General features: G+C 39.8%; 45 protein-coding genes, 1 tRNA gene, 1 other RNA gene and 1 pseudogene (1 of these 48 running past the window's edge). 11 read left to right on the forward strand and 37 right to left on the reverse strand.

Features of this window, described 5'->3' with window-relative positions:
* Nucleotides 1-162: 162 nt before the first annotated feature.
* The 3 genes from T501_RS20255 to T501_RS10990 all read left to right on the forward strand — a co-directional run bounded on the left by T501_RS20255 (nt 163) and on the right by T501_RS10990 (nt 3,181).
* On the forward strand, nt 163-2,274 hold the full coding sequence (locus T501_RS20255; protein ID WP_050008261.1) for a cyclic nucleotide-binding domain-containing protein: 2,112 nt from the start codon (nt 163-165) through the stop codon (nt 2,272-2,274).
* A 22-nt stretch (nt 2,275-2,296) separates the two neighbouring features.
* Nucleotides 2,297-2,473 (forward strand): DUF6472 family protein, encoded by a 177-nt coding sequence (locus T501_RS21815; RefSeq protein ID WP_196814185.1) that lies wholly within the window; start codon nt 2,297-2,299, stop codon nt 2,471-2,473.
* A gap of 81 nt (nt 2,474-2,554) precedes the next feature.
* Nucleotides 2,555-3,181, forward strand: a complete 627-nt coding sequence (locus tag T501_RS10990) for a haloacid dehalogenase-like hydrolase (RefSeq protein WP_049945720.1) — start codon at nt 2,555-2,557, stop codon at nt 3,179-3,181.
* Between the two features lie 107 nt (nt 3,182-3,288).
* Here the strand turns inward: T501_RS10990 and mscL are convergent, their stop codons facing one another.
* Nucleotides 3,289-3,771 (reverse strand): large conductance mechanosensitive channel protein MscL, encoded by a 483-nt coding sequence (gene mscL, locus T501_RS10995; RefSeq protein ID WP_044914822.1) that lies wholly within the window; start codon nt 3,769-3,771, stop codon nt 3,289-3,291.
* A 108-nt stretch (nt 3,772-3,879) separates the two neighbouring features.
* Between mscL and T501_RS11000 the strand changes: the two genes are divergently transcribed.
* Nucleotides 3,880-3,950, forward strand: a tRNA-Gly gene (locus tag T501_RS11000).
* Nucleotides 3,951-4,105: 155 nt separating this feature from the next.
* Here the strand turns inward: T501_RS11000 and T501_RS11005 are convergent.
* From T501_RS11005 to T501_RS11045, 9 genes are all read right to left on the reverse strand, one after another.
* Nucleotides 4,106-5,002, reverse strand: a complete 897-nt coding sequence (locus T501_RS11005) for a hypothetical protein (RefSeq protein ID WP_044914823.1) — start codon at nt 5,000-5,002, stop codon at nt 4,106-4,108.
* A gap of 294 nt (nt 5,003-5,296) precedes the next feature.
* Nucleotides 5,297-5,479, reverse strand: coding sequence for a bacteriocin class II family protein (locus tag T501_RS11010; RefSeq protein ID WP_026510018.1), 183 nt, complete (start codon nt 5,477-5,479; stop codon nt 5,297-5,299).
* A 366-nt stretch (nt 5,480-5,845) separates the two neighbouring features.
* The gene (locus tag T501_RS11015) at nt 5,846-6,985 is read right to left on the reverse strand and encodes a hypothetical protein (RefSeq protein ID WP_044914825.1); all 1,140 of its coding nucleotides are present in this window, start codon (nt 6,983-6,985) and stop codon (nt 5,846-5,848) included.
* A gap of 395 nt (nt 6,986-7,380) precedes the next feature.
* On the reverse strand, nt 7,381-7,827 hold the full coding sequence (locus T501_RS11020) for a hypothetical protein (RefSeq protein WP_044914827.1): 447 nt from the start codon (nt 7,825-7,827) through the stop codon (nt 7,381-7,383).
* 18 nt (nt 7,828-7,845) lie between these two features.
* Entirely contained in the window at nt 7,846-8,652 is an 807-nt protein-coding gene (locus T501_RS11025) for a class B sortase (protein ID WP_197027949.1), read from the reverse strand.
* 65 nt (nt 8,653-8,717) lie between these two features.
* Nucleotides 8,718-9,887, reverse strand: coding sequence for a pectin acetylesterase-family hydrolase (locus tag T501_RS11030; protein WP_026510021.1), 1,170 nt, complete (start codon nt 9,885-9,887; stop codon nt 8,718-8,720).
* A gap of 19 nt (nt 9,888-9,906) precedes the next feature.
* Entirely contained in the window at nt 9,907-10,626 is a 720-nt protein-coding gene (locus T501_RS11035) for a DUF6320 domain-containing protein (RefSeq protein ID WP_026510022.1), read from the reverse strand.
* Entirely contained in the window at nt 10,626-11,927 is a 1,302-nt protein-coding gene (locus T501_RS11040) for a hypothetical protein (RefSeq protein ID WP_044914828.1), read from the reverse strand. The genes T501_RS11035 and T501_RS11040 overlap by 1 nt, the downstream gene beginning before the upstream one ends.
* Before the next feature lie 19 nt (nt 11,928-11,946).
* Entirely contained in the window at nt 11,947-14,631 is a 2,685-nt protein-coding gene (locus T501_RS11045) for a right-handed parallel beta-helix repeat-containing protein (RefSeq protein ID WP_081843124.1), read from the reverse strand.
* A 205-nt stretch (nt 14,632-14,836) separates the two neighbouring features.
* Here T501_RS11045 and T501_RS20260 point away from each other — a divergent pair, with 205 nt between their 5' ends.
* Nucleotides 14,837-15,985: a GGDEF domain-containing protein gene (locus T501_RS20260; RefSeq protein ID WP_050008263.1), complete on the forward strand. Its 1,149-nt coding sequence runs from the start codon at nt 14,837-14,839 to the stop codon at nt 15,983-15,985.
* A gap of 524 nt (nt 15,986-16,509) precedes the next feature.
* On the opposite strand, the pseudogene T501_RS11055 reads toward T501_RS20260, so the two are convergent.
* The 7 genes and pseudogenes from T501_RS11055 to T501_RS22565 form a co-directional block, all read right to left on the reverse strand.
* Nucleotides 16,510-17,226 (reverse strand): annotated as a pseudogene (locus tag T501_RS11055) (amino acid ABC transporter ATP-binding protein); the annotation flags it as partial.
* The gene (locus tag T501_RS11060) at nt 17,219-19,543 is read right to left on the reverse strand and encodes an ABC transporter permease subunit (RefSeq protein WP_207641190.1); all 2,325 of its coding nucleotides are present in this window, start codon (nt 19,541-19,543) and stop codon (nt 17,219-17,221) included. The gene T501_RS11060 and the pseudogene T501_RS11055, both read right to left, overlap by 8 nt.
* Before the next feature lie 347 nt (nt 19,544-19,890).
* Nucleotides 19,891-22,011 carry a hypothetical protein gene (locus T501_RS21320; protein WP_044914832.1) on the reverse strand — a complete coding sequence of 707 codons (2,121 nt, stop codon included), beginning with the start codon at nt 22,009-22,011 and terminating at the stop codon, nt 19,891-19,893.
* Nucleotides 22,012-22,486: 475 nt separating this feature from the next.
* Nucleotides 22,487-22,759 (reverse strand): hypothetical protein, encoded by a 273-nt coding sequence (locus tag T501_RS11070; protein ID WP_026510026.1) that lies wholly within the window; start codon nt 22,757-22,759, stop codon nt 22,487-22,489.
* 102 nt (nt 22,760-22,861) lie between these two features.
* Nucleotides 22,862-23,563, reverse strand: a complete 702-nt coding sequence (locus T501_RS11075; RefSeq protein ID WP_044914834.1) for a YggS family pyridoxal phosphate-dependent enzyme — start codon at nt 23,561-23,563, stop codon at nt 22,862-22,864.
* A gap of 45 nt (nt 23,564-23,608) precedes the next feature.
* Nucleotides 23,609-24,220: an NUDIX hydrolase gene (locus T501_RS11080; RefSeq protein WP_044914836.1), complete on the reverse strand. Its 612-nt coding sequence runs from the start codon at nt 24,218-24,220 to the stop codon at nt 23,609-23,611.
* Nucleotides 24,207-24,386 carry an MntP/YtaF family protein gene (locus T501_RS22565; protein ID WP_044914838.1) on the reverse strand — a complete coding sequence of 60 codons (180 nt, stop codon included), beginning with the start codon at nt 24,384-24,386 and terminating at the stop codon, nt 24,207-24,209. Before T501_RS22565 ends, T501_RS11080 begins: the two co-directional genes overlap by 14 nt.
* Nucleotides 24,387-24,581: 195 nt before the next feature.
* Between T501_RS22565 and T501_RS11090 the strand changes: the two genes are divergently transcribed.
* The gene (locus T501_RS11090; RefSeq protein WP_044914840.1) at nt 24,582-25,691 is read left to right on the forward strand and encodes a cation diffusion facilitator family transporter; all 1,110 of its coding nucleotides are present in this window, start codon (nt 24,582-24,584) and stop codon (nt 25,689-25,691) included.
* Nucleotides 25,692-25,806: 115 nt separating this feature from the next.
* On the opposite strand, the gene T501_RS11095 is transcribed toward T501_RS11090, so the two are convergent.
* Nucleotides 25,807-27,168, reverse strand: a complete 1,362-nt coding sequence (locus tag T501_RS11095) for a sodium-dependent transporter (protein ID WP_026510031.1) — start codon at nt 27,166-27,168, stop codon at nt 25,807-25,809.
* 229 nt (nt 27,169-27,397) lie between these two features.
* Here T501_RS11095 and T501_RS11100 point away from each other — a divergent pair, with 229 nt between their 5' ends.
* Nucleotides 27,398-28,150 carry a helix-turn-helix domain-containing protein gene (locus T501_RS11100; RefSeq protein ID WP_044914880.1) on the forward strand — a complete coding sequence of 251 codons (753 nt, stop codon included), beginning with the start codon at nt 27,398-27,400 and terminating at the stop codon, nt 28,148-28,150.
* 83 nt (nt 28,151-28,233) lie between these two features.
* Here T501_RS11100 and T501_RS11105 read toward each other — a convergent pair whose 3' ends face one another.
* The 4 genes from T501_RS11105 to T501_RS11120 form a co-directional block, all read right to left on the reverse strand.
* On the reverse strand, nt 28,234-30,006 hold the full coding sequence (locus T501_RS11105; protein WP_044914842.1) for an MATE family efflux transporter: 1,773 nt from the start codon (nt 30,004-30,006) through the stop codon (nt 28,234-28,236).
* Nucleotides 30,007-30,253: 247 nt separating this feature from the next.
* The gene (locus T501_RS20265; RefSeq protein WP_050008264.1) at nt 30,254-34,114 is read right to left on the reverse strand and encodes a carbohydrate binding domain-containing protein; all 3,861 of its coding nucleotides are present in this window, start codon (nt 34,112-34,114) and stop codon (nt 30,254-30,256) included.
* Nucleotides 34,115-34,359: 245 nt separating this feature from the next.
* Nucleotides 34,360-34,785, reverse strand: a complete 426-nt coding sequence (locus tag T501_RS20270; protein WP_050008265.1) for a PepSY domain-containing protein — start codon at nt 34,783-34,785, stop codon at nt 34,360-34,362.
* Nucleotides 34,786-34,995: 210 nt separating this feature from the next.
* Nucleotides 34,996-36,105, reverse strand: a complete 1,110-nt coding sequence (locus T501_RS11120) for a cation diffusion facilitator family transporter (RefSeq protein WP_044914843.1) — start codon at nt 36,103-36,105, stop codon at nt 34,996-34,998.
* A gap of 182 nt (nt 36,106-36,287) precedes the next feature.
* Between T501_RS11120 and T501_RS11125 the strand changes: the two genes are divergently transcribed.
* Complete coding sequence (locus tag T501_RS11125; RefSeq protein WP_044914844.1) at nt 36,288-37,961, forward strand: potassium channel family protein; 1,674 nt, start codon at nt 36,288-36,290, stop codon at nt 37,959-37,961.
* 48 nt (nt 37,962-38,009) lie between these two features.
* Nucleotides 38,010-38,690: an NUDIX hydrolase gene (locus tag T501_RS11130; protein ID WP_155994842.1), complete on the forward strand. Its 681-nt coding sequence runs from the start codon at nt 38,010-38,012 to the stop codon at nt 38,688-38,690.
* A gap of 91 nt (nt 38,691-38,781) precedes the next feature.
* Here the strand turns inward: T501_RS11130 and T501_RS11135 are convergent, their stop codons facing one another.
* The 13 genes from T501_RS11135 to thrC form a co-directional block, all read right to left on the reverse strand.
* Entirely contained in the window at nt 38,782-39,327 is a 546-nt protein-coding gene (locus tag T501_RS11135; protein ID WP_044914845.1) for a hypothetical protein, read from the reverse strand.
* A 226-nt stretch (nt 39,328-39,553) separates the two neighbouring features.
* Nucleotides 39,554-40,633 carry a tRNA 2-thiouridine(34) synthase MnmA gene (mnmA, locus tag T501_RS11140; protein WP_026510038.1) on the reverse strand — a complete coding sequence of 360 codons (1,080 nt, stop codon included), beginning with the start codon at nt 40,631-40,633 and terminating at the stop codon, nt 39,554-39,556.
* A gap of 74 nt (nt 40,634-40,707) precedes the next feature.
* Nucleotides 40,708-41,085 (reverse strand): metal-sensitive transcriptional regulator, encoded by a 378-nt coding sequence (locus T501_RS11145; RefSeq protein WP_044914846.1) that lies wholly within the window; start codon nt 41,083-41,085, stop codon nt 40,708-40,710.
* Between the two features lie 67 nt (nt 41,086-41,152).
* On the reverse strand, nt 41,153-41,899 hold the full coding sequence (locus tag T501_RS11150; RefSeq protein ID WP_050008267.1) for an energy-coupling factor ABC transporter ATP-binding protein: 747 nt from the start codon (nt 41,897-41,899) through the stop codon (nt 41,153-41,155).
* Nucleotides 41,900-41,926: 27 nt separating this feature from the next.
* Complete coding sequence (cbiQ, locus tag T501_RS11155; RefSeq protein ID WP_044914848.1) at nt 41,927-42,700, reverse strand: cobalt ECF transporter T component CbiQ; 774 nt, start codon at nt 42,698-42,700, stop codon at nt 41,927-41,929.
* 49 nt (nt 42,701-42,749) lie between these two features.
* Nucleotides 42,750-43,757: an energy-coupling factor ABC transporter permease gene (locus T501_RS11160; RefSeq protein ID WP_044914849.1), complete on the reverse strand. Its 1,008-nt coding sequence runs from the start codon at nt 43,755-43,757 to the stop codon at nt 42,750-42,752.
* Between the two features lie 537 nt (nt 43,758-44,294).
* Nucleotides 44,295-46,283 carry a YgiQ family radical SAM protein gene (locus T501_RS11165; protein WP_081843127.1) on the reverse strand — a complete coding sequence of 663 codons (1,989 nt, stop codon included), beginning with the start codon at nt 46,281-46,283 and terminating at the stop codon, nt 44,295-44,297.
* A complete protein-coding gene (locus T501_RS11170; protein ID WP_026510043.1) occupies nt 46,280-47,581 on the reverse strand; it encodes an aspartate aminotransferase type Ic in 1,302 nt (433 codons plus the stop codon). Before T501_RS11170 ends, T501_RS11165 begins: the two co-directional genes overlap by 4 nt.
* A 190-nt stretch (nt 47,582-47,771) precedes the next feature.
* Nucleotides 47,772-49,001 carry an EAL and HDOD domain-containing protein gene (locus T501_RS11175; RefSeq protein ID WP_026510044.1) on the reverse strand — a complete coding sequence of 410 codons (1,230 nt, stop codon included), beginning with the start codon at nt 48,999-49,001 and terminating at the stop codon, nt 47,772-47,774.
* 188 nt (nt 49,002-49,189) lie between these two features.
* Nucleotides 49,190-49,399, reverse strand: a non-coding RNA gene (gene ssrS / locus T501_RS20820) — 6S RNA.
* A gap of 180 nt (nt 49,400-49,579) precedes the next feature.
* A complete protein-coding gene (locus tag T501_RS11180) occupies nt 49,580-51,397 on the reverse strand; it encodes an aminopeptidase P family protein (protein WP_044914851.1) in 1,818 nt (605 codons plus the stop codon).
* A 74-nt stretch (nt 51,398-51,471) separates the two neighbouring features.
* Nucleotides 51,472-52,851 carry a citrate/2-methylcitrate synthase gene (locus T501_RS11185; protein ID WP_044914853.1) on the reverse strand — a complete coding sequence of 460 codons (1,380 nt, stop codon included), beginning with the start codon at nt 52,849-52,851 and terminating at the stop codon, nt 51,472-51,474.
* A 164-nt stretch (nt 52,852-53,015) separates the two neighbouring features.
* The gene (gene thrC, locus T501_RS11190) at nt 53,016-54,500 is read right to left on the reverse strand and encodes a threonine synthase (protein ID WP_026510047.1); all 1,485 of its coding nucleotides are present in this window, start codon (nt 54,498-54,500) and stop codon (nt 53,016-53,018) included.
* Nucleotides 54,501-54,721: 221 nt separating this feature from the next.
* On the opposite strand from thrC, the gene T501_RS11195 reads away from it, so the two are divergent.
* Complete coding sequence (locus T501_RS11195) at nt 54,722-55,516, forward strand: hypothetical protein (protein WP_044914854.1); 795 nt, start codon at nt 54,722-54,724, stop codon at nt 55,514-55,516.
* Nucleotides 55,513-56,628 carry an FAD:protein FMN transferase gene (locus T501_RS11200; protein WP_050008268.1) on the forward strand — a complete coding sequence of 372 codons (1,116 nt, stop codon included), beginning with the start codon at nt 55,513-55,515 and terminating at the stop codon, nt 56,626-56,628. Before T501_RS11195 ends, T501_RS11200 begins: the two co-directional genes overlap by 4 nt.
* On the opposite strand, the gene T501_RS11205 is transcribed toward T501_RS11200, so the two are convergent.
* Together T501_RS11205 and T501_RS11210 are read right to left on the reverse strand one after the other, a co-directional pair.
* On the reverse strand, nt 56,625-57,284 hold the full coding sequence (locus T501_RS11205; protein WP_197027951.1) for a flagellin: 660 nt from the start codon (nt 57,282-57,284) through the stop codon (nt 56,625-56,627). The two genes, T501_RS11200 and T501_RS11205, sit on opposite strands and share 4 nt — an antisense overlap.
* A gap of 251 nt (nt 57,285-57,535) precedes the next feature.
* Nucleotides 57,536-57,671, reverse strand: the 3' end of a protein-coding gene (locus T501_RS11210; protein ID WP_050008269.1) for a methyl-accepting chemotaxis protein. The gene runs 1,892 nt beyond the window's last position; 136 of the gene's 2,028 nt are visible here — the last part of the coding sequence; its start codon lies beyond the right edge, outside the window — the gene reads right to left on this strand; the stop codon is at nt 57,536-57,538.

Raw genomic sequence — 57,671 nt, forward strand, 5'->3', positions numbered from 1 at the left:
AAAAACTTTACCCTAGCTTATTTTTTCAAGCACCCTATTTTTTTCTAATGAATTCCAAATATATTTACCAAACTTTAATAAATTACTATCAAAAATTCGTTTATAATTATTATAGCTATCTGCTAAAAGTTTTGTTCATTTTATCACTTTTAAAGGAGTGTTATGGGACTTATAACTCTTAATTCCAATCAGGTTATACATAGATCCGGGGATAAAGTAGAATCATTGGAAATCGTCGTAAAAGGCTCCGTTTCTGTTTCAGCCAATGGCCAGTCAATCACAATTGGCACCGGTGGCATACTGGGTGTTGCCGAAAAACCCGGAGCTGAATACATTTTCACCTATTCTGCCAATGAGGATTCCTCCATCTTCTCATACGCTTATACAGATATTAGTGACATATATAAAGTAGTAAAATGCAATCCCAAAATAGCGCCCATTCTGGCGGCTCAATCCGTAAAAACCGTCGTTCTCAGTCTTGATAAATACAATGATGACTATGAAACGATTCAATCAGAATATGACCGATTAGACACAGACAGAGCAAGTTATCCCATGATGGCAGTTTCTGTAGGAATGGATATAGAGACTTTCCCGGAGCTTGATGACATTGAGCCTCCGGTAAAAGAGTATGCCCTAAGCGAATGGCAGGAAAAGTATTTCAGAAGTCTGAACTCCAAAGAGGATCTTATGAAAAAGGCCTGCTATTGCTGCTCTTCCGATATAGCAAACGGCTTTATTATGAATGCCGTAGAAGCCCTGAGTTTTATTTCTGCCTGCAGGGACAAGCTTTGGGAATATAAACGCGGTTTTCAGAAAGAAACCGGTAAATTCTATCAGACAATGCAGCTTGCAAAAGCAAAGTCGGATGACCTTAAGAGAAACGGCTCTGATGACGGTGTCTTGAGCATAGATATTCACAATGCCCTCAATACCATATTGCAATATGCAGATACCGATGAAGAAGTAACAGAAAACTTCAAAAAGGCTGTCACTGAATTCAAGAATTCACCGGTCAGAAACGATACTACCGATGAAAGCAGGCTCCTTCGAAGAAATGTTGCCAAAGATTTCTACAGCATCTACACCGCTGTCTTTTTAAGAAGCCTGAAAGACCCCCATGTTCCATCAGAAATAATGATGTTTCTAATGTTTGGTTTTGTCGATGAAAATCTCGCAGGGCTTGAAAACACAAGGCAGCTCTATGCCCTTATGAAAACCTATACACCCGATCCCGAAGGCCGTGTTGTTACCATCTATGAATGGTTAAAAAAAATATATTCCATGGAGCTTGAGCCCTCCAGGAATGAGTTTGATGAGGATTATTTCACTGCACTGAGAACGCTTAAAACAAACGGCGAAATTTCCGAAGAACAGATGGAATTCATGAAACTGAATCCCTTAGAAAGACTTAAGTTCGAAATAAAAAATCTTTTTGCTCTTGGAAACAGAATGACCTTCGGAAGGCCGACCACTTTTGTTCCCGTTTTTGACGCTGAAAATGTAATACGTCCACTCGAGAGCGCTTATATCACCACTCAGAGAATTAATGATTTCTATGAATCTATAAAAACCATAGATTTTTCCCTGTTTTGCAGGCAGACCATTTATTCCAATCCCGAAATAGGAATCACTCAGGCATTTGTCGACGAAGACATTATGCCTTATACTATACTAATGCCAAATATGGGAAGCCGTGCTTCTCTCTGGCAGGAAATAGAGGGCAAGAGAAGAACCACTCCCGCAAGATTTATCATTTCTATTTTCAACACGGAGACTCTTGAGGATGTTATGATACGTCTGTGCGGCGAGTTCAGGTGGGAAATGTGCAAGACCATGCAGGGTGTTCACTGGAATGATGTGACTGACCCATCCCTGACATCAATGTTTTGCGATTATCTCCAGTTCTATAAAAAGAATCATTCACTATCAACAGATATGAAGGAAAAGCTCAGGGGAGATTTAAAACGATACAGTAACAATTTTAAAAATGTGTTTATTGCAGATTATATCAGTTACATCAAGTTTGAATCCAACTCCTCTCCCCGCCTGAATAAGGTTTCAAGAGAGATACTGTTTACTTATTGCCCATTTTCCAGAGAATACCGTGAAAAGCTTGTGGACAGTCCAATTTACTCCGAGCTTATAAAGAAGCATTCCGCTCGCACCGGAAGTCTGGCAAGACCTCTCTCCAACATGATAAGGAAGGTCAGAAACGAGGGTAATGAAGTTCCAACGGAGTTGCTGGATCAGTTTGACTATCTGCAAAAATAGTTCTATTTAAGAAAGGATATATATGCAATTTAGATGTGATGAATGTAATTATTATGAATATGATGAGGATGATGATGCATACTACTGCAGCGTAGATATGGATGAAGATGATTATGCAAGACTTATGGGTAATTCCAGAAATGAATGCCCCTATTATCAGAATAACAACGAGTATGAAGTTGTTAAGCATCAAATGTAAGGATGCAATCGAACTATAATAGTTCATATGGGGTCTTACTAATGGCTCCTCAAAAATACTTTCTTATGAGAGGTAAACTACTTGAACGTCTATGACTTCGACGAAACAATATACAGTAAAAACAGTACTGTAGCTTTTATATTATGGTGTATGCACAGGGACCCCAAGCTCTGGCTTTCGTTCATGCCATCATTTTCCAAAAGTCTTGTGCTGTACAAAATAGGAAAAATCCCCACTTATCTTATGATGAGACATTTCTTTTCCGTTTTGGGAAAAATAGATGATTTCGATGAAAAGATTGAAAAATTCTGGGATGAAAACGAAAAATTCATATCTGAGTGGTATCTGAAACAGAAAAGGTCCGATGATCTGATCATCAGCGCTTCTCCCACATGTATTATTGCTCCCATAGCAAAGCGGCTGAATATAAAGTTTGTCGCAACAGATTATGACAGGGAGACCGGAGTTTTTGTCAACAACCTAATGTATGGCAAAGGAAAAGCCAGATATATCATCGACAGTGATTTTCCTGTAATTGAGAATTTCTACTCCGACTCGCTTTCTGATACTCCCATTGCACTATGTGCGGAAAAGGCTCATCTTGTGGTAAACAAGGCACAGAAAATTATCGACTGGCCGCACCTTGATAATGACATCCTGAAAGAAGTCCGCCGCCAACTCAACACCGGCTGGAAAATCCATATATAATAATACGTCCCGAGTAATGACTTCACCCCGGTTGCCAAAAGCGCATAATCGGTTGAAGATATATATACTCGGGACTAACATTTTCTTTATGTGTTTTTGCATTACAATCATAAATCAGATGTGCAGCAAGGGCATTTTGTAGCTTTGATGTTGATTTCGCTCTGGCAATGAGGGCAGATCTTTGTTGTAGGTGCCTCTTCTTCTTTTTCCTTCTTAACCTTGTCACTAAGCTTATTAAGTGACTTGACTATGCAGAAAATAACAAGAGCCATAAGCAGGAAATTGATAATTGCTGTGATGAACACACCATAATTAAGAGTAGCTGCTCCTGCTTCCTGAGCTGCTGCAAGGTTAGGGTAATGAGATCCATCCAGAGCAACAAACCAGTTAGAGAAATCGATTCCTCCTGTAAGTACGCTAATCACAGGCATAATGATGTCATTAACCAGTGAAGTGATGATCCCCTGGAATGCTCCTCCGATAATTACACCGACAGCAAGGTCCATAACATTGCCGCGCATTATGAATTCACGAAATTCATTAGCAAACCCCTTGCCTTTTTCCTTAGCTTTTTCCTTGTCTACTACCATTGTTCTCCTCCCTTCAATTTTTTATTCATTTGTGAATTATAAAAAAGAAACTTTTTTTCAAACCTCTTGAAATTATACCACATATTGGGTATTATTAAATAGTTCTTTGCAGGACTAGTACATCGGTAGTATGTCAGCTTCCCAAGCTGAAGAGGCGGGTTCGACTCCCGTGTTCTGCTGTGCCTTAGTCCGCATGACTAGGGCATTTTTTATTTTCCGTGTGAACTTAGATCACTTCCAACGCTCCCCTTGTAAGAAGTCCGGCAATACCATCAACTTCACCCCCATAATAAAACAAGTCCGGGGATAGACTGACCGGCAGCACCTTATAAAATTACTGACCATTAATCACATCTTTTAAAGCTTCAAACAGTTTTTCCTGATCTTCTTCACTTATGAAATCATTGATATCAAGTTCTTTTCCTGTACGATCTTCATACATTTCTTCGAAAGATCTTCCCTGATCAGCAGGGTCCAGGTCCACATCCTTTGCATGGCTTTTGAGTGAATTATCATCTGAAAGAGCTGCATATGCAAGATTGTGCTGAAGCCATTCAAAAGCCAGATCAGAGGCTTCGCGGTAGCTCTGCATGTCTCTTCCATGTATAGGGTGAACATCGATAAGAGCCTGACAGATTATGGTTATATCCGCTATATTATTTATTTTATAGGAATCCTCAACTCTCCAATTGTCTGTTGTGTAAACAGCGCTGTAATCTGTGCCGTCATATGTAAAGGCATAATTAGAACCATTTCCGTCAAGATCTCTTAAATTAATATCCGCTGTGGAATTAAGTATCCCCTTCTCACCTGCTTCCTTTGCCTCGGCAAGCTCCTCTTCAGAAATGTTATTCTCTAAAGCTTCAGTGATTTGCTCCGGGTCTAAATCATTACTGTCTGCATCCTCAGTTGCACCGGTTGTGTTATCTTCAGCCTTATTTTCTGATTCATTATCAGATGCTGCTACCTCTTCTCTATCAGATACATCTGATTTTGTCTCTTCCTCTGAATAATCTGTAGCTTCATTTTCCAGATCGGGACCTGAAGCGCCATTGCTATCTTCGTCAGTATCAGAAGCTTTTTTCTCAGCTCCCACAGGTTCAAATATTCCACTCTCAACTGCATCTTTATCATCTTTGGTAAGTCCTAATTCACCAATATCGCCACAGCCCGCAACCAGTACTAATGCAATTGCCGCACTAATAATTCCTGCTCTATTTTTATTAAACATATAGTTTATCTCTCCCATATTTATTACTTTCAGAATAAATTCATATTATCATAAGTTCCTCAGATAGTTCATATTCCTGCAAATCCATCCTGTATACCTTTCCTAATTATACATTCTTTAGCATCAGATTCAAGAATCCGGAAATCTATAGGAATTCCACGAAAGCCACAATAAGTTTTTCGCTTTCAAAATTCTCGCGGAGCGTTTTTTACAGGAAGCCATGAAATAAAAAGACTGCCACACCATTTAGTATGACAGTCACAACATCTCTTACAGTATCCGATTTTAACATTGCTATTTCTTTTTTGTTTTAGGCTTCAATGCAAAATCAACCACAGTTTTTATACATTTATCAACGTATTTTCCACCGGCTACCTGCTCAAGCTCATCATCATTGATTTCATCGTAAGTCTTAACCATATCATTTTCAGTTTTAGCGTTCATTTCAACAGTATTCATTTCTTCTGCTCTCGTCATGCTTCCACCTCCTTATATCCATGAAGGTTAAATTGTTATGCACCCTTCACCCCGTCAATCATTATACGACATATTTTTGTATTATTCACTTAATATATTATTAAAAAACTATAATCAAAATAATTATTCTTATTCCTGTACCTTTTCATCGAAAGTGATCCAGTTTCCATCGTAGTTGATCATTCTTCATCTTCCTCTAAAATCTGACTAAGTCCGGTCGGATGCCAGTACCATTACCCACTCACTTCGTTCATGAACGATACCAGGCTCCATGAAAATGTTTGTGGACTCTTTGTTATTCTTTCTTCTTACAGCCTCATCATATAAAACGCAGTCCAACAAATGTCCAACACATTTCAGAAAATTTCAGGAATTTTCATTTTCTGAATTAACACTTTCAATGAGTTCTCTCCTATCCCAGTATGAAAGGTTGTCCATTGTTCTAAAACCTCCTGCCATCTGGGATTCATCCTGTCCTACTAAGCTTTCTTCTTTTAGCTTTTCTATTTTTCCATCGAGCCTGCTGTAGTAAATATCTGATGAGTAAGGATCAATATTTCTCGGAACATTCCTATCATCTTCCACATAAGCAAATAAACCGTAAAGTTCTGTTTTGGATGCTGATTCAGGATCAACCTCATTTACATTAACCTTGTAGAGACTTTCCTGTCCGTTTCCGGTGACATATACCTCCACTACAGGATTTGCAGGATCATAATCATCCGGATACTTTGCCTTTAAATCATATTCCCCGCCATTCTCTGACACGGTCGTCGTCTCATGGAAAAAGGCACTTCCATAATAATTTTGAGGAACATCTGACTTCTCTGATACAGTGCTGTCATCCTGTGGGAACATGTCCTGATTATTTTTATTCATTCTGTCAAAAGTACTAGAGCTACCAGGTACATAGCTGCCATCCTTTAAGCCATTCAGTTTTTGAAGGAAGGAGTCATAAAAGGCATTTTCTTTAGACACATAAGCCTTATTTGCAGATGTTATCTCCGAATTATTTCTCTCATATTTGGCTACATTAATTGCATCTATTGCAGAATCTACCGTGCCGCCAAGTATGTCCTGAACGCCTGATATGTTATTATCAGTCATCTTCGCGCTCTCTTTCATTTCTCCATAGAGACTGGTAGCGACTGATTCCTTATTGCCATCAACATATCCCAAGCCGTTATATCCGGTTTCTCTTGCAGCGTCTATCCAGGCGCTTTTTACAGCCTCTGAAGCATTAGGTGCAACCCTCTCCAATGCAGCTACATCTCCATCTATTCTTTGGAGCTTGCCTATTGCGGTATTCTTTTTTCTCTGAGCTTCCCACTCCGCCTTGGAATAATCTGATTGTGAGGTCTTTTGTGCAGTATTTGCAGCATTATTAAAACAGATTGCAAAATTATCGGTTCGTGTATTTTTTAAATCATTTATCTTTGCATTAACAGCCTTATATTTATTGGTGTAAATATCCTGCCCATGCTTAAGCTCTGTCAAATTCAGCATCCGCAATTTCCTCCTCTCCGTAAACCGGGATTCTCACTAGTGCTGCTGTCATTAAATACCTCGACTTTTTACGAAGTATAAATTGTTCTTCTGCAAGGCGGAGGAATGAGTCGTACCGGGCGGTACGGCGATTGACGCCAACGCAGCAGAAGACAATTTAGACAAGTAATAAAGTCGACTTATTTGATGACAGTAGCACTAGACTCGTTAATACCTCGTCAAGTATTCACCCATGGCTCGCACTAAGCTCGAAAAAAAGCCTAATATCAGTAGATATCACTCCATTGATATTGGGCTTTTCTGTTATATCTGGTATATCGGATTGTTTTTACAGATACTTTATAGCAAAAATAATATTTTTAGCACAAAAATTCATTTTTATTATTTTATTGATTTTAGTCGCGTGTTTTACCTATCTTTTTCCCTGACATAAGTGCCAATAAGAATACTGAAAAGCTTGCAAGCATTCCTATAAATGTCATCGTTATACGATCGTCATCACCTGTCCTTGGCAGATCATTAGTCTGGTCGGTTGTCGTTGCTGTATCTGTAGGAGTTGTAGGAGTAGCAGGCGTCACAGTCTGTACCGTAGATGCAGCGTTCGCAGCATCGGCAGCATTGGTAGCGCCTGCCGGTTCACTTGCCGCTGCGTTTGCATTATCGTTTGCAGGCGTCTGTTCATCCCCCTGATTTCCTCCGGAATTACTCTCTTCACCAAGTAGTCCTGCGTCATAATTATCATTTATATCGACTGTAACTGCACCTGCTGTGATAGATGTGGCAGGTGTAAATAAAAGCATCGCACATAAAGGCAACGCCAATAGAAATTTAAATTTTCTCATAATCCTGTCTCCTTCCTGTCAGCCGACCCTTTTGGCAACCACAAGCAGTCTTCCGTTTTTCATGGTGTAATCACAGGTCGATAGTGTCAAAAGCTGGTCTCCATAAGTTGCTGTAGCTGCAATCTTGTGCATGGATCTTGCTTTTAGATTGGCAACATATTTATCAAAGGATTCCTCATCACCTATATTTATGTAGTCTGCATAATTAAAGCCATTCTTTTCGCCATTCGCAGTTGTATCAACAACAGCTATTATTTCATAAAATCTCTGCTCTGACGGTGTATCCAGTTCAATAGCCTGATGCTTTCTAAGATAGTCATCCTCCTTGTAGTATTTAAGCGTTCCAAACAGTGCACCTGATTTCATGTTATGACCATGTATGAGCAGATGATTATCAGACATATCAAAACTGCATCTCTTATCCAAAACCAGAAGCCCGTTCCTATCTTCATTTCCAAAGAAATCGTGCTGGAGATAAAAATCATTATCTCCCTCTTTATACATTATCGGATAGTCGATTTCTGAGCCATTAATCCTTAGCCAGCCGCTTAAATCTCTATTCTTTTTATAAAGGTATTCTATTTTCAGAGAAACAAGATTCGTAATCTGCTCTTCGGAAGATTTACTTTTTTCCTCCATGACAGTCTTTGAATTTGAAACTGAGACTGCTGCCATGGCCTGAACTTTTCTCATATTAGAAGTGCTTCTATGCTCCTTTAAAAGCTCGATAGCAAAAATACCTGTCATTACCAGAAAGGTAATGCAGGATAACGTAAGGATAGTATTTCTTATTGTCTTTTTTAAATTCCCCCTACGCCTTCGCATAAGCAAAATTCCCCATACCATTTTAATAATTACAATACTTATATCGGCGAAAAACCTCTAAATGTTTATAGCAAATCCATCCCTATATCATATACATTGCCATTAACTGCATCATAAAGCCATCTTGCCATAGTCACATTATCCTGTGTGAATTTAGTAAAATATGGCTCTCTCACAGCCGTATGTACAGTTCCTCCTTTTGTAACTATAGGAAGGATCCAATTATCTATATACATTCCAAAGGATGGAGTCAGCTTTTTTAACTCCAAAACCATCTCCTTCAGCTGAAGATAATATGCATCCTGAACATCGGAATCCGTCTTATATTTCTTCTTGGTAATATCATTGTAATATGCAGTAAGAACATAGTCCCTCGTAGAACTTGAATAAAGATATCTGATTCTGTCGCCGTACTTTGCATAAAGATTTCTATACCAGGACAGCGTAATATTATCTGATTTTATGGCATCGCAGATAGAAGAAGGCGCCTTCCAGACTTCTCTGGCAGTGTATGCCCATTTCTCATATAATAGAAGCGCACTGTCAGAAAGAAGTGTTACATCTGCTGCCTCCGGATACCATTTTGACATTATTTCATCAGCAAGGGCAGGTACAGCAAAAGCACCAGCGCTATTACCTGCAATAAGGAGTTTTTCAGGATTCTCAAACAGCTCCTTTGATATTTTCATTGCTTCCAGGAAATTCCTGTAACCATGAAAGTGAAGAACATGCTGCTCTCCATCCTCTCCCTCATAGGGAAAATCATTATTCCCAATATGAAAATCTCCCGTAGCATAGGCTATATCAATAATACTCCAGTCCCTGAAAGGATTCTCCGCATCGCGAAGATTCATGATACCCATATCGATATTCATGATCTGTGTAAAAGGCCTTAGATTATTCCAGTAGTAATTAGGAAGATCCGCCGCCATTTTTCCACCAGTGATAGGCCTTGCCGCAGTATATTCATTATAGGCAACGCCGCCTCCTGAAAAGAAAATACACAGCTTCTTGGGATCCGCAATTTTCACATAAACATGATACTGTGATCCATCACCTGACATTCCTTCAGGAATAATGACCCTGTACCACTTTTTATTTTCAGGTTCCTCCGGAAGCTCAGGAGCAATAAGATCCATATCAACGATTGTCTTACCTATTGAGTTCTCTACAAAATCGCCAAACTGCTGTCCAAGCTTCATCTTGGCAAGTTTTCTTCTTTCCTTGTAACTCATACACCCCTCGTAAACTTTTTTATACGTTAAACATTCTCTGAGTAGCACTTCTCAGCTGCCTGAATCCAAACAGGAATGTTGCCACCAGTGCGATCGCAAATCCGGCCATAACAAATACCGCTGTATATGGAAATGTATTTTCTCTGGTCCAGATAAAGTATGCCTGTAAAAAGGCAAGTATGGCATCCAGCACAATATAAATTATGTATTCCTCGATTCTGAGCTTTATTGCTTTAGCAATGACCCAACATGTAACGGCATGCATAACCAGTGCCAAAGGTATCATCCACATGACGCTCCAGCCATAGAACCCCGTCACCTTATCAATGTAATAGGCTACTATATTGGTCAATAACATTTCTATAAAAAGAACCTTTAATACGTTATAGCGATATCTCATGATCGCCAGAATATCAAACCATAAAACCACACTGCCAAGCACTACCATTCCTACCCAGTTAACCGCATCTCCAAACAGGTACTTAATTGCAGTTCCCATTACGATGATAATTGCCAGAAGGAATGTGCATATCTTGACGAAGGTTACTCCATTGATCCTTCTCTCAGGAAGAGTCGGATAGGGCTCATCAATTTCATCCGAGAAATCATCGATATCATACATCTTTTCATCAATGCCGGTTCGCAAAATATCCTGCCGGCTAAGTATCTTACCTTCACATAAAGGACAGCAGGTTTTGTCTCCCCTTATAGTTATCTTACATTTTGGGCAATAGTACATTACTTACTCTCCTTACTCTTCTTTTCATGATGCTGTACATTAAAATCATTTGTGCTGATCTCTACGCCGATTCCCTCTGAAGTAAGTCTTCTGCATAAATTAAGCATCGTGGGATGTGAAGTGAACGCCGAGCATTCACCAAATACCATTTTATCCCTGAAGCTGCAGATTGTTATCTGTTCTTTAGATGCCGTCATAAATGCTGAAAATCTCTCAATAAAAGGAGTAACCTCTGCCGGCATCCTGATCATTCCCATGTTTGATATTGATGTGGTAACACCTTTCTTGGCAGCTGCGTCAAATTGTCCTACAACATAATCCTTTATAAAAAGCGGAACTACCTTAATTGCAATATTATGCTCAAGTGCCGCATATGAATTCATGGTCTCGTTTATTCGTGAAGGCTCCAGCTGTTCCCTGAAAGCATTATTCACAACCTTTATAATGCTTTCTAATGTGCTGTCAAAATCCATGGGATCAAATTTGATACTTATAACCCCAAAGAAATTCCTTGCGGTATATGACTGAAAGTACTGTCTCAAATTCACAGGGACACTGACTACGATAGGCTTTTTCTTCTGCGCAGTTGACATGGTATCTATTATCGCTGCAATATATACCGCCGTGCTAAGTACTCCCACTGTAGAATTATACTTTTCAGCAAGCTTTTTGAACGCCTTGGCTGATACACATGCTTCAACAATATGAGATTCGTTATTACTGTCAACTTCACCGTGTAGCTGATATGCATCATTTGAAGACAGGCTCTTTAGCTGCTTAAGCCCCTTCTGATTTTGGTAAAAATGTTTGAATGAATCGTTATTCTTTTCCTGAAGAGATGCTATTTCAGCAGCAAAGAAATCGCTGTCCACATGAAAATCGTGAGCAATTTCAAGGTATCTCGTGACAAGACGCCTGAAAAACATAAGTGCCCCCGTACCATCTGCCAAAACATGGAACATCTCAATACTTATTCTTCTTTTATAATAAAATACTCTGTAGAGAAGATTCTTTTTACCCGGAAGATACAGAGCACTGCAAGGAGGAAGATGTTCCTCCTCTACAATGCATTCCAGATTACTGTCCTCAAGGTAATACCAGAACAGACCTCTTCTCAAAATACAGTTAAAGAAAGGGTATTCGACGATGGATTCGTCAAGTGCCCTTTGTAGTATGACAGGATCTATTTCCTCCAATAGTTCGCAGGAAATACGGAATACTCTCGTATTAGCTCCGCGAACCGTTGAAGGAATAATCTTTGCCGCATTATCAAGTTTGTACCAATTAGAACTTCTTTCCATTACCTTGCATCATCTGCTGTCAGAGATTCTCTACTGTCTCTGTGACAGGCTCAATTGGTGATGTCTTTACTCTGTATATGACATCCTCAAGTGAGATGAACTTTTTCTCCTGTATAAATTTTAGATATTTAGGCGTAAGCCTCATTGTAATCCTGGGCTCAAGCGCTTTATTCACTCTCTCGCTTATGGTCTTGCAGGCATCGGCGGGATCATGCGACATACTCTTACTCAGAACACAAAGAAGTGTTCCTACAGTCTGCACAAGACCGCTCATATTAATATCTTTTCCTGCATCAACAGTCTGAAGAGAATTGACACTCCACTTTTTCTTTTCAGAGTATATGCCATATTCGCAGTCAACTTCAACAAGCTTCTGAGTTTTCAGATCACGAAGCCATGCTGTGTTACCGTTTACGAATATATCCTGCACCTGGAACAGTGTTCCATTGTAGGGAAATGAGATATTCTCACATCCGGTCATGGTGATATTAGCCTGTATCCTTGCAACTTCGTCAACCTTTTCAGAAGCTTCCCAGCTTCCCTCTCCCTCAGGACCGTTTACAAAGTCACCCCATTCCTCTGTCTCGCGAATCACTTCATCCGGCTCTCTTTGAGAAATGCGTTTTCGTGTTCTCCCCTCAAGGCGATGTTTCCTGTGATGATAAATCGCACGACTTCCCATAGAAGGCATTGCAACGGTAAATCTGTCAGCAGCACCTTCCTCAAAAGGTCCGCATAGCGGATGTATACTTCTTTTTCTTCCAAAATAGTCAGAATCCATGATGATCTCTGACCCGTCCCTGTTCTCAAAGCGCTGTTCAGGCTCAAATGCTTCTCCCAACACTACAGAGGATATCATACGTGTCATGCTTCTTGGAAGATATTCATAAAGATTGGTATGAAGTCTGAAATGACCATCCTCTTCTTCAACTATGATCTTTACGATATGATTTTTCTCTATATATGCTCCCATCTCAGAGTCACAGGGCTGTGCACCGTTAAAGTAAGCATTACCTCCGGTGTAAACAGGAAGATGATCATAATATTTATCATTATATCCCTCTTCCCGTATTGCTGATGGATCCGGCTGCAGCGAAGCAAAATATTTCTCCTTCGAAGGATAGCCGTCATAGGGCTTTGTTCCGCAGATAAAGTTAATGAGTGACAGAGCTTCCATTCCTGAAGAATGAGCATAATCCCTTAAATCCTGCCTAATCTCTTTCTGCACGAAAATATTATTATAAAATCTGGCATCGCCGTGAAGTATCGTCATAAAGCCGGCGATCTTCGTTGAATGCGGCACATGGTAAGGCGTATATCTGCAGCTTTGGAACTTTTTACCGCCGTTATCAGTTCCCTCACCAACAAATGTAAAGGATCCGTGTATCATATTGTGAACAAGCGCAATCCCCTGCGTACTTAATCTGCATGAAATATCTGACAGCAGCAGGTTATGGTCAATAAGTGTGGGACCGTGTGAAACCTCCACAAAAATATCCTCACCCAGTGAAAGCCCGCTGTCTATTTCACAGCCTTCCGGAGGAGTATTGTCGTGGAAAAAGTTCTGGGTAACCCTTGTTCCCTGTGCCTGCCAGTCAAGCCACAGTCCTCTCGTACAGTGGTGAATATGATTTCTTCTGATAACGGTATCTATAGCTGCATGAATCTTAATGCCGCCTATCTCGGCACCTGCAAGATTATGCTTATTGTTTATCCTGTAAATATGATTATCTTCAATGGTTGAAAAAACAGCGCCCAAATGCCCGACTATTCCGGTCTGGCCACAGTCGTGTATCTCACACCTCCTGATGATATGTGAGCCAATGTTTTCTTTGTCCCATCCTTCATTTACTGCCTGACAGATTGCATCTCTCTCAGTCTGCGTTCCATCCTTGATAAAGGTTTTGGTCCACTTGTTATTATTTGCAGGCTGTAGATATTTTCCAAGAGAAATACCGCTGCACTTTGACTCCGAGATTTCACAATCCTCAATGATCCATCCCTTTGCCCAATGAGGTCCAATAAGACCGTCCTGATAAGCTGTGGGCGGTGCCCACTGAGTTGCCGCCTGGCAAAGAAGAAAGCCTGATACGGTAATATAATTTATTCCGTTAACAAGCGGCATAAAGCAGTTTCTTCTGACGCTTATCTCAACATTTTCCTCGTTGGGATTTTTGCCCTGGAAGTTGGCAAAAATAACAGTATCGTTCATTTCCTGAGCTGAAAACCAGGTATATACACTAAACTCCGGCTCCCAGGATGAACGCCTTATCTGAGGATTCTCAACCTCCTCCAGAGATCCTGCCTCATACATGGATTTGCCGTTTAAATACACATCCCCTGTATGTCCTGTCTTACCGCCAAAATACCAGTCGCCTTCAATGTATGTAGTGAATGGATTGTAATCACCAAAAATATTATTTGGAACATTGACCTTCCATACATCACCTTTAAAAGGTTCCCACTCTTTAATCTGTTCAGCTCCCGTTATGGTAGCGCCCTGAGGCTCTGTGGAACAGTAAATAATCGGCTGTTCCTTTGTACCTCCATGAGCAGGATGCACGAACTCCCTGTAAATACCCGGTGCCACAATTACCACGTCACCGGGCTGCGCAATGTCAGCAGCTTCCTGAATAAAGCGGAATGGATGGTTTCTCGTTCCGTCGCCACTTCGAACTACGCTCTGTGAAACATAAATCTGCATGGCTTCACCCCCATTAAAAAAATTATTTACTCTTAATTATAACACAATTAGAATAATTCTCTCACAATTCACCCTTATTTCACATTACAGAAATGAAATATAAAAAAAAAATAAAATTTCAATTCTGTTAGAATTAAGACTCCTAATCGTGATAAAATTAATCTCATCGCATCTGCGAAATCGTTTAATTACTGGGGAGGCTTTTGTGTCAGAAGTTTTTTACTATGCAGAAGCAAATGTTGCTTGCACATTCATTTTGGGACTTATTCTCCTGAAAATCAATCAAGGAATAGACAGACAGGCGTCAACAATTTTAATAAGACGTATGATATATATACTGATAGCTTATTTCCTGTCAGATGCGGTCTGGGCTTTATTTGAGGGCGGCATTTTCCCTTCCAACCACACCCTTATGTACATCGTGACAATTATTCCCTATGCCTGCATTTTAGGCAGTAGTTATTGCTGGTTCGTTTATTGTGAACTTCTTCAGCAAAATAGAAATGTCTTATACTCACCCGGAATGGTAAAGCGTTCCGTACCAATGGTAATAGCCATTATTTTACTATTTGTCGGTGCATTTACCGGACTGGTCTTCAATTTCGACGAAGAAGGAGCCATAGAGTATGACGCCTTATACGGAATATTTATGCTTGTTCCCATAGGCTATCTCGTATACTCCTCAATAAAGGGCTTCTACAAAGCTTATACCCAGGACAGATACATGGATCACAGTCTGTATTTTGTCATTGGTATTTTTCCGATACTCCCCCTTGCATGCGGAGTACTTCAGGTCATCTATTTAACAACACCAATTATGTGTTATGGCGCGACACTTTCTGTTTTGATGGTTTATCTGACCTCCATGGAAAATCTTATTTCCATGGACTCACTTACTCAGGTAAACAACCGCCATCAGATGCAGCGGTATCTACTTCGTAAAATGAAGACACAGACTCCCGGTCTTTCACTTTATCTTATGATCATCGATGTTGATCACTTTAAGGAAATAAATGACAATTATGGCCACATCGAAGGTGATAAGGCCCTGATACGTGTCGCCACCGCCATGAAGGAAGCATGTCAGGCACACAGAAACCGCTTTTTTGTATCAAGGTATGGCGGAGATGAATTTATAATCATAGCTGAAACAGAATATAAAGGAGAGGTCAACTGGCTTTCCGACAAAATTCGTTCCAGCGTAAAGCAGCTTAATGACAAAGCCGGTGCTCCATATGACTTAACTGTATGTGTTGGAATAGCAGAGTATGATTTCTCATCTCCTGTTCCCATTCCTTCACTCATTGCCAGAGCAGATACAGATCTTTACCATATGAAGCATGCTCGTGCATAGAAAGGTTTCAGGTAAAAAGATGTCCGGTTGGAAATGTTTGTTTTCGTCTGAGAACTGCACATTTCCAACCGGACACATTTTTTGCCTGATTGTTTATTATTAAAGAAACTGCTCTATTCATTTAGATAAACAAGGTACCTGTGTCAGTCCTGATGTCTGATCCATATCTCCACGCAGTTTGGCTCCTCTTCATCACTGTTATAGCTGTACTCTATATCCTTGGAGGTATTTTTAAGCATTGTCAAAGATAATTCATTTTCCGTATCATTTATGTCGAATTTTTCTCCGGCATATGTGACCAGAATCTGGCATTCATGTTCTTTTAATGAATACTCTATTCGTACGCTTATTTGTGGCTTTTCATATTTGGGAAGTAAAATCTGCTGTACAAGTTCCTCCATGGCAAGACGAATACGATACTTATCCCCCGGCATAACATCATTTCTAAACAAATAACTGTCCAGTTCAGCTCCAAAGCTGATGAAATCGTATTGTTTACTGTCTATAACAGTTTCAAATATCTTTAGTTTTTGTATGAATTTACGTGTATTCTCTTTTTTTGGATTATCAAAAATCTCATCCGGTGTCCCCTCCTCATATATTCCACCTTCATCCATAAAAAACACGCGATTTGCTATAGCTCTTGCAAAGTTCATTTCATGCGTCACTATCATCATGGTCTTACCACTCTCTGCCAAATCCCGTATTACTGCCTGCACTTCTCCTACCATTGTGGGATCCAGTGCACTTGTGGGCTCATCCAGTAAAATAACATCCGGATCCATTGCCAGTGTTCGGGCAATAGCCACTCTCTGCTTTTGTCCACCTGAAAGCTGCTCAGGATACTGAAGTTCCCGCCCTGCAAGTCCTACCCGATCCAGAAGTTTTATTCCCAAATCATATGCCTCCTGCTTTGACTTTTTTAGAATATCAATCTGGGCCTGCATTATGTTCTCTATAACCGTAAGATGTCCAAAAAGATTAAATGACTGAAACACCATGCCCATGCGTCTTCTGGCCATGGTTACATCATACCTGGGTGCTGTGATATTCTCTCCGTCAAGTAATATCTGCCCTCCGGTTGGTTCTTCCAATAGATTAATACATCTGATAAGTGTAGATTTTCCGGTGCCGGAAGGCCCTATTACAGATATCACATCTCCATCTTTGATAATAGCATTTACATCTTTCAAAGGTGTTGTTCTATTATATTTTTTTTCAAGATGCCTGAGTTCAATCATCCTTTTTTACCCCATTAAGAATAGTGTCCTTACTTCTAAGCCTCGGATTTATAAGAATTTCAATCCTGCCAATGATAAACTTCAGAATTCCCGCCAGTATGAAGTATACAATTGCTACTGCAATCAGAGGGAAGAATGCATCATAGGTTCTGCTTCTAACAATATCCCCCATCTTGGTAAGATCCTGCACAGCTACATAACCTACAATTGCGGTAGCCTTTATTGTTGAGGTAACTTCACCCTTAAATGCAGGCATAAAATGCGGCAGAGCCTGTGGAAGTATAATTTTGAAAAATGTTGCCCAGTCCGTATATCCAAGTGCATAAGCGGCTTCGGTCTGGCCTGAATCGACAGCACCTACTCCACTTTTAAGCATCCCAAATACACTTGCACCGAACACCATAGTAAATCCTATTATTGATACTAAGGTTCCGGAAATAGTTGACTTGGCAAATATTATGTAATAAAGAATCATAAGCAGCACTACCATCGGCATGCCCTGTATCAGCCATATGCAGAATCGCGTAATATAATTAGCAAAAGGATTTCCGTTTCTACACAGTAAAAATACTATAAATCCAAGCACAGTCCCTAAAAAGATAGAGGATACAGAAATAAGCAAAGTTCTTAGAATTCCTTCGACAAAAAGTTTCCATCTCTGTTCTCGTATAAATGTTTTTTGGAAACTATCAATCAAGGATGTGAAAAAATCATCCTTATTTGCTTTTTCAAGCTCATCCTTGCTGACAACCAAAACAACACCACCGGCATAATAAGTGTCAGAGAATAAAACATTCTCTTTGCGTTCATCAGTTTTAGCTATGCAGCCGCCACATATGTCACATTTCCCCGTCTGAACGCTAGACAGGATGGCATCAAAATTCATCTCCACAGGCTTCAGGGCATAGCCATTATCTTTACAAAATAGTGCTATTATCTCGGCTTCAAATCCGCACAACATATCCCCTCTCCATAATAGGAAGGGTGGAGTTTGAATTGAGCCAAAATTTATGGTTCCTTTTGTTGCAGGCAGTTTTCGATAATCCGTCATCTCAACATTCTCAACGTTTTGACCACTAAGCCATTTCTTTTCTAATTCATCTAATGTTCCATCATTTTTTATACTTTTTAGAAACTCATTAAATTCATTGCAAAGTTCCTGTCCCTTTTGATCTTTTGAAAAGATAAAGCCATAATCCAACGGCTCTAATTTCTTTGGATAAATTGTTATATCATCATTCATCGTCGTTGCATAGATTGCCACTGGCTCATCGAATACAACCGCATCCACTTTTCCACCAATAACGGCATTTATCATATCCGCATCATTGTTAAAGTACATTAACTCCGCATCCGGGTACACTTTAAGTAAAGAATCCGAAAACATTGTTCCTGTCAAAATAGCTGCCTTGTCAACACGAAATGTATCAGCAATATCTTCCGAATCAGGAGCTTTCCCTGCAGATGTGCCGTTTGAACGAACCACCAGCGAAAAAGCAGCAGGATAGTAATCAATAAAGTCCACAGAATGTCTTCTCTCTTCAGTTGCTATGATTGAACCTGCTCCAACCGTAGCTTTTCCTGCCTGAACCGATGATAAAATCGCAGAAAACTCCATCCCATTGAAATTGATATGAACATCCAGTTCTTTTGCCATAAGGAGGAGCAATTCAATATCAAATCCTATTAGTTTCCCGTTATTTCCTACATAGCTCATGGGTTCAAGAGTATCTGCTACTGCTGCCTCCACAGTCCCGTTTTTCCCGGGCCAATCCTGCTCAGGAACAGACTTTATGCTGTCATCTGCCCCCGTCCATTTTTCCCATAACTTCTGTACTGTTTCTTTCGGAATACTATCATAAGCGGCCTGCCATTTTGAAAGTTCAGATGTTCCTTTAGCAAAAGCAAAACCAAAGACCCCATCACTTAAATTCTCAGGAAAAAGTGCCAACTCAGGATTTCTATTAACAGCAAGCATTGCAATGGCATTATTAGTCAAAAATGCATCTATTTTACCTGATTTTAAAGCAAGTACAAGGTCCGGCAGACTGTTATAATACGAAAACTCTGCAACACCCGGTGCCTTACTCCGAACAAGCTCTTCAAATGGTGCTCCCGTGAGCATGGCTACCTTTTTTCCATTCAGATCGTCGAAGGTTTTATATTCAGGATTACCTTTGCTCTCTGAAGCATTTTCGCCTATACCACTTTCGGATACCTCATTTCCGGCAGCTGTCGATTTTACCGGCACTAAAAATGCAGATAAAAGAAATGCCACTATTAGCATAAAGCAAAGGGCTCTATAAGTTTTCTTCATGATCAATCCCTCATTTAAATACGGATAGTTCTGCTGTTGCATGACATTAGTAGTAGCCATACCTCCCACTACCGGACCACACATAATTGCCCAATGACCTCTATTGATGCATCGAGCCATATAGAATCGTCATTGGACAATATAACGACAAGATAATTTTTATTATAGCATCGCAAATGAAGGCCATAGGGGGAGTTCATAGAATTTTAATTGTATATTTAGAGCGTTATAATAATAAGAGCCTATCGTTTTTTTGATAGGCTCTTCGATCTGAAAGCTGTTTGATTACCGACTGATCTGGCAGAAGATACTACTTAATCATTAGAAGACAATGCGAGTAATCAAGGTTAATTATATTTTATTACCGCTCTGCTTCCCTTATGTCTTAAGATTTTGTAATTACAGCCTTGATTGATGGATTCTTTGATAAAGGTGTCGCGTACAGCTTTATAGCTGTGCTTTTCATTCTTTTCATAATGTGAGATAAGCATTGAAAACTCATCATTTTCATACTCTATATAAAGAACATCATCATCTTCCATTTTGATAAGAATATAAGTAATCTCATCATCTGCGGTAATTTCTGTGTATTCGTAGTCCTCTTCCTGAAGGAACATCTTAATATCTTCTACAGGACCTACAATGGCATTTGTGGTCTTAACTATTTCCTCATTATCCTCGTCAAGAAGAATCTCTTCCTGCGGAATATTAAGCTCAGGTATTCCAAGATCAAGCTCAGGCATCTCTATCTGAGGTTCTTCTGCAGGCATATCTTCCACAGGTGCTTCTTCTACCGGTTGCTCTTCCAGCAGCACCTCTTCTGCAGGTATCTCTTCTACCAGTGCTTCTTCTACAGGCTGCTCTTCCAGCAACACCTCTTCTGCAGGTATCTCTTCTACCAGTGCTTCTTCTACAGGCTGTTCCTCTACCAGTACTTCTTCTACAGGCTGCTCTTCCTCAAGCGGGATAATTGTTTCCTCGATTACAGGCATTTCTTCCGGCATAGGGATTTCTTCAGTAACAGGTGCCTCTTCCATTACTGGCGGTGCTTCTTCAATCGCAGGTTCAGGAACTTCTTCTACTGCAGGCGGTGTTTCTTCTATTACAGGAGCTTCCTCTACTACTGGAACCACTTCCTCAACCACAGGCGCAGCAGCTTCTTCCGTTACTGGCGGTGCCTCTTCTATTACAGGAGCTTCCTCTACTACCGGAGCAGCTGCTTCTTCTATTACCGGAGCTTCCTCTACTACTGGAGCCACTTCCTCAACCACAGGCGCAACAGCTTCTTCCATTACTGGCGGTGCCTCTTCTATTACAGGAGCTTCCTCCACTACCGGAGCAGCTTCTTCAACCGCAGGTGCAGGAGCTTCTTCTACTGCTGGCAGTGCTTCTTCTATTACCGGAGCTTCCTCCACTACCGGAGGAGCTTCTTCAACCGCAGGTGCAGGAACTTCTTCTACTGCAGGCGGTGCTTCTTCTATTACAGGAGCTTCCTCTACTACTGGAGCCACTTCCTCAACCACAGGCGCAGGAGCTTCTTCTACTGCAGGCGGTGCTTCTTCTATTACCGGAGCTTCCTCTACTACTGGAGCCACTTCCTCAACCACAGGTGCAGGAGCTTCTTCCATTACAGGCGGTGCCTCTTCTATTACCAGAGCTTCCTCCACTACCGGAGGTGCTTCTTCAACCGCAGGTGCAGGAGTTTCTTCTACTGCAGGCGGTGCTTCTTCTATTACCGGAGCTTCCTCCACTACCGGAGCAGCTGCCTCTTCCACTACTGGAGTTTCCTCTACTGCAGGCGCAGGAGCTTGTTCCATTACTGGCGGTGCCTCTTCTATTACAGGAACTTCCTCCACTACCGGAGGTGCTTCCTCAACCACAGGCGCAGGAGCTTCTTCCATTACTGGCGGTGCTTCTTCTATTACCGGAGCTTCCTCCACTACCGGAGGTGCTTCTTCAACCACAGGTGCAGGAGCTTCTTCTACTGCAGGCGGTGCTTCTTCAACCGCAGGTGCAGGAGCTTCCTCCACTACCGGAGGTGCTTCTTCAACCGCAGGTGCAGGGACTTCTTCTACTGCAGGCGGTGCTTCTTCTATTACCGGAGCTTCCTCTACTACCGGAGCCACTTCCTCAACCACAGGCGTAGGAGATTCCTCTACTGCAGGTGCAGGAGCTTCTTCCATTACAGGTGGTGCCTCTTCTATTACCGGAGGTGCTTCTTCTACTACAGGCGGTGCTGCCTCTGCTGCTGATGGTATTGCCATATTTGCTTCCGGAGAAGCTTCAAAAGCTGCCACCGCTTCGGCAAACGCTTTTTTATCAGGACTGCTATCCGCTTCAAGTGCTGCCTCTGCTTCCAGGGCTCCTGCCATCATCTCCTCAATCGAAGGTTCTGCTTCAGGTACAGGAGTTGTATCTGCAGCTGCTTCTAAAATCTGCTCAGTTTCCGGTAAATTTGTATTCTCCATGTTTATCTCCTCATCAATAAACAACTGTTTTATCTGACTCTATTCGATCGGATATGGATAAAAATGCAAGAGGACCTGCATAAACGATATCCCGTTTCTTTAAGAAGAGCCAAACAACCATTAATGATGTCAAAACATTCTGCACCATTAAACAATCCTACAAATATATTATCTTTTATAGTTAACAAAATTAAAAATTAACTTCTTATAAAATTACTAAATAATTTGTTATCTCTTAATCCAACGGAATTTCTTATATGAGAACAAAGAGTCGCTCGCGACTCTTTGCGCGCTGGTGCGCGCAAGCTTTAGCTTGCAAAATTCATCTGCGCACCAGTCGCATCCATAGCGGAGCGCTTTTTATTCAATAGGAAATCCGAAGGAATTTCTATTGAATAAAAAAAGGCCTGACTCTACGTCAGACCTGTAAGCACTTAGCTATTTAGTTGTATAGTAAATTTTGGCTACAGTAGCACTAGGCTCCGTTAGCTACCGCCTTCAAAGCCTCAAACTCCGATTCGAAAACACCACCCATTTTTTCAAGCTCATCCCAATTGTACCAGGAACCGGAGAGCTGAATTCCATTTACAGAAACATCGGTAACAACTACCATGAAAGGTTTGTGATTGATTACTATGTATGCTGTCTTGTTAAGCCCAAGAGGCGCAATAAAAATATGCCCTGTATCTATCAGGTAGTTAATCTGCTCCAATGTTAGATTTTTGGTAAGTGGCATTGTTCTAAGCATGAGACAACTCCAATAAAATAGTCAGACAACAAAATTCTTTAATCCTATTCTAAAGTTCAATAGATTTATTATCAATAAAATGAATATGAAAAATTGCTAAACTCATTTATTATTTGAGTAATCTCTCTCACCAAATATACCGGTACCGACCCTGACAAAGGTTGCACCTTCCTCAATTGCCACTTCATAGTCTCCTGTCATTCCCATTGAAAGAGTATCCAGCTGAGTGCCTTCAATATTCTCTTCCTTAAGTAACCCCAGAAGCTCACGCAGTCCTCTGAAATAGACTCTGTTGGTCTCAGGATCATCTGTATACGGAGCTATAGTCATAAGTCCTCTTACACGTACGTGAGGGAATTTTGCAATCGTTCTCACAAATTCCGGTGTCTCCTCCGGTGTAAGTCCAAACTTCGTATCCTCACCTGCCATATTGACTTCACAAAGTACGTCCATGACAATATCATTTTTTGCAGCCTGTTTCTCAATTTCTTCTGCAAGACTGATCTTGTCAACAGAGTGGATCATATCAACCTTACCTGGAAGATACTTAACCTTATTCGTCTGAAGATGACCGATCATATGCCAGTGAAGAGGCTCCTTTATCTCCTCAGTCTTATCGCGGATCTCCTGTACTTTGTTTTCACCATAAACAGTGATTTCACATTCCATACACTCTCTGATATCTGAGACAGGCTTTGTCTTACTTACCGCAATTAGAGTAACACTGTTTCTATCCCTGCCAGCTCTGTCACAGGCAGCCTGTATATTCTTTTCAACTATCTGCAGATTTTCTTTTATTGACATTTTTTCTCCTCCAAAACATTTTCTACCGGTATTCTCATGCATTACTTACTTTGCATTCAAAAACGCAAAGGGATCCTCATCATAAAGAAAATGCTGAAGCTGATATGCTGCAAGAATTGCCACATGCTCTTCCTTAAGTATTCTTCTTACTTCATCCCTGTCTGCTATAACGACCTGAATTTCCTCGCTGTCTTCCTGATATTTATCTGTGATTTTTCCATCGGCATATCCAAATACCATAGCAACAGATTCATCAGTCATTCCCACTGATGAAAAACGGGGAAGTTCATACATTGAATCCACCGTAATAGGATGAAAAGTAAGGCCTGTTTCTTCATGGAGTTCCCTGACTGCTGCCTCCCTGTAATCCTCTCCGGGTTCACAAAGTCCTGCAGGGAATTCATAGATATAAGTATTTATCGGATAACGGTATTGCCTTACCAAAACCACCTTATCTTTATTCTCACCGCAAAGAGCATAGATTGAAACACCATCGGCTATGTTCTTCCCGGTGGTTATCATCAGATTATCCTTTGTCTTTGACCTTGATGCTACAAAATAATCAGAATGATGTCCCTTTTTATTCTCACCTTCAACATGAAAAAGATTAACAAATTTGTTCTCTGTGAGCTGTTCTACTGAATTAATGATTGCCATATTTTACCTTCCTTATTCCTGCAAAAGTCCCTGCGATCAGGTTCTTTCTTTTTGGTGCCATGGTTGGATCTGCCATCGCGTTAGCTATTGACACAGAAAAAGCATCCATCGCAAGACCTATCCCCAAAAGGACTGAATTCCCAAACAACAATATTAAATTTGTCATAATAATCCCCTCTTAACGCTACTTATTTAGTTCGAATATAGATAACACAAATACCAAAAGACATGCATAAGCGAAACCTAACCCTAAACAAGTTTTCAAAATAGCCTAATCGCCATTATACATTGATATAAATGCCACATCAACAATCGAAATAAATAATTCTCACGCATATACTACCTGTTGTATAATTACTCTATGGATACGAAAAAGAGCGAAATCAGAACTAAAAACATAATTAACACTTCCATTATCGGTATTGTTGTTAACATTTGTCTGGTCATCCTCAAATCCATTTTCGGGATGATAGCCGGATCTATTGCCATGCTTCTCGATGCCTTAAATAATCTGACAGATGTAACCAGTTCTGTTGTTACGATAATAGGTCTTAATTGGTCTAAAAAACAGCCTGATGAAGAACATCCCATGGGTCATGGACGAATAGAATATATAAGCGCGATCATAGTCTCAATTATCATCATCTATGCAGGAGCATCCGCCGGACTTGAGTCAATTAATAAAATCTTCAATCCCATGAACCCCGACTATAGAGGTTACACCATTATAATAGTAATTATTTCCATAATTACCAAATGTATCCTTGGAAGCTTTGTAAAAAAACGTGGAGAATTGAATAAATCGCCTGCTCTTATTGCTTCCGGCCAGGATGCAATAAACGATTGTTTTGTCTCTGTAGCGGTTCTCATATCTGCCCTCCTTTCAGTTTTTGCAGATATTCATATTGATGCTTTTATTGGTCTTCTTATATCACTTTGGATCATGAAATCCGGTTTTGAACTCTTCCTCGAAGACCTTAAGGACATCCTTGGAAGACGTGCAGACAGAGCCCTTGCAAAACAAATAAAAAGCTATATCAACAGTTTTGATGAAGTTGAGGATGTACATGACCTTGTGCTCCACAATTACGGACCTGACCGTTTTATTGGTTCAGTTGTAATTGATGTGGATGAAAATATGACCGCTACCAATATATATACAATATCCCACTATATTAAGGATGATGTTCTGGATGCTTACAATGTCATATTAAGTGCCATCGGAATTTGCGTGGTAAGTAGTACCACCAAGGATATGCGTGAGGAAATAATCAGAAGACTGGAGCATATAGACGGAATCCTCCAGGTACACGGAATTCACATTGATAATGAAAAGCACCTTATAGACCTTGATATTATTATCAGCTTTGACGATCCCTATCCGGATGTAACTCTTGACCACGCTTATATGCATATGGCTGAGAGCTTTCCTGAATATACAATAGACATTCACTCTGACAGGGATATATAAGTAAACACCATTTAGTTCGTAAAACTCCTTACATAATTCTGTTAAGAAAAAACAACGCCCAAATTGATGCTTATCATGCACCAGATTGGGCGTTTTTATAACCTGAGATGACCAATTAACTGACAAGTCCTTGTATCAATATTATGAGAATCAGTATCGGTAACACGAACTTAAAATAACTCTTGTATATAGCAGGCATCGTTTTTCCGCTTCCCGTATTTGTTTCCTCCAGATATTTGTCAAATCCCCATCCATATTTAGAAGTGCAGAATAATGTGAAGATAAGCGAGCCTAGAGGAAGAAGTATATTACTTACGATAAAATCTTCTGAATCAAGCACATCTCTGGCACCGATTATATGCAGATCACTCCACACATTATACCCAAGTACACAAGGAAAGCTTGCAATCAGAATGAAAGCTCCGTTTATAAGTATCGACTTTCCTCTGCTTAATCCAAAGCTGTCTGAAATGAATGCCACAAGATTCTCAAACACTGCAATAACCGTTGAGAAACTTGCAAATGTCATAAATATAAAAAATAATGTTCCCCATATTCTCCCCATGTTCATATTCATAAACACTTTAGGAAGTGTAATAAAAATAAGTGAAGGTCCCTGACTGGTTTCAACATTATAGCTAAAGCATGCAGGGAAAATGATTAGTCCTGAAATAATAGCAACAAAGGTATCAAGAGCACATATTCTTATAGCTTCTCCTGTGAGAGTATGCTCCTTTGACATATAACTTCCGAATATCTCAATAGCACCGATACCAAGGCTTAGCGTAAAGAATGCCTGATTCATCGCTGCGCTTATAACTTTGCCTAATCCCACATCCATCGCTCTTTTCCAGTCCGGGAGAAGATAGAATTTCACGCCCTCTGCAGCGCCGCTAAGAGTCAATGAATGTATCGCAAGAATGATTATCAAAGCCAAAAGCCCTGACATCATAATCTTATTTACTCTCTCAAGTCCATCAACAATTCCAAGACTAAGTACAGCAAATCCAAGAATCACCGTAAGAATCATAAATATGCCCATCTCTACCGGATCCGATATCATTTCCGCAAAAACATCGCCAACGCTTTCAGTATCAATTTTTGAAAAACTTCCGGAAGCAAACTTATAGAAATAGTCTACCATCCATCCGGATACCGTTGTGTAATACATCATCAGAAGATAACAGCCTATCATACTAAACCACCCATGAATATGCCAAGGCTGTCCCTTTTTCTCAAGCTTCTGATACCCCCTTACCACTGATTTACCACTGGCACGTCCAATTGCCAGCTCCATGGTCATTACCGGTATTCCCATAATAATAAGAAATATCAGATAAAATACTACAAAAATCCCACCGCCGTTTGCACCTGTTACATATGGAAACTTCCATACATTTCCTATTCCGATAGCGCAACCGGCACTTACCATAATAAAGCCAAGTCTTGAAGCAAAGCTCCCCCTCTCATTACTCATAAACTTTTTCCTTTCACTATTTAACCTTAATATATATATGATATTTTATCATATTTAAATCACAATTTTTCCCGGATAATTGAAGATTCTTCGCTGATTTTTTATGATGATTGGGGCAAAAACAGAATTAGCAAGCAAGAATCCTGACTCAAAAAATTATTTTCAATGTATAATAAGACATGTAGTTTTCTTTGTTACACCTACAATAAAAAATATCAAAAGGACTATTATGAATTTCGATAAAGATTGGGAAGAGACTGAAATTCAATTATCAGAAAATGAATTCACACACAGGCAGCAAAACGATGAGTACATGTTCTATCAGTATGTTGCCAGTGGCAATACCGAAGCTGTTCAGGACAATATAGATCACCACCGCTTTCTTGATTCCAGCGGAACAGGTACTCTGTCCAGAGATCCCCTGCAAAATTTAAAATACCATTTTGTAGTCAGCGTAGCTCTGATAACACGTATCTGTACAGAAAAAGGCATGGAGATGGAGCGCGCTTTCAGACTGAGTGATTTCTATATTCAAAAGCTTGATGATATAAAAACAATTGATTCTCTGTCTGACCTTCATTCAACAATGGTAATGGATTACACTCTCAGAATGCAGAATTTAAGGCAAAATGCAAATCTGTCCCGCACTACTAATGAGTGCCTTAATTACATATACTCCAATGTAAATGATCGCATAACAATCGAAGATCTGGCAGAATACACCCAAAACTCCACAAGCCATATATCCAGATTATTTAAAGATGAACTGGGTATTTCTCCAAGCGATTACATAAGAAACGTCAAACTGGACAAAGCTAAAAATCTTCTTAGATTCAGCGACTACTCAATAATTGATATTGCTAACTATCTTTCTTTTTCGTCACAGAGTCATTTCAGTAAGCTCTTTTTTGAAGATACAGGAATGACACCAAAAAAATATCGAGAAACCTATTACGGTACTACATGGAACAATCTTCATTAATAGTTTCGCTAAGCCCGGTAAAAGATAGCTAAAAGCTCTGCAAAAAAGGCTGTGAAAAACACTTCATTTTCACAGCCTCAAAATTATAGTTTTACGGTAAGTACATTCAGTCCAAGGACGTTTTGATAATTAATTTCCTTTGCCAGTTTATAGATCATTCTTATGCCTATGTTCCTGGTAATGTCATCAGGATCAATAATGTCATTTCTTGTGGCAGGATCGAAAGCGATACAGTCATCCTTTATCCTAAGAATCATCTCATCATTTTTATAAATCGCTCTGATATCAACAGAATGCTTTTTCTTGTCTTTGGTAAAACCATGCTCAACAATATTGCCCGCCATTTCCTCCATAGATAGCCCTGCCAGGCTGGCTCTTCTATGATCAAAGCCTCTTTCTTCATAAAAACTCTGAATCTTCGCTGCTACATTCGTGACATCTTCCATTGAATTGACACTCACATTTACTACATCTTCATCTGCCACTCCGAATTCTACAGGGATAACCATTAATTCATCCATATTTTGTGGCCAATGCTTAACCCTGACAATAGAATATGTCAGTATTATAATGATACTCACTACCCCATTTAATACATTGGCTACATATATTGCATTCATTCCAAGAGGTCTTATTAAAATGGCAGAAAATACTGCTACACTTATAAGCCCATCAAAAGCTGATATCAGGTTTATAAGAACATTTTTCCCTGATGCCTGTGCATAACATGTAAAATGCATGCAGATAACTGTAAGCGGCATACATATAGGAAGAATCCTAAATCCCCACACTGTCATCATATAAACCGGCATAGAAGGATCTTTGTAAAAAATCCCGGTAAACGGAACACTAAGGATGATAACGAATAATGATATCAGACATTGCATTGGAAAATATCGTTTAAACATGCCCTGCATTACATTTGTAAGTGTTTTTCTATCCTCTTCGCCAATTCCAATACTTATAAGCAGCCTGGATACAGCTGCCATTCCTCCGGGAACTGCCCAGAAGAATTGCATCAGATTATTAGCAGTAGCAAATGCAGATATACCAGCGCTCCCAATATAAGCAATTATAAGACCATTAACAATTATGCCTCTGAATGACTGATATATATATGCCAGAGCTCCCGGAAAGCCTTTAGCTATAATCTCTTTTACTTCATTGAACTGCATACTTCTAAAGCTAAAAGCTATGTAGGATTTGCCACTTATAAAATATAACGATTCCACCAGACAAAATACCCACATTCCAAGTGAAGATGCCAATGAAAGACCAAATGCCTGCATCTTTAAAACCTGCACGATAAGATAATTAAAAATGTAATTTGAAATGATAAATGCGACAGTCGCTATGATAGATAATTTCTGCCTGTTTTCAATGGATAAAAATACTGTAAGCTGATTTCCTATAATGAATGGAATTATACCAATAGCCTGTCCGATTATATACTGATTGAATAAGTGCCTTACAGTCTCATCATTTGTAAAAACAATTGTCAGATTTGACAAGACCATAAAAACAAGAATCAGTATAGTAATTACTGATAGTGCCATAGACAAAACAATGTCAACCGAAAAAGCTCCTCTGACTTTATCTTTGTCATTCTGTCCAATATATTTACCACATACAATTGCTGCGCCACCAACAAAGATTGTACTAAAAGCTGAAATCAGCATATTGACCGGACCATATAGACCAACGGCACTCATGGCATCAACTCCGACAAAATTAGTTGCAAAATAACTGGAAATTATCCCGTTGACTGACCCTACCGCTACAAAGAGAATCTGTATTGGCAATAATTTGAGCATTAAGCCGGCGATAGTTTTATAATTTCCATTCTGTCTATCCATATAAGCCCCTTTCGAAATTTACTAAATTGTAAACTAACCAAAAAGAACGATTTTTACGAAACTATCCTGTAGGATATTCAGATTAATTTTATCATATAAAAAATAATCATCTACGTTTTTCAGTATTATTTTATTAAAGCTTTAGATTTATCTGAAGTAGTTATATTTGTCTTCTTGCGTAGAAAAAAAGAAAATCCCCCGCTGTTATAAGCGAGGGATTATGGATAAAACTTATAAGGGGATAGTTTTATTTGCGCACAAATGTTACATTTTTAAGTCCTGCCTTTTTAAAGAGCTTCACTATCTTTTCATATTCTTTATCACTCTTGGCATGTATGATAACCTTGAAGTCTTTATTAAGCTTGCAGCCCTTAAAGGCTGATTTGTAAATCTTCTTTAATTTATTACCTTTAACAGTTATCTTCTTAAGATTGTCGCATCCTGAGAATGCTTCCTTACTTATGGTAGTGATGTTCTTTCCAAGTGTAACGTTCTTAAGAGTCTTATTATTGCTGAAAGCACCCTCCGCTACCTTTGTTACTTTTACCTTGGTTCCGTCAACAACTACACTGGTGGGTATTGAATAAGTCTTTTTGAGATACCCCATATAGTTCATTCTAAAGCTTGCAGATTTCTTCCCGATAATTTCGTAAACGTTGTTTTCTGTAGCCTTTATTTCACCCTTTTCCGCCTTGCCGTTGTTGTTTATATTTGTCTCAATCAAAACCGGGCCGAAACGCATTTTCGGATCTACCTTCTCAATAAGTATTGGATTCTGTTCTGGGCTAAGTGCTCCGGAGCCTGGTGCAGTGTTGCTGCTGCCTGTCTGGGTTCCTGTATTGTTCTGCGAAGGAGTAACCACTGGTCCGGGAACCTGAGTACCTGTATTTTGCGCAGGTGTCTGTGAATCTGTGCCTGCATTTGAAGAAGGTGTCTGTGAAGGTGTTTCTGAAGGTTCATCTGTATTACCTGATCCGCCTTCGGGATTTTGAGCAGGTTCATCTGAAGGGTTCTCTGCAGGAGTCTCCTTTGGATCTTCAGTAGAAGGTTCATCTGTACTGCCGGATGGCTCTGTACCCGGTTCTTCAGCAGGCTCAGTAGAAGGATCTTTTGCAGGATCCGTTGTAGGATCTTCAATTTCTCCGCTGTTTATTTTGTCATACTGCTCCTTTGTTATTTCAATAAGCTCTATATCATCGATGAAAATATCATGCTGCTTTGTGATTCTCTCACCGCCGACAGATCCCATAGTGATATTGAATCTCGTTTTAGTGTCAGTCTTATTGGTCATCTGGAAAGCATGAGAAAACTTCTGCCATTCATTACCTATCTCAACCTCTCCTGTGCCACTGTAGTTTGCCCAGGCTCCTTCAAACTCCTGGAGGCAATACTTAATCTTTCTTTCAATACTTGATTTAGCTCTGAAAGCTACATAGTAATACTTGCCTTCCTCTATCGTAAGTCCATCCTGATTAAGCTGTACATACCACTCATTTGAAGCATCATCAGCAACAGTATCATCGATTGTTATGGCAAAAGTATTATCATTCCCATTCATATTGTCTATAACATATTTTGCACTAACAGAGTCATAAACATATGGTGAAAATCCTGCAAGTCCGGCATCAAATGAACCGTTTTTAAGTAAAGCGCTCTCTGCCAAAAATACATCATCGAGATAATATGTTCCTGGCTTTGTAAATGAGAACTCTACATTTGACTCTTCTCTTTCAAGATTTTTGTCAACATTTATCACCTTGCTAAAGCTCTGCTTTTCACCTGTAAGAGAAGGAGTATACTCATCACCTGCAACCTTTACCGTAAGTCCGTCTGCTTCTCCGCCTTTATGATAAGCACTAAAGCTGATTTCATACTGTCCTTTATTTAAAGGTGCAAGGTCAGACTGTGAAATAGCTACGGGATTAGCTTCTGAAGCGCCTTCCGGAACCTCAACCTTAACCATCAGCTCTCTCTTGTTTTTTACATTGGTTACGGAAATACTTGCTGCATCATCCTCATCATATTCCCAGTACCCAAGTCTCTTCTCTCCCTGGTCGAAAGAACCATTATAAACATAGTTTCCATCAGGACGTATTTCCTTTGTATTCCCGTCCTTTATTTCTTCTCCTGATACATGTACAAGTTTCACATTTTTGATTGTTACAGGTGCTGTAGAGTTTTGTTTTCCAAGATTGAATTCAAGAGCACTATTGGCATCTGTTTTTTCATTCATGGTGAAGTTTAATGAGTAATGTTCCTCCTGTGTTCCAATCCTGCATATAGTGTCATTCATATATCTTGTCCAGCCATGATCAGGACCTTCCACATCAACAACAATGTCACGTTCCTCAGTAGAGACTGCATCAAAGGAAAGTTCATACTCCCATCCCTTGTAAACAGGTATTCCAGCCTGTTTTAACTGAACACTGTGATTCTGACCTCCGATCGCTGAAGGAATAATTGTAACAGCATTATCCTTTACTCCAGCTGTTGAACCTGCAGCGTCTGATTCCAGATGAAGCACCCAGTTATCTGTAGCTTCGCCTTCTGCAGACAGGTCATTATCAAAATTGCCATTTACTACATAATTACCTTCGCCATCAGCCTCTCTGTAGCTTACAGGTGCTTTTTCAGGGCGTTTTGCTTCACTCTCGCCCTTAGTATATTCACTCTCATCCTTCTGATACACTCTGACATAATCGATTGCATATTCCTGACTGTTTATGTTATCGAGGTCTTCTGCTCCCGGATATCCAACCCAGCTGCCACCGATTGCAAGATTCAGAATAATATAGAAATCCTGATCAAAGGGTGCAGGATATGTAAGCTGGTTAGCATCATCAGTTCCCGTATACCAGTCACTTGTCTCATAAACCTGTTCATCATCTACATACCAGGTGATTTTCCCGGGATCCCAGTCAGCTCGAAATACATGGTAATCATCAGCAAAGCTGCTGCCTTCAAGTACCTTTGATCCTTGGTTTTCCTTGTGTCCTGAACCTGAACTGTAACCATAGTGAATTGTGTGATAGGACTTATTTGTAGCCTGTCCCATTACTTCCATGATGTCTATCTCACCGCATTTAGGCCACTGTCCATATAAACCTTCATCTGAAGCCATAAGCCAGAAAGCCGGAAGAAATCCCTTTCCTGTAGGAACCTTTGCTCTTGCTTCAAAACGTCCATAAGTAAAATCATGCTTGCCCTGGGTTGTTATTCTGCCTGAAGTATATTGATCACCTGATGCGCCCTGACTGCTGCCGCCACTTACTTTTCCACTTCCTGCGATAACTGCTTTACTTCCGCCATACCAGTTCCATGTAGTATCAAGAATACCTATTTCAACTGCTCTGTTCACATCGGATATTGCATCCATTGCAAATGTATAACTATGTCCTGCAGTCAGCTTAACTCCGTTTAAGGTAAGCTGAACATGCCAGTTCTCTGTGCCGGAATTTTCGATCCTGACAACATATTTGTCGTCAAGTTTCTCCATCGAAGCTGATGCCTGCCCACCGATGCTGAAATTCCATTCCTTCGCAGGCTGACCGGAAGATACCTCATCATTACTAAGAAGATTCTCTCCTGTCTCATTATCTGTAAAAGAAAGATTTGATAATACTACTTCTGCAGCGGCTTTTGCTGCTTCCTCATCAACATCTCCGATAAGACCAAAATTGACCTGAATCAGTGCGTTATCAACATCAGTTTCAGCGCCGGAATAATTTACATCAGCTGTTATATGCTGTGGTTCTGCCTGCAGAACCTCTAAAGACTCCTCCCCTTCCTGTGCATCTGCTGCTATGTATTTAGGAAGAATATGAAGTGCGCCATCCCTCACCTCAATATTTCCCTCATCCAGTGCAGTATACCTTTGAAGCTCAGAGTTAACCCATCCTGGCTCATGCTGCTCAACATTCCAGTCAGCAGTATTTAATGAATCACCATCAAATTCGTCCTGCCATACCAGATTGTAGCCATCGCCGGATTCAGTCTCATTTGGAACATTTTCATTTTCCTCTGCATGAACTGAAAACGGTATGCCTGTGGCTGTGACAGATGCTGCCATTGCCAGTGCGAGCATTCTTCCCCATTCCTTTTTTCTCATGTCCTTCTCCTCCATAAATCTAAACTGTAATTTCATCCTAGTTTTTTTTAGAAAAAGGTTATATCAAATTTATGCTTTTTTTATAATTTTCTTTCTCTTCCGCTTATATTCGTTCTATTTCTATAACTTCTTGAAAGAGAACAATGAAAATCGTTCGGAATGCCAAGAAATTAAGAAACCCCTTTTACCGGAAGTTGTCCAGTAAAAGGGGTACATATCAAATACAATATGAGTAAAACAATGTTTTAATCATCTACTTCATATTCAATTATTGTTCCTGTAGCAACATCAATGTCATAATCAAACTTGCTTACACCTACGTAAAATTCTACCTCATAGATTTCTTTTCCATCATCAAGATCTTTTTCTATTATTACTTCCTCTGCCTCTTCCTTCGTATATCCGCAGTGTTTAAGAGCAATCTGAAGTGCCACATCATCAGATTCTATGGGTAATGTTATCTCCGGCTCATTCTCATCTTCTTTAACTGCAGCATCAGAGGAATCAGATTCTTTTGCTGTAGCATCAGGAGTATCCGTTTCTTTGGCTGTAGTTATTTCCGTCTTGCCTTCGGCTGTCTTCTGTTCTGTTCCAGCTGCAAGTACAGGAGCTGACATTATAAGTATCATTGCTGCAGACATTATAATCAGTGAAATATTTCTCTTCTTCATAATCGCCGATCCTTTCTTTTACGGTGAAAGGTTATATTATGTTTCGAATTAATGATAACACCGGAAAAGTAGCAATTCTATCGTGCATAAACATGAAATAAAGACGATATGATTGTTGATTTTTTAGTTTTCTCTTTTCAGAAATTTAATAACTTCCTGAATGCCTCTTTACACTCAGGAAGTTAATTATTCTTCAACCGATATTTAAACTTAATCACTAAAATCTCTGTCAAGATTTATATTGTATTCATACTGAGGATGCATTGCCTTCAGCTCTGAGATTACCTCTTCTCTTAGCTTTTGTCTGTCCTTCTCATTAAAAGAGACTACCATATCAAATACAACCCTGCCATTAACTTCATCCAGATAGAATCCATGAATCTGCTTAACATTTTCATGCTTTCCTATTATATTTCTTGCAATCTCATTCCTGAGTCTTCCTGCCTGTGAGCCTTCTGAATTTTGTGAATAAATACTTATTCCTTCGATTGTGACTCCATGCTTTACATACACCTCAGTGGCAATTTCACGTTGCAGCTGATCAAGTCTGTAAATAGTAATATTCTCAGGAACCTCAATATGAACTGAACCAATATATCTGTCAGGACCGTAATTGTGAAGAAGCAAATCGTATGCACCCTGAACTTCAGGAAATGAAGCGATAGTCTTTTTTATTTCACTTGAAAGCTCAAGATCAACTCTCTCACCCAGTATAAGTGACAGATTATCCCTTAGCATTTCAAGACCTGCCTTAATAATTACTATTGAAATAATCGCGCCAAGGAATGCTTCAAGACTTACTCCGCTCACAATGAAAATTATGGCTGCAGTCAGTGTTGATGCGGATATAACTGAATCCAGTTTAGCATCTTCACCTGAAGCAATGAGAGATTCTGAATTAACCTTTACTCCCACATTCTTGACGTAGGTTCCAAGTAAAATCTTTACTGCAATTGCAACAGCTACGATAATAAGTGACGCCATCTGGTATGATGGAGTAATCGGATTTACAATCTTTTTTATTGATTCAACAAGAGATGTAATACCTGCATACAGAACAATTACTGATATTATGGCCGCACTTAGATACTCTATTCTTCCGTAGCCCAGCGGATGTTTTTTATCCGGCTCTTTTCCTGCGAGTCTGGTACCTATTATGGTAATAACCGATGACAGCGCATCACTTAAATTGTTCACGGCATCAAGTACTATCGCTATAGACCCTGATATAATCCCTACAAAAGCCTTAAATCCCGCAAGCAGAATATTCGCAATAATTCCAATCACACTGGTTCTTATTATCGTTTTATTTCTTTCCATGATGTAAACTCCTTATGCATTTGATAATAGATTAAGTATATCATCATTGTACTTTTCTGTCTTTAATTAGCAACCGGTTATAAATGACAGACAATAATCTATAATGTATAATCAAATTGTACTAAACATTTACTCATAGGAACTAACAGTAATATTTCTTTCTATCATCATAGGGGATTATTATGAAAAATAAGAAATCGTTAAGAGACAGAATTAATGATTTAAAGCTTAACCACGCTGTAAACAAGGGCTCTGGAGGTTCGGTTTTCAAGCGTATGTTTTTCATGATTCGCCGTTATATAGGAATTTTGCTGGGCGTCCTGTTAGCATATTTCTTACTGCTCTTACTACTTGTGGAAATAGAGAAAAAGGATCCTGCTTCTACAATCCATAGTATTGGAGAAGCATTCTGGTATTCAATAGTTACGCTGACCACTATAGGTTATGGTGATTATTATCCCGTCACCCATGCCGGCCGAGTGATAGCATCGGTATTTGTTATCCTTGGTATCGGCCTTTTAGGCTTCTTTGTGGGCTTTATGATGGAGTTTGTATCACGAATAAAGCCTATTATCCTTCTATCACTAAATACTGCAAAGCCCTGGTATATATTCACCGATCAGTCTCCCTACTCAATGATATTTACTGAAAACATTAAAATGGTTCGTCCTGATGCGGTTATCATTTATTCCGGCACCAAGGATGAAGGGAAAGCTCCTAAAGCCATTTCGGTTCAGTGGTCACCTTCAGAGCTGCTGGAGCGCCGTGGTTCTCTTTACGATGCGCATCTGATGTGCCTTAAGGAAAATGAAATGGAAAACTTTCTGGATGCCACAAAACTTTCTGATACAGGTGCACCAATAGTATGTCTTGCCAATTTCACCCCATCCTATCACCCTATGAATATCAGTTTCTTTTCACTTACTGACTGCACTGCCCGTCTGTTCTGGCAGCAGTATCCCATAAAAAAGAAAGATGAGACCATTCTTTTAATAGGTTTTGGTGCCGCCGGAAGTGTTCTGCTTGACCGTGCTCTTGAATTTAATGTTCTTTATAAAGAGCAGTGCATCAAATATCATGTTTTTGGAAACTCTGATGAATACTGCAGAAACAGAAAACGATTATCGGAAATAGTAAGCATAAATGAAATATCAGACACATCAGACAGTATAATTTTTCATGATGCCCCCTGGAATACCGATGATATGCTGCTTTCTAAAGCCGACCGAATTATTCTCTGTGATGATTCCGAACAGGAAAATATTGAGATACTCCAGACACTTCAGAAATTCTTTTCATTTAATGGGGAACTCTATATTTATAACAGTAACGTGCGAAGCGTCGCTACTCCTTTTGGTCAGACGAGAGATGTTCTTACTCCTGCTTTTGTACTCCATAACAGCCTGACTGATATGGCTCTTTGTCGCCATGAAATGATGAGATTTTTCTCAGATGGAAACATACCCATGTGGGAAAATCTGAACAGTCTAATCAAGGATATGAACTATACCACGACTGACCACATTAGCCTGAAAGTACGAATGCTACTTGGGGACGAAGCTCCAAATCTACCCTTTGATGATATTCCTTCAAAAACATTACGCAAGGCGTCAAAGGTAAGGAGCGAACTTTCAGATGAGCAAAGGAAGCAGCTTAATAAGCTTGAACACAAGCGCATAACACGCTTTTATTATCTTCACAATTATCAGTATGCAGAGACAACAAATGATGATATGAGAACCAATGATCTTCTTAGACCATATGATGAACTAAATGACGTTGAAAAGCAGATGGTGGAAGTAAGCTGGAATCTCATTGATGAGCTGGCATCTCACAAAGAAGCAAAAGGCCGTTAAAATTATGCTTTGTTTCTTTATACCATTTACAAGACTATAATAATTATTATGAAAACTAATGAAATCATTAACAAAATTGAAAATATAGACTTTGAATCTAGAATCCCGCGCAAAAGCTCTGCTGTAATAATTCCACTCTTAGAAATATCCGACGAGCTCAATATTCTTTTTGAACAGCGCTCCGGGAAGCTTTCTTTCCAACCGGGTGAAGTATGCTTTCCCGGTGGCAGAATTGAAAAGGGTGAATCCCCCAAAAACGCTGCCATTAGAGAAATCTGCGAAGAGCTGTTACTTCCCATAGATACATTTAAAGAGGCTTCTTTTATTTCAGGTGTACCAAAAGCTGACAGTAAGAAACCTGTTAATAATCCAGAAGATCAGGGCTCCAGAATTCTTACAGAACTTTCACCGATAATTGGTCCAACAGGTGCTCTTATTTATCCTTTTGTAGCCTTACTTCAGAATTACAACATGACTTTTTCTTCTGATGAAGTGCAAAAGGTATTTACATATCCGATCTCATTTTTCAAAGATCATCCGCCTGTTAAATATGAAATGCAAAGAAAAACCATTCCTCCCAAAAACTTCCCCTACGGGCTCGTCACAGGAGGAATGGATTATTACGATTGGCATATACAGCATTATGATATGTGGATATATGAGGATACTAATCCCGTTATCTGGGGATTTACAGGACGGCTTCTCCATACTTTTCTTGAGCTTTTATGATACTGCTTAACTATCAAAAACAGCTAAAGAACTATCTTTAATCGAAAATACCGATCCCCAAAAGCTAATTCAAGCAGAATAAAAAGGGTACTCATTCTGTTGCAAGAATGTCATATTCCACAACTCCATTCTTACTGGAAAACAGCTGCTCCTCAGTATTTTCATCATTTAAGATATTTATATAAACATCCATCCCATATTTCTTATAAAGCCCTGCCATAGTACCGCACAGCTGTCTCATTTCTTCAATAATGTAGTCCCAGGTGGCTTTATATGTAGTATCATTAGCTGCAATTTTAATTATTGCATTGACTCCGGTGTACCAAAGATCAATTACCACCTTATCATCTTCTACTGTAAACTTATAATTTCCGTTAGCATCGCCATCCGCATTTTCCTTAATTAAGCTCTCTGTGAAATCTATGAGTTCATCACGGCTCATGGCTTCAAGTTCAGGCTTTACTTCAGGATAAGTTTCCTCTACCACTGCGCCTGCCTCAGGTTCAGTAGCACTAACCTTCATACTCCCATCCGTTGAGGCAGTGGCAGCATTAACCTGGCAGATCGGTGCAAAAACTAAAGACATTATCATAACAAGAGACACAATGGAAGTTATAAATCTATTTGTCCTTACCATAGAAAATTCCTCCAATCCTTGGGCCTAAGGAGTACTGCTTGCGCTGGATTCCATAGGTCAGCCCAATATGTTCATATTTGTTTTGGCACTATCTAATGAATACACATTAGTACATTCATTATAATTTGAATTTCTCAGGTAAAGCCATAAACTCTCTATTAAATGCTTACTCCAATGATTTTATAAATCACTAATCCGAGAGTTTTTTGAAATAAATTTACAATTTTTACTTTAAAACTATTATTCCTCCACCAAGCACAACATCGCCATCATAAAGTACTGCCGACTGCCCGGGAGTTATAGCTCTTTGCGGTTCATCAAATAATATCTTTGCAGTGCCGCCTTCACTTTCAGGAAGTGTCACAGTTGCAGGCTGCTCTTTGTGTTTGTATCTAATTTTAGCGCTGCATCTTATGTCGCCCTTTGGCATTTCACCGGTTATCCAGTGGAAATCCTTAACAGTAACTTCTCGCTTGAATAGATCCTCATTATCAGACAGAACTACTTTGTTATTATCTACATCAAGTTCAGTAACATAAAGTCTTCTGTCTGCAGGAACTCCAAGGCCACGCCTCTGACCTATTGTGTAATTAATTATACCGTCATGATGTCCGAGAACTTTACCGTTTTTATCTACTATATCCCCACCCGGATACTCTTTATTTCTGTATCTCTTTATCATTCCTGCATAGTCGCCATCAGGCACAAAGCATATATCCTGTGAATCGCTCTTATGCGAAGTTACAAATTCATTGTCCTCCGCTATTTTTCTTGCCTCAGTCTTTTTAAACTCGCCTAAGGGGAACATGGTATGTGAAAGCTGCTCTTCTGTAAGGTCGTACAATACATAACTTTGATCCTTGCTAAGATCAGTAGCCTTTTTCAGATAAAAGTGTCCGTCCTTTTCCTCAATTCTTGCGTAATGACCTGTCACGATGTAGTCACAGGAAAGCTCCTTGGCTTTCTTGTAAAGAATATCAAACTTAAGATATTTATTGCATCTGATGCAGGGATTTGGTGTCTCACCCTTTTCATAACTGCAGACAAAAGGCTCAATTACATTGTCTATGAATTCTCTTTCATAGTGGAAAATATGATAAGGTATACCTATTTTCTCCGTAACGGCTCTGGCATCATCGGTATCTTTTTTACTGCAGCAGGTTCCAAAAAGATCCTCGCCTATCATGTCATTTTCATATAACCGCATGGTACAGCCTATACAGGAGAAGCCTCTCTTTGCCATAAGCTCTGCCGCAACACTGCTATCTACTCCGCCACTCATGGCAATAAGTGCTGTTTTTTCCATAAAATCCTCATTTCTAACTAAACCGCTCTATTTAAAATCACATAAAGCTAAAAAAGCAATATTCTTTTCTGCAATCAGATGAATTTCTGAACAGCCTTTTGAAATTCTTCAACCGCAGTAGTATCTCCATCTTCTATTGCATGAATAATACAATGAGTCATATGTTCATTGATTATTTCTTTTCCCAGGCTTTTAAGCGCTGAATTAACTGCAGAAAGCTGCATAAGAACATCCGCGCAATCTTCATCATTTTCAATCATCGTCTTAACATGGCCAAGATGTCCTATTGCTTTGCTTAATCTGTTTATCTGCTTCTTCTTTTCAGCAGGTGAATGATAATGGGAGTGATTATGCAATCCTCCCTCATGGTGTTCATGAACATGACCACTTTCATGTTCAATTATATCTTCCTGATTTTCCAAATCAGAATGTTCATGTTTATCTTTATTCATAAAATCCTCACATGCGATCAATTGGCACTTTTATTATTTATAGCACATAATAATCGCATTTGTTATATCAAATCTTCTGAAATCTGAGAGGAAGTTCCAATCCATGAGCTTCCAAAAGTTCTTTATCCTTTAGTATAACATCTGTGCTGTCATCAGCAATAATTCTTCCGTCATGTAAAAGAATAACTCTCTCACAGGTATCCATAATAAAATCCAGATCGTGTGAAGCTATGATCTTAAGGCACTTAAGTTCATTTAAAATACCGATAAGATTCCTTCTGTTTCTTGGATCAAGGGCAATTGAAGGCTCATCCATCAGTATTATATCAGGCTCCATGGATAAAATCGTAGCTATTGCAGACAGCTTCTTCTCACCACCCGAAAGCTTATAGTTCTGTTTTTTCCTGAGATTCTCTATATGAACCTTACTGAGTGCCTCTGATACCCTAAGCTCTACTTCTTCCTCTGAGAATCCATAGTTTCTGGGGCCAAAGGCTACATCGTCCTCAACAGTTGACATAAAAAGCTGACTGTCTGAGTCCTGAAAAACATATCCTATGTGTTCCCTTATATGATTAAGATTTTTCCGGTTTAATTCATGCCCAGCGACTTTGAGTTTGCCATCATAATCCAGGTACAAGCCCACAAGAAGCTTAAGGAAAGTAGATTTTCCTATTCCATTCGCACCTATAAGACCTATGTTCTCCCCGTCTTTAGCATGAAAATCTATATCTATAAGTACCGGATGTCCCTTCTCATAAGAAAAATTCAGTTTTTCAATTGAAAGTAGTTCTCCGCTAATACCGGTGTGCATATCATATCCTCTTTTTTATCAGCAATATCAAAACAATTTCACGAATCTGATAATCATAAATGCAATAATCCAAAAAGCAGTATACATTATATCAAATGGCTTTGTCTTTTGTTTTCCTGTATCAAAATCCCCCTTAAAGCCTCTTAGAAGCATGCTCTCATACACTACTCCTGCCCTGTCCATGCTTCTTATAAGCCACATTCCCACAAGAGTTCCCCATGCACTGTAATGAATGCCCTTCTGTTTGGGTGCCCTGAGCTTATAAGCAGTTACTATTCTGTCTGCCTCCTCGCCCATTATATAAAAATATCTCTCGATCAGCAGTATGACTATTACAATTATTTTAGGCACATGAATGGCCCTCAGGGCATAACATATCTTTTCAATGGATGTTGTTGCTATCAGAATATAAGCTGCAAGAACAGCGTAAAAGCCTTTGAGCATAAGGGTGATCATGGAAATCACTCCCCCTGTAATGCCTATCTGGCCTATCCTAAGTACGATATCCCTGTCAAAGAACGGATTAAATATGCCAACTATCAATACCAGTGGCAGAATAAGTCTCATTCTATATAACCCGGTCCTGATTGATAGCTCTCCTAATACAAACCCGAAAATAGGATATAAAGACATCAGAATAAGTGGTGCCACCGCATATTTGTCAAATGACACCACCGTAAATATGTATAAAACGCTAATAAGCAGCTTCCCCAAAGGATGAAGTTCATTCATCCAATGTGAACGCTGCCATAATTCCTGAAACTTTTGAAACTCGTGTAACCTTTGTTCTATTGAATCCATTTAACCTCTTTACAGCTATCTGTAACGCTGCATTGTGAAGGTCTTTAAGTCAGGCGACCTTCTCACCTGAAGATTTCTTCCTGAAAAATCTGAAGGCATAGCATGCACCAACAAGCACAGCTACTACAACCAATGCACCTACGATTCCGGAGAAGCTTGTACCTACAGCAGCTTCACTGTTTTTAAATGCATAATCAGGTAAAAGTGATGTTGCAGTCTGGATCCTGTCAGCCACTTCATAAGCGCTGCCTGAAGCCTCTAACTCTGTAGTTCCTGCAACCTTCTCCATTGACCATTCCAAACCATCCGGGAATGCAGAAGCAAAAAGTGAAACGATACCACCACAGATTGCAGCTACTACACCAAGTGTAACAATAGTATTTCTAAGTGAAAGCTTTGCTTCCTTCTTCTCCTCTGAAACTCCAAAGAGAAGTTCAGGTCTTGCTTCGTTTACAAAAATAAGAACTGCAGCTGTTATAAGACCTTCTACCGCACCGATAGCAAGGTGTATGGGCTGCATAGTTGATACAAATACTGCAAAAGGAAGCTCTGTTATTCCTGAAATCAATGTCTCAAGTGTTACAGAAAATGCTCCAAGCTGCAGAGTGAGCACACATCCTAAAATCGAAGCCACAATAATCTTTACTCTTGATGCACCTTTTCTCATAATAGGCTTCCATATAAGAAGCGCTCCTATAAAGCACCCGTAGAACGCCATATTCCATATATTACACCCTAGCGCCAACAGCCCTCCGTCAGCAAACAACAGGCATTGAATCAAAAGAACTCCTATCATAGTAAGGAATCCCGCATAGGGTCCAAGAAGAGCTGAAAGCATCATTCCACCACAAAGATGGCCTGATGAGCCTGTCCCGGGAATTGTAAAGTTTAGCATCTGTGTAGCAAAAACAAAAGCTCCCATAACTCCCATCACAGGAATCTTCTTAGGATCGTTTTCCTCTCTTACCTGCTTAATTGAATAAGCTGCTGCTCCTGTTGATAAAACATACATTGTACCCGCAACAGCAGGTGATACTAAGGCATCCGCCATGTGCATAATAATCATCCTCCAGCAAATCATTGTACCAAATTATATTTAATATAGAAACCAATATCAATACCAAGGTTCCTAAATGTTAGTATATGTTGGCATTATTTATGTCACAAGCCCCCCAGGGGGTTATATGTGATACATTTATTCAGTTTTCTTTAATGAGAATTGGAAACTAAATGAATTTAGATATGCAATAAGGACATCTGATTATATAAATCATATTCTGAGCTATAATTATCATTATTATGATAGTTTATGATTTTATAATATTTAATTCAAACTTTCGTTAGAAATCTTATGTTTCTTTTATGCTTCGTACATACTTTAGACAAACATTCTTTGTATTATAATCCTATCAGAAGTGAGAACTTCTGACTCCCCCAACAAAACTTTTTTCATACCAGAGCTGTCAGATTCCCCATCTGACAGCTCCTCCTCCCTAAAGAGATATTTTTGGTAAGTCAGCCTCAGAGCTGGCTTTTTTGTACATAGCACTAGTTAGAGTCATACAAGTCCACTTAGCGAGGTTCTTTACGAGCTTTATCTTTTCTTTCTATTTCTGCCACGCTGCGAATTAGCCCCGCCTTTATGAGATGTATTCTTCTCACCTTTTGCATGGGATTTTTCGCCTTTTGCGTGTACTTTATCACCCTTTACATGTATATTGCCGCTCCTGGTATGTGCTTTCCTGTCATTTTTATTATTTGCATTCTTTCCGAAAGCTTTATCAGTGGGCTTTCTCGGCGGTATCAAAAACTGAGGGCCAAATCCGATAAGGTCCTCTCTGTTTTCTCTTAAAAGTGCTTCCTTAACCAGTTCATAGTTCTCAGGTCTTCTGAACTGAATAAGTGCTCTCTGCATTGCCTTCTCATGTGGATCCCTTGCAACATATACCGGTTCCATGGTTATTGGATCTATTCCTGTGTAGTACATGCAGGTTGATACCGTTCCGGGTGTAGGATAAAAATCCTGCACCTGCTCAGGGCTTAATCTATGTTTGCATAGATATTCGGCAAGGGCTATTGCATCCTTAAGTGTACTTCCCGGATGGGATGACATCAGATATGGCACTGCGTATTGCTGTTTTCCTATCTGCTCATTTATGCGATCAAACTTCTCGATAAAGCGGTCATATACCTTAACTTTAGGCTTACCCATTTTATCCAGTACATTGTCCGAAATATGCTCGGGAGCGACACGAAGCTGTCCGCTTATGTGATGCATGCAAAGCTCTCTTAAAAATGAATCATCCTTATCCGCCAGAAGATAATCAAACCTTATGCCTGATCTGACAAATACTTTCTTAACTCCCGGGAGATTTCTGAGCTTTTTAAGAAGGCTTAGATAATCACTGTGGTCCACATCCATATTTCTGCACACCTCAGGATGAAGGCACTTCTTATCCGGACAGGCACCAAACTTCATCTGTTTTTTGCAGGCAGGCTTTCTAAACTGGGCAGTAGGACCTCCAACATCATGAATATATCCTTTAAAATCCTTCTCCTCAGTAAAAATCCTGGCTTCACGAATTATTGATTCATGACTTCTTCCCTGCACAATTCTTCCCTGATGGAAAGTCAGTGCGCAAAAGTTACATTCACCAAAGCATCCTCTATTGGAAGTGAGCGAATATTTAATCTCATCAAATGCAGGAATACCTCCGGCTGCATCATACGAAGGATGCCATGCTCTTAAGTATTCTCTCTCATATACGTCATCGAATTCCTGCTGTGTAAGAGGTCTTGATGGCGGATTCTGAACTACAAACAGGCTTCCATCATAGGTTTCATACAGACGTTTTCCGTTGAAAGGATCGGTATTTCTATACTGGATTCTGAAGCTCTCGGCATATTTTCTCTTATCACTTTTAATTTCTTCAAAGGACGGGAGTTTGATTGCTTCATAGATACTCTCTTCATCCCTGGTCTTATAAACAGTACCGTTTATATAGGTAATATCAGATACTGCCATTCCGGATGCGAGAGCATCAGCTATTTCCACAATACTTATCTCTCCCATACCATAGGAGATAATATCTGCTCCTGAATCAAGGAGAATTGAGCGCCTGACTTTATTGGACCAGTAATCATAATGCCCAAGTCTTCTCAGACTCGCTTCGATTCCTCCGATTATTATAGGTTCATGCTTATATACCTTACGGATCAGATTGCAATAAACTATTGTCGCATAATCCGGGCGTCTGCCCATCTCCCCTCCGGGGCTGTAAGCATCTGTTTTTCTGCGCTTACCGGCAACAGTATAGTGATTCACCATCGAGTCCATATTCCCGGCAGATACGAGGAATCCCAGTCTTGGCGTTCCAAGGACTGTTATACTGTTCTCATCTCTAAAATCAGGCTGACAAATAAGGCCCACGCTGTATCCGTGAGCCTCAAGTGTTCTGGTTATTATCGCGGCACCAAAGCTTGAATGATCAACATATGCATCTCCGCACACGTAGACAAAATCAAGCTGATCTATCCCGCGTTCAATTAAATCGTCCCTACTGAATGGAGGAAACTTATTCATTCCTTACCCTCATCCATTTCTGCAAGAAGCTTGTTTGCATATACAAGCCTTACACAAACTGTAAATATTTCCATAGCTGTTCTGAGATCGCCAAGTGAAGGATATGTAGGTGCAATTCTGATGTTACTATCCTTAGGATCTTTCTTGTAAGGATATGTAGCACCTGCGCCAGTCATTGTAACTCCTGCCTTCTTAGCTCTGTCAACGATGGCTTTGGCACATCCCTCGGGAGCATCAAAGCTGATGAAATATCCTCCCTTCGGTCTTGTCCACTCACCAATGTTATAAGGAGCAAGATCTCTGTCAAGAATTTCTAAAACAGCTTCAAACTTAGGTCTGATAATATCAGCATGCTTTCTCATATGAGCCTTCATACCATCTATATCGCCAAAGAATCTCACATGGCGAAGCTGATTAACCTTGTCATGTCCGATAGTCTGATTAGTAAGCTGTGCCTTAATCTCTTCAAGGTTATTGAGAGATGTGGCAATAGCTGCTATACCACTTCCGGGGAATGTAATCTTGGATGTGGATGAGAATTTGTAAACCATATCAGGACTTCCTGCCTTCTTACACTCCTCAAGAATCTCAATGAGGTAATCCTGATCATCATCATATAAGTGATGAATTCCATATGCATTATCCCAGAAAATGCGGAAATCTCTTGCTGCCGGGCGAAGTCTTGCAAATCTTCTAACGGTCTCATCAGAATATGAGTAACCCTGAGGATTTGAATACTTGGGAACGCACCAAATACCCTTGATTGCCTCATCCTCTGATACCAGCTTCTCAACAACATCCATATCAGGTCCATCAGGAGTCATCTGAACAGGTATCATCTCTATTCCAAAATATTCAGTGATTGCAAAATGTCTGTCATATCCCGGAACAGGGCAAAGGAACTTAACCTTATCAAGCTTGCACCAGGGTGTATTACCCATAATTCCATGTGTATAGGCTCTTGATACGGTATCATACATAACATTCAGTGATGAATTACCATAAATAATGATATTCTCAGGCTTATTCTCCATCATTGCACCGATAAGAACCTTAGCCTCATGGATTCCGTCAAGCACACCATAATTACGGCAGTCTGTTCCATCCTCACAGGAAAGATCCGCTTCAGAATTAAGTGTATCCATCATTCCCATTGAAATATCAAGCTGCTCATGGCACGGCTTACCTCTTGCCATATTAAGTGTCAGATCCATGTCCTGAAATCTTTTGTATTCAGCCTTTAAATTAGCGAGCTCTTTTTCAAGCTCCTGCTTATTCATCTCCTTGTAATCCTTAATCATAATAGACTCCTCACTTCGCTTTAAACTGCAAAAATTATACAACATATTAATTAGAAATAAAAGTTCTCTATTTAAAGCATTTTGGAAAATTCAATATCAAAAAAGAAAGCTGACGTATCACGCCAGCTTAAAATTTTGTTGATATTTATAATATTTCCATAACGGATTCATAGAAAATGCAAATGCATTATTTTATTGGATCGATCAGGTCTCTATACCATCTAAGTGCATCCGTATATGCTTTATACACTTCGTTCATGTCGATGTTTTCCATAATCATGAGTCTTGAAACCTCCTGCCAGGAAGCATTCTCATATTCAAACATGAACTGTAATATGGGCCACAGATCACCCTTATGACCAATAAGTGCATCCTCGATTTTCTTAGACACATGAACCAGCTTAAGTGACTGTTCCATAGTCTGATCAAGCATTATGTCGAGAAGCGAAAACAGACCTGCAAGGAACAACTCTGCAGCAAATCCTTTAAGATCAAAACAAGCAGACAGATTCTCAGCAAATTTTGCTCTTACCATGGAAATTCGCATGATCTCACTGGGCTTATCAGCACAGAGTTCCTTGGTTACAGCTGTGTTGATCCATCTCTTCAATTCCTTCTGTCCAAGCATGGCAGCTGCATGTCTTACGGAAGTAATCTCTGAATTGATTGTAAGGTGATTAACCATCTCCAGCAATGAAATAACAAGCGCCGGGTCTTTTCCTATTACATCAGCAGCATCCTGAAGATCAAAGTCAGGATTGTTAACAACATTAAGAAGTTCAATATAAGTAACCTTCAGCGGTGTAACGGTTTTCTCTGAATCCTCAACAGGAACTCTGAAGAAATTACCTTCATAAAGGTCGTATGCACCATCAGAGGAAAGTCTTTCATAATCGTCCTTGCTGTCAACGCCAACAGCACAGAGCTTTAATTCAGGATAAGCTCTCTGGAAATAAATTCTCGCACTTCTGATATTGATCTTCCTGTGATCAAGAAGAATATAATCACACATCTCAAGGATAGGCTTGTAGGTTTCAAACTGATTCCCTGCAAGCTTCCTGATGGCTATCTTATAACCCTGTCCCTTTAAATCCCAAAGTCTTGTAAGATAAGGCTCCTCAGGTAAAACAGTACTATCGAGAAGAAGTACGATCATTTTTTGCGGAGCTTTACATTGTTCCTCTATATTAGCGAATAGTGAGATGTTATTGATTTCTACAAATACTTCCTTACCACCTGAAAGCACTGTCGGTCCGACACTATCAACAATATCAAGCCCTACAATATTGACCACATTGTCAAGGAAACCTGTTCCCATAAGATGCGGATTCATAAGATGATTATCTCTCTGTGCAAAAACAGAGTAAGCGCAAACTCTCATCTCATCATCAAAAAGTGGGATCAATGAAGCTAACATCTCATTACTCCTTTCGGACTACTTCGTATTTCGTGAATTTTTGTCTGTTAATTTATTATATCATCAGAAAAAAGTATAAACAATTAAAGAAAATAAAATAACAATAAAATATAAAAGACGAGAAAGAAAAAAACAGCCATAAAGGCTGTAAAAAAACAATAATCCGCCCATAAGGCGGATAAAAATCTAATAATCCCGAGAATGCCGGTTCCGGCTATTTGACTCCTAGCAAACGCCAGGTGGGTTACCGCAGCTTTGTCATTAGTCTTCCTCTCCCATAGCTTGTCTGCACATGTGCAGGGCCGGAGGCGTGACAGCCGAACACGCAATTTAGGTGTCCCGTTTAAAGTAACTGTAGGTTCAAATTACACCGGAGTTGTCGAACATCCCAGGCGAGCTCAATGCTCGATATAAACTGCTCTCTGGCAGTTCTTTAATTATATTATAACCTTGCTACATCCTAAATCAATAGATTTTCAGTGAAAAATTATTAATTATATATGAAGAAAGCGCATGTAATCTGCATTACATGCGCCAAATTCTGAAACAATTCATCATTATGTGAAAATGAAGCTCTTTTATAAAGGCTTTGTTGCCTCTTTAAGCCATTCCTTGATCTCAGGTTCTTCAATGAGGGGTTCAATTGTCTCATAAACCATCTTGTGATAATCATCAATTGCTGCTATTTCTCTCGGCTGTAAATACTTTTTATCAATCGCATCACGGTCAAGGGGAACATAAGTGAGGTGTCTGAACTCAAGGAATTGTCCATCACTGTTCTTCTCACCGCTTACAACCTCAAGGATGTTTTCAATTCTTATGCCGTGCTCGCCCTCTTTATAAACACCGGGCTCATCAGACACGATCATACCTACCTTCAGAGCAGCTTCATCCTCAGATGATCTTGACTTCCATCTGATGCTATGAGGTCCCTCATGTACATTTAAGATATAACCGATACCGTGACCTGTTCCGCACTTGTAATCGATACCGATATTCCAGAGTGGCTGTCTTGCAAGAATATCCAGGTTCCTTCCGTTACATCCCTCAAGAAAATGTGCATTTGCAAGCTGTAACATTCCAACAGCAGTAAGAGTATAGTGCTTCTTCTCATCCTCAGTAAGAGGTCCAAGCACTATAGTTCTTGTGACATCCGTTGTACCTCCCATATAGGTTCCGCCGGAATCCACAAGTAAAAAGCTCTTGGGCTCAAGTTTAGCATTTGAGCTTTCAGTTGCTTCATAATGCATCATTGCCGCATTGTCCTTGTAAGCACTGATCGTGGGGAATGAAAGCTCAATAAATCCTGGCAGCTGAGCTCTCATCTCATCAAGATGCATGGCAGCTGTGTATTCATTTAAATCCGCACCATTCTCAACTTCCTTCTTAACCCAATATATAAATCTGGTAAGAGCAGCTGAATCTCTGATATAGACCTCTCTTATATTTTTGAGCTCTGTATCATTTTTGCATGCCTTCATCATTTCTGTAGGATCATAGATATTTTTGATAGTCGCAGAATTATCTTCTGAATTATCCTTGATTGTTCTGTATACTGAATAGCTTACATTTCTCTCATCATAGAGAGTAACGCCGTCATATTCATATTCATCAAGCCAGTTGATAATTCTGTTGTAAGCAATAAGTTCGATTCCGTTTGCCTCACAGTAAGAACGAACTTCATCATTAAGCTCTTCAAACTGTACAAACATACTTACACTTTTCTTTGTTATGAAAAGGTAACTCAGAATAACAGGATTGCACTCAACATCGTTGCCTCTAAGATTTGTAAGCCAGCATATATCATCAAGTTTGCAGAGAAGGTATGCATTTGCATTTTCCTTTTCCATCTCTTTTCTTACATCTGCCAGCTTTTCGGCAAATGATTTTCCGCAAAGTTCATCCGGAAGAACATAAATAGGATTACAGGGAAGCTGAGGTCTGTCCTCCCAAACCTCTCCTGCAAGATCCTTGTCATACTTGATCTTAACCTGCTTTTTCTTAAGCTTCTTCTCGTAGGAAAGGCCTTCTCTTGCAGGCACTACCTTTCCATCAAATCCAAGAACCTGTCCGCTCTGCATGTTATCTGCAAGATACTCTGCGATAGTCGGAACCCCATCTTCTCCCATCTTAAAGAGAGTAACACCGGTTCCCTTCATTTCTCTTTCAGCCTGTATAAAATATCTTCCATCAGTCCACATTCCTGCGAAATCCTTTGAAACAACCAACGTTCCATTGGATCCTGTAAATCCACAGAAATACTCTCTTGCCTTGAAGAAATCTGCTGAATACTCAGAATTGTGATAGTCTGATGTCGGCATAAGATAATAATCTATGCCATTTGCTGCCATTTTTGCTCTGAGGGCAGAGAGTCTGTCCTGTATTATTTTATTCATTTAAATTTATATCCTCCTGAAGAACCCATAATCCGTCTAAATTTTCAGTTAGGATGTCAATCCCGGGGTTCTTTTTATCTGTCTTCCATCGGCACATACTCATGAGTATCGCTAACTGCCATATATGCCGGTCTTATTATCTTGCTGTTATTAGCAAGCTCTTCCATTCTGTGAGCGCTCCAGCCTACAATACGTGCAATTGCGAACATAGGAGTAAACAGCTCCTCAGGAAGCTCAAGCATTTTATAAACAAATCCGGAATAGAAGTCCACGTTTATGCTAACGCCCTTATACATCTTGCGCTCATTGCTGATGACCTCCGGAGCAAGCCTTTCAACTGTCTCATAAAGTGCCAGCTCTTTTTCCATTCCTTTTTCCTTCGCAAGCTTAATGGTGTATTCCTTAAGAAGGACTGCTCTTGGGTCAGATTTTGAATAGATAGCATGTCCAACACCATAAATAAGACCTGCTTTATCAAAAGCCTCTTTATGAAGAAGCTTTTTAAGGTATTCTTTTACTTCATCCTCATCGGTCCAATCCTTAAGTTCTTTTTCCATCTGGTCAAACATATGAATAACCTTTATGTTGGCACCACCGTGACGAGGTCCTTTAAGAGATCCAATGGCCGCAGCAATTACGGAATAAGTGTCAGTCATCGATGAGCTTACAACGTGAGTTGTAAAGGATGAGTTGTTACCTCCTCCATGCTCCATATGAAGGATCAGGCAAATATCCAAAAGCCTTGCTTCAAGTTCAGTATATTTACTGTCGGGCCTGAGTAGATAAAGGATATGCTCTGCTGTTGACAGCTCAGCCTTCGGCGGATGAATAAAAAGACTGTTCCCCTCATGGTAATGGTTATACGCCTGATATCCATATATTGCAAGAAGAGGGAAAAGACTTATCATCTGAAGACTCTGCCTTAGTACATTAGGCATTGAAACGTCATCTGCATGATCATCATAGGAATAAAGTGTAAGAACACTTCGCGACAAGGTATTCATCATGTCACGGCTCGGAGCCTTCATAATGATATCCCTTACAAAACCGGTAGGAAGAGACCTGTAAAAACCAAGGAGCTGCGTAAAACCACGGAGTTCCTCTTTATTCGGAAGCTTACCAAATAAAAGCAGGTAAGCTGCTTCTTCAAAGCCGAATTTAGAATTACTGGCAGTTCCATGAACTATTTCTCTTACGTTAATTCCGCGATAGAATAACTCTCCATCTGCAGGAACTCTCTCCCCATTAACTTCCTTGGTTGCATTTATTGTGGAGATATTGGTTAGACCGGTCAGTACACCTTTACCATTTAAATCACGAAGCCCTCGCTTTACATCATATTTTGTAAAAAGCTCCGGATCTATTCGGTCTGCACCCTCAACAACCTTAGCGAGATCGACTAATTCCGGTGTGTTATCTGAGTAAATGTTTCTCTCGTTGTCTTTGTTTCCCATAATGCCTCCTATATAATGCTATTTTTTTATCTGTCTAAGTCCGGTCGGATACTGATACCGTAAGCGCCCAAAGGACGTGCGCTAACTGTAAACATCTCCTGTATTTTCCCACTATCTGCCAGCACAGCTGACAGACAGTGTAAATATTTTTGTATTTTATCTCTTTACTTCAAAAACTCCCTTACAGCATCAGCAAGTGCATCCTTTGCTACAACCTTATCATGTCTTACAGCCGCATCACGAATTGATGTAACAGCCTCGGGAATCTCGACTCCGGATACTTCTGAAAGCTTATCCGCAAGCTGGAAATCATCAAGACTCTCATCGTCCTTAGAAAGAGCCTGCATAACACTTCTTGTAAACTTGTAGGGACTTGCCGTAGAAGCGATTACCGTAACAGTCTTATCCCCGGTTTCCTCTCTATATTTATTATACACGCAAGAAGCGACTGCGGTATGAGTATCTATAAGATATCCTGTTTTTTCGAACAAATCACGTATAGTCTTAGCTGTCTCATCTTCTGTAGCATAACCGCCATAAAAGCACTCAAGCGCATTTTTCATAGAGTCTGAAATTGCATACTTTCCATCCTCTGTAAGCTGCTTCATATAAGAAGCATCCTTCGCTGCATCATCACCTGCAATATGATAAATAAGACGCTCAAGGTTTGATGAGATAAGAATATCCATTGAAGGTGAGCTTGTAAGAATAAACTCACGATTTCTGTCGTATTCGCCTGTCTTAAAGAAGTCATACAGAACCTTGTTTGAATTGGATGCACAGATAAATGTCTTTATCGGAAGTCCCATCTTTCCTGCATAATAAGCGGCAAGAATATTACCAAAATTACCAGTGGGAACAACTACATTTATCACATCATTCTCAGCGATTCTTCCTTCCTTAAGAAGTCTTGTGTATGCATAAACATAATAAACAATCTGAGGTACAAGACGTCCGATATTTATGGAATTTGCAGATGAAAACTGGAATCCTTTTTCATCAAGCTCTTTTGCGAATTCAGGATCTGTAAAAATCTTCTTAACTCCGGTCTGAGCATCATCGAAGTTACCCTCGATACCTATAACGCAGGTGTTGTCACCTTCCTGAGTAACCATCTGCTTTTCCTGGATTGGTGATACACCGTTCTTGGGATAGAAAACCATGATTCTTGTTCCGGGAACATTTGCGAATCCTGCAAGTGCAGCCTTTCCTGTGTCACCGCTGGTAGCAGTAAGAATTACGATCTCATTTTTGATGTTGTTCTTCTTTGCTGCAGTTGTCATTAAATATGGAAGGATTGAAAGTGCCATATCCTTGAATGCAATTGTCTTTCCGTGATATAGCTCAAGATAAAATGCACCGTCAGCTTCAGTCATAGGTGCCATCTCTTCTGTATCGAATTTAGAGTCATATGCATGATCTATACAATATCTCAGCTCTTCTTCCGTAAAATCAGAAAGCAAAAGCTTCATAACCTGATAAGCTGTCTCACGATAGTCCATCTCCTTAAACTCTGAAAGGCTCTTGTCAAGCTTCGGAATACTATCAGGAACAAATAGTCCTCCATCTGCTGCAAGTCCCTTCAAAATAGCCTGGGAAGCTGTTACCTTCTGCTTATCACCTCTGGTGCTTGAATACATAACGTTCATGTTGCTAGACTCCTCCGTTTTTTCTTATTTCCGCATTGCTGTTGATATGATAGAATAGTTATAAGACAACTCTTCACTGATGAGTAGTTTGATGTTTTTCTTATGATAAAAAACTATACTTTGAGTACAAAGTATACCACATAATTGCATATAAATACATAAATAATTATAAACACCGCTTTCGGAACTATTGATTTTAAGCTTATGGGGGTAAACTTAAAATGGCAAACAAAGTTGCGGGAGTGTATGAAACAAGTTTGAAGGATGGGACGAAGTCCTATAGGGCTTCAATTACTTTCAAGGGGAAACATATCGCACTGGGTTCCTTCTCTGATGCACAGCATGCCGGGGATGCATATTCGCAGGCGCAGGACATTCTTTCGGACAGTTCCTTTACCCTGTCATCCTATGAGAAGGAAAAATCGCTTTCTTTTGAAAAGTGCGTTGTCCTGATCAATTTCAGAGACAAGGGGCTGTATATTCCTACGCCGATCTATCTTGAAAAAAAGTACTTCTTTTACTATCTCTCACCAAACCACATGCTCATATTCGATATTGATGATCTGTTTTATTATTCATCACACAAGATTATGAAAAGGGGTTCTCATTTATTTGTGGCTGATTATGGTTCACAGATAAGTATCCTCAGCAGATATGGTATAAGAAGTTATGCGGTTGAGGGTCGTGACTACCGCTTTGCCAACGGCAATGCCAATGATCTTCGCTACGAAAATATTGAAGTATTAAACAGATATCACGGTGTCCGCCAATACGCAGAGCGCGGATTCCAGAAATATAAAACTGTCATTCATGTAAACGGTGATTATGTTGTAGGAAAATACAACACTGAGAACGAAGCAGCCATAGCCTACAACAAGGCTGCAGATATTCTAAAAAAGAATGGCATAGATAAAAACTACATGCTGAATTATATTGAGGATCTTACAGCTTCGCAGTACGCAGATCTTTACTCATGTATTAAGATTTCTCCTAAAATAATGAAGCTGACCGGATGATCTGTTTTCAGGGACATAATATGTATTCAATAAGAGCTTATGCCCGCAGTTATCTGTGGGCAATTATTATTTTAACTATAGTATTTTTATGCATACAGGTTTCAGGGTGCGCTGTCGCCTCTACAGGAGAGTCTAATCAGAAAGTAGGCTTTTATTTTGATACCGTTATCACGCTTACCGCCTACAATAAAGACTTTTTGTCCAATGATTCCCCATTTTTCACAAAAAATGCTGACGCTTCTGAAAGATGTCTGTCTTTTTTGGATGAGTGTCTTTTACAATGCGATCACTATGAAAAATTGTTCTCTACTCAAAAAAAGCATAGTGATATCTGGAATATCAACCATTCCTTTGGCAATTCAGTCGAAATAGACTATTCAACATATGATTTATTAAGCAAGGCGCTCTATTATGCAGAACTGTCTAATGGCGCCTTCGATCCCACAATTGGTAAAATTACGGATCTTTGGGATTTTCATGCAGATTCAGGAAGACAGCTCCCTGACCATAACGTAGTTGAAAAGGATCTCCTTCATGTTGATTACAAAAATATAAAGCTTACGAAAGAAGACGGAAAATATTATGCCCGCCTTCTGGACCCTGAGTCAAAGATTGATCTTGGCGGTATTGCCAAGGGTTATATAGCAGACAAGTTAAAAGAATTCTATAAGGAAAAAGGAGTAAGAAACGGCATTATCAATTTAGGCGGAAATGTCCTGCTTGTAGGAGGAAAACCTGCTAACGGAGCGTCATATAATGTAGGCATACAAAGGCCTTTTGGCGAAGCTTCCGAATCCATGCTCACTTTATCTTTAAAGGATAAATCAGTGGTAACTTCCGGAATATATGATCGCTATTTTGAGAAGAACGGAATACTCTACCACCATATTCTAAACACTGCCACAGGGTTCCCTGTAAGGAACAACGTCTACAGTGCAACCATTGTCTCAGACTCGTCTGCTGACGGTGATGCTCTGTCTACAATCTGCCTGTCCCTTGGCGTAGAAAAAGGGATGGATCTCATAGATTCCATCCCTAATACTTACGTTCTGTTTATAACAGACAAATATGAAGTTGTTTATTCAGACGGATTCCCGGGACTTAACCCTTAAAGCATAAGGTTCATATTACTTCTCTGCTCTTCATCTTCCATCTGCTTATTCTGCATCTGCATACGATATGTATCAAGTAGCTGAGTCTTCTTGAGCTCAGTTATCTCCTGAGCAATATCTGTATCTGCTATGCTGCTCTGTGCACTTAAGAGATTCTCTTTTGCTATGGAATTGTAGCTCACATCAGCTTCAAGTCCATTTGTTACTGCGCCTACCTGGCCTCTTGCATCGTTAACGCTCTTTAATGCGCTGTCGATGGAGTCGATGTCATTAACATCGACATTATCAAGTCCAAGTGACTTCATCTGTGAAGAATTAAGTTGTTGGCCAATTCCCTTCATTAACTGAGAATTAGCATTGGAGATGTCGCCGCGCTCGCTATCTGACAAAGTGTCATTTTTAGCATATACAACATTCTCACGCATGCTCTGCAGATAATCGGTTACTCCGTCAAGAACGCCGTCACTGATATTCTGTCTGTTGACGTTGTCCTGTCCGTTTCTGACCAAAACTCCAGCGGTCCTCTGCTCTTTTTCAAGCTTCTGACTTATAGCAAGCTCCGCTGCACCATCTGCAGCTCTCGGAAGCTTATTGCCACTGGCGATCTTCCCATAGGAATAATTATTAAAACTGTTACTTCCTATTCCTCCTATCATAATTGCGCTCCTTTCTTCCTCCGTGAATAAGGATAAATCCATTTTCGCGCCGCAGCCTAATCTCCGGTCCCCACCATTAATAGCTGCTGGCATGCCTTTTGTCTAAAAGACACACTTAGGATCCTTCCTAAATCTCTGCCACTCAGAGCAGTATATTCTTATAGTTATCTTGACTATAACATTTTCAGTCAATTTTGTAAATAGTTAAAATTTTTATGACTAGTCAGCTATTTAATTGTATAAAATAGACATCAAACCTTAAATCCACTAATAAGTGTCTCGATTTTGTCAGAAGAGTCTGAAACAGCTGTCGCACTGGTATCGACACCCTTTGAATTCTCAGCAACCAGCTCGGCACTTGATGTAAGGTGGGTTGTGGTTGCACTT

This window comes from Butyrivibrio sp. WCE2006, assembly GCF_000701985.1.
In the GTDB taxonomy this organism is placed as follows: Bacteria; Bacillota; Clostridia; order Lachnospirales; family Lachnospiraceae; genus Butyrivibrio.

Excerpts from the sequence above, each read along its gene's own strand:
- T501_RS20255 (WP_050008261.1), top strand. The coding sequence starts at position 163 with ATGGGACTTATAACTCTTAATTCCAATCAGGTTATACATAGATCCGGG.
- T501_RS21815 (WP_196814185.1), top strand. The coding sequence starts at position 2,297 with ATGCAATTTAGATGTGATGAATGTAATTATTATGAATATGATGAGGAT.
- mscL (WP_044914822.1), bottom strand. The coding sequence starts at position 3,771 with ATGGTAGTAGACAAGGAAAAAGCTAAGGAAAAAGGCAAGGGGTTTGCT.
- T501_RS11005 (WP_044914823.1), bottom strand. The coding sequence starts at position 5,002 with ATGTTTAATAAAAATAGAGCAGGAATTATTAGTGCGGCAATTGCATTA.
- T501_RS11010 (WP_026510018.1), bottom strand. The coding sequence starts at position 5,479 with ATGACGAGAGCAGAAGAAATGAATACTGTTGAAATGAACGCTAAAACT.
- T501_RS11015 (WP_044914825.1), bottom strand. The coding sequence starts at position 6,985 with ATGCTGAATTTGACAGAGCTTAAGCATGGGCAGGATATTTACACCAAT.
- T501_RS11020 (WP_044914827.1), bottom strand. The coding sequence starts at position 7,827 with ATGAGAAAATTTAAATTTCTATTGGCGTTGCCTTTATGTGCGATGCTT.
- T501_RS11025 (WP_197027949.1), bottom strand. The coding sequence starts at position 8,652 with ATGCGAAGGCGTAGGGGGAATTTAAAAAAGACAATAAGAAATACTATC.
- T501_RS11030 (WP_026510021.1), bottom strand. The coding sequence starts at position 9,887 with ATGAGTTACAAGGAAAGAAGAAAACTTGCCAAGATGAAGCTTGGACAG.
- T501_RS11035 (WP_026510022.1), bottom strand. The coding sequence starts at position 10,626 with ATGTACTATTGCCCAAAATGTAAGATAACTATAAGGGGAGACAAAACC.
- T501_RS11040 (WP_044914828.1), bottom strand. The coding sequence starts at position 11,927 with ATGGAAAGAAGTTCTAATTGGTACAAACTTGATAATGCGGCAAAGATT.
- T501_RS11045 (WP_081843124.1), bottom strand. The coding sequence starts at position 14,631 with ATGCAGATTTATGTTTCACAGAGCGTAGTTCGAAGTGGCGACGGAACG.
- T501_RS11060 (WP_207641190.1), bottom strand. The coding sequence starts at position 19,543 with ATGAAGAAAACTTATAGAGCCCTTTGCTTTATGCTAATAGTGGCATTT.
- T501_RS21320 (WP_044914832.1), bottom strand. The coding sequence starts at position 22,011 with ATGGAGAATACAAATTTACCGGAAACTGAGCAGATTTTAGAAGCAGCT.
- T501_RS11070 (WP_026510026.1), bottom strand. The coding sequence starts at position 22,759 with ATGCTTAGAACAATGCCACTTACCAAAAATCTAACATTGGAGCAGATT.
- T501_RS11075 (WP_044914834.1), bottom strand. The coding sequence starts at position 23,563 with ATGTCAATAAAAGAAAATCTGCAGATAGTTGAAAAGAATATACAGGCT.
- T501_RS11080 (WP_044914836.1), bottom strand. The coding sequence starts at position 24,220 with ATGGCAATCATTAATTCAGTAGAACAGCTCACAGAGAACAAATTTGTT.
- T501_RS22565 (WP_044914838.1), bottom strand. The coding sequence starts at position 24,386 with ATGACAAATTTAATATTGTTGTTTGGGAATTCAGTCCTTTTGGGGATA.
- T501_RS11090 (WP_044914840.1), top strand. The coding sequence starts at position 24,582 with ATGGATACGAAAAAGAGCGAAATCAGAACTAAAAACATAATTAACACT.
- T501_RS11095 (WP_026510031.1), bottom strand. The coding sequence starts at position 27,168 with ATGAGTAATGAGAGGGGGAGCTTTGCTTCAAGACTTGGCTTTATTATG.
- T501_RS11100 (WP_044914880.1), top strand. The coding sequence starts at position 27,398 with ATGAATTTCGATAAAGATTGGGAAGAGACTGAAATTCAATTATCAGAA.
- T501_RS11105 (WP_044914842.1), bottom strand. The coding sequence starts at position 30,006 with ATGGATAGACAGAATGGAAATTATAAAACTATCGCCGGCTTAATGCTC.
- T501_RS20265 (WP_050008264.1), bottom strand. The coding sequence starts at position 34,114 with ATGAGAAAAAAGGAATGGGGAAGAATGCTCGCACTGGCAATGGCAGCA.
- T501_RS20270 (WP_050008265.1), bottom strand. The coding sequence starts at position 34,785 with ATGAAGAAGAGAAATATTTCACTGATTATAATGTCTGCAGCAATGATA.
- T501_RS11120 (WP_044914843.1), bottom strand. The coding sequence starts at position 36,105 with ATGGAAAGAAATAAAACGATAATAAGAACCAGTGTGATTGGAATTATT.
- T501_RS11125 (WP_044914844.1), top strand. The coding sequence starts at position 36,288 with ATGAAAAATAAGAAATCGTTAAGAGACAGAATTAATGATTTAAAGCTT.
- T501_RS11130 (WP_155994842.1), top strand. The coding sequence starts at position 38,010 with ATGAAAACTAATGAAATCATTAACAAAATTGAAAATATAGACTTTGAA.
- T501_RS11135 (WP_044914845.1), bottom strand. The coding sequence starts at position 39,327 with ATGGTAAGGACAAATAGATTTATAACTTCCATTGTGTCTCTTGTTATG.
- mnmA (WP_026510038.1), bottom strand. The coding sequence starts at position 40,633 with ATGGAAAAAACAGCACTTATTGCCATGAGTGGCGGAGTAGATAGCAGT.
- T501_RS11145 (WP_044914846.1), bottom strand. The coding sequence starts at position 41,085 with ATGAATAAAGATAAACATGAACATTCTGATTTGGAAAATCAGGAAGAT.
- T501_RS11150 (WP_050008267.1), bottom strand. The coding sequence starts at position 41,899 with ATGCACACCGGTATTAGCGGAGAACTACTTTCAATTGAAAAACTGAAT.
- cbiQ (WP_044914848.1), bottom strand. The coding sequence starts at position 42,700 with ATGGATTCAATAGAACAAAGGTTACACGAGTTTCAAAAGTTTCAGGAA.
- T501_RS11160 (WP_044914849.1), bottom strand. The coding sequence starts at position 43,757 with ATGCACATGGCGGATGCCTTAGTATCACCTGCTGTTGCGGGTACAATG.
- T501_RS11165 (WP_081843127.1), bottom strand. The coding sequence starts at position 46,283 with ATGAATAAGTTTCCTCCATTCAGTAGGGACGATTTAATTGAACGCGGG.
- T501_RS11175 (WP_026510044.1), bottom strand. The coding sequence starts at position 49,001 with ATGTTAGCTTCATTGATCCCACTTTTTGATGATGAGATGAGAGTTTGC.
- T501_RS11180 (WP_044914851.1), bottom strand. The coding sequence starts at position 51,397 with ATGAATAAAATAATACAGGACAGACTCTCTGCCCTCAGAGCAAAAATG.
- T501_RS11185 (WP_044914853.1), bottom strand. The coding sequence starts at position 52,851 with ATGGGAAACAAAGACAACGAGAGAAACATTTACTCAGATAACACACCG.
- thrC (WP_026510047.1), bottom strand. The coding sequence starts at position 54,500 with ATGAACGTTATGTATTCAAGCACCAGAGGTGATAAGCAGAAGGTAACA.
- T501_RS11195 (WP_044914854.1), top strand. The coding sequence starts at position 54,722 with ATGGCAAACAAAGTTGCGGGAGTGTATGAAACAAGTTTGAAGGATGGG.
- T501_RS11200 (WP_050008268.1), top strand. The coding sequence starts at position 55,513 with ATGATCTGTTTTCAGGGACATAATATGTATTCAATAAGAGCTTATGCC.
- T501_RS11205 (WP_197027951.1), bottom strand. The coding sequence starts at position 57,284 with ATGATAGGAGGAATAGGAAGTAACAGTTTTAATAATTATTCCTATGGG.